Origin of the sequence: Lysobacter sp. CA196 (assembly GCF_052078695.1) — a bacterium.
Lineage (GTDB): Bacteria > Pseudomonadota > Gammaproteobacteria > Xanthomonadales > Xanthomonadaceae > Lysobacter.
The window spans coordinates 1-56,227 of record NZ_JBQJIN010000012.1; the positions used below are offsets into that span (position 1 = coordinate 1).

Here is a 56,227-nt window from a genome sequence, read left to right on the forward strand (position 1 = left end):
CGGGCGCTGAGACCTTGGCGGACCCAGGCCATGATGGCGCCGCGCTCTTCGGGACTCAGGTGGGTGTAGTGGTGGCCCATGTGCAGAACCCTTCGGTGGGTGATGCACTTAAGCTTAGAGACCGCCTTGCTTTAGACAAAAGAAAGTAACCCGCCGCTTTAGTGGCGGAAGCTTTTGGCGTTTGATTCTGATCTAGATCTTGCTTGAGCGAGGCACCGCGAGACCGACGCAACGTGGTCGCGGCTCGCGCCGTTCCTACCCTGGCTCCAGCCGGGAGCAGCGCGAGGTCGAGGCGTCGTGGTCGCCGCTTCTAGGGTAGGAGCGGCGCAAGCCGCGACCACGCCCTGTCGGCTTCCGGCGTTTCTATCAAGCAAGTGCAAAGCTTCCGTCCGCTGACGCGGCCGGGTTACTTTCTTTTGCTAAGCCCAAAAGAAAGGTAACCAAAGAAAAGGGCTCTCCTTGCAAGGGCACAAGCCCGCGCGATCGATGCATACGCAGGGATGCTCCAGACAGGCCATCCATGGCCTGCTTGCGCACGGCCCGCATCCCTGCGGGCCGCCCTACGGGTCTTCTGTTGACCGGCAAAGCTACAAAGCAAAAGCCACAACCAAGCCGATCAAAATCTCGGCAACGGCAACGGCAACGGCAACGGCAACGGCAACGGCAACGGCAACCGCAACGGCAACCGCAACCGCAACCGCAACCGCCTACTCCGGCGCCGCCTCCGGCAACTCGATGATGAAGCGCGAGCCGCCGTTCTTGCGTTCCTCGTACCAAAGTTGACCGCCGGCGTTGACGACGATCTGTTTCGCCAAGGACAGGCCCAGACCGCTCGACAGGCCGTCGTCGATGTCTTCGTCGTGCAGACGCACGAAGGGCTTGAACAGTTCGCGCTGGCGGGCGACCGGGATGCCGGGGCCGCGGTCGGCCACGATCAGTTGCCAGAAGCCGGGGGCGCTGTTGCGCGCGGCCAGCAGCAGGTCGCTGTTGGGCGCGTATTTCATCGCGTTGGTGACCAGGTTCTCGCTGACCTGGCGCAGCACGCGCGGGTCCATCGCGACCTGCGCGGTGCCGTGCGGGGGCGGTGCGATTTCGACGCGGATGCCGCGCGCGTCGAGTTGCATCTCGTAACGACGCACCAGCCAACCGAGAGTCTCGCTGAGGTCGGCGCGGCCCTGCATCGCGCCGTGCTCGCGGGTGCCGGCCTGGCTTTCCAGGTAATGACGGATGTAGCCGAGGGCGTCGTCGGCGCTCTCGTGGATCATTTGCAGGTAGCGCGGCACGCGCTCGGGCTTGCAGCCGTTGTGCAGCAGCAGGTCGCTGGCGAACAGCACGCTGGTCAGCGGATTCTTGAGGTCGTGGGCGACCAGGTTGACCAACTCCTCGCGCTCGCGGGCGACGCGCTCAAGGCGGTCGCGGGTCAGCTTCAGGCCGACGTGGGCGTTGACCCGCGCCAGCAGTTCTTCGGGCAGGAAGGGTTTGGTGACGTAGTCGACCACGCCGGCATCGAACGCGCGCAGCAACAGGTCGCGGTCGTGGGCGGCGGTCACGAACACGACCGGTACGCGCAACGGCGAGCCGGCGCGCAATGCGGCCATGACTTCGAAACCGTCCATGCCCGGCATCATCACGTCGAGCAGGATCAGGTCCGGCGGCGACTCGGCGTACAGGCGCAAGGCTTCGTCGCCGGTCGAGGCGGACACGACCTCATAACCCTGGCGCGAAAGCAGGGCGGTGACGACGCGCAGGTTCGCGGCCTGATCGTCGACGACGAGAATCCGACCGGTGGATGTCGCGGCAGTGCTCATACGTCCTTGAAATCCCCTATGGCGGATTTTTCACGCTGAATTCGCATAAATGAACCGCGAGGAAACGGTCGAAAGTTAACAGAAACCTTCACACAAAGGCGGGATAAAACGCCGAAAAGCTGAACAGTTCACGGCCCCTGCGACAACCCGCCGCGCTCGGCAACGCGGCGTTGCGGATTCGGTGATGTCGCGACCGAATGCGGCGGCGCATCATGGACGCCCTTCGATTAAGGAATCCGCAATGAGCCTGCGACCGCTCGGCCGTTCGATCCTGTCGACGGCGCCGCTCGCCTTCGGCGGCAACGTATTCGGTTGGAGTGCCGACGAGGCGACCACCTTCGCCCTGTTGGACGCGTTCAGCGACGCCGGCTTCGGCCTGGTCGACACCGCCGACGCGTATTCGGCCTGGGTGCCCGGCAATGCCGGCGGCGAGTCGGAAACCCTGATCGGCCGTTGGCTGGCCCAGGGCGGCGGGCGCCGCGAACGCATCCTGATTGCGACCAAGGTCGCCAAATGGTCGCAGCGGCCCGGGCTGTCGCCGGCCAACATCCAGGCCGCAGTCGAGGACTCGCTACGGCGCCTGCGTACCGACCGCATCGACCTCTACCAGGCCCATGAGGACGACCTGAAGGTCCCGCTCGAGGACACCCTCGGCGCGTTCGCGCGGTTGATCGAGCAGGGCAAGGTCGGCGCCATCGGCGCTTCCAACTACTCGGCCGCGCGCCTGGCCGAGGCGCTGGACGTGGCCGAGCGCCATGGCCTGCCGCGCTACGAGACTCTGCAGCCGCATTACAACCTATACGACCGCGCCGTGTACGAGGCCGAGCTGGAACCGCTGGTGCGCGAGCGCGGGCTCGGTGTCATCAACTACTACGCCCTCGCCAGTGGCTTCCTGACCGGCAAGTACCGCAGCCGCGACGACCTCGACAAGAGCCGCGCACGCGGCGGCGCGGTCGCGCGCTATCTGGACGCGCGCGGCCTGCGCATCCTCGCCGCGCTCGACGAAGTCGCCGCCGGCCAGCGCGCGACCCAGGCGCAGGTGGCCCTGGCCTGGCTGATCGCGCGGCCGTCGGTTACCGCACCGATCGCCAGCGCGACCAGCGTGGCCCAGTTGCAGGAACTGCTCGCGGCGACGCGGTTGTCGCTGGCGGCCGACGAGATCGCCGCGCTCGATGCGGCCAGTGCCGAGGACTGAACGCTTTGCGATGATCGTCGCTGCCCGACGCCCCCTGCTGCGCGGCGCTTCGATTCCGCCCGCCGCTACCGTAGCCTTCCACGTCCCCAACGCCTGCCCGCCATGACTGCTGCATCTCCCGCCGTTACCGTCGCCGCTCCGAACCGCGCCCGACGCCTCGGCATCGCCCTCGCCGCGAGCGGCGCGGTGCTGTTTTCGGCCAAGGCGATCCTGGCCAAGCTGCAATACCGCTACGGGGTCGATTCGCTCGACGTGCTGACCCTGCGCATGGCCTTATCGCTGCCCTTGTTCGTGCTGCTGGGCATCCGCGAGACCCAGCGCGCGCGCCAGCGCGAGGCCTTGCCCTCGCGCCGCGACCTCGGCCTGATCCTGGTGCTCGGCGTGCTCGGCTATTACCTGTCCAGCTTGCTCGACTTCTGGGGCCTGGAGTACGTGCCGGTGTCGCTGGAACGGCTGATCCTGTTCCTCAACCCGACCATCGTCTTGTTGATCGGTTTGTTCGCCTATCGGCGCAAGGTCGCCGCCAAGGAGTGGATCGCGCTGGCGGTCAGCTATGCCGGCGTGGTCCTGGTGATGGTCGAGAACCTGCGCGTGCAGGGCGAGCACGTGTTGTTCGGCAGTGCGCTGGTGCTCGGCGCGGCGGTCAGCTATGCCTTGTACCTGGCCATGTCGGGCGAGTTGGTCAAGCGCATGGGGTCGCTGCAACTGGTCGCCTACGCGATGGTGGTGTCGACCGCGGCGACCCTGATCCACTACCTGATCGCACGCGACCCGAGCGGCCTGTTCGGCCTGCCATGGCAGGTCTACGGCCTGGCGATGGCGAACGCGGTGTTCTGCACCTTCCTGCCGGTGACCTTCACCATGGCCGCGGTGGCCCGGCTCGGCGCCGGCACCGCCGCGCAGTTCTCGGTGATCGGGCCGGTGTCGCTGGTGTTCCTTGGCGCCTGGGTGCTCGGCGAGCGCATCACCGCGATCCAGTTGATCGGCACCGCGGTGGTGTTGGGCGGCGTGGTGCTGTTGTCGCGGCCCGGCGCGAATTCGGTGCCGGTGGCGCCGCCGGACAACAAATAACCGGCGTGGCTGCGCTGGCTTTCATGCTTCGCAGATCAGAAACAGGCGCCTTGCGGCGCCTGTTTCGTTTGCGGCTTGGGTATCGCTCAGTGCGTGGCCAGCATCGGCTGGAACTGCGCCTGCTGGAACACGCCGCCGGCAAGGCAGGCATTGCTCTGCAAGGTCGCCAGGTCGGCCTGGCGGCGGACCAGGTCGCCGTAGTTGCGGATGGTCGAGCCGACCACCGGGTCGGCCATGTTGAAGGTGGTGGGGCTGGCCAGGGTGCCGTTGCCGATCAGGAACCGCGACAGCGTCGCTTGCGCGCCGGACGAACGCGGGCCGACGTGGAGGAAGCTGGTGGTCAGGGTTTCGCGGCCGTGGCAGGCATCGCAGGTGTTGAGCGAGAGCTTGTTGCGGGCGTTGTTGTTGACGATGCCGGGATGGGTCCAGGCCACCTGCGGGCTCGGGTTGCGCACCGAACCGGTCAGGAACGGCGTGCCCAGGTAGCTGAGCGGCACCGAGTGCTGTTCGACCAGCACCTGCGCCTGGTTGGCGTTGACGTAGCTGGCGAGCAAGGTGCCGGCGTTGTTGAAGACGTGGTTCGGGGTCTGCTTGGCCGGCACGATGCCGAGCTGGGCGGTGGCGCGCACGATGTTGAACTCGCGCAGCTCCCACGGGCTCTGCAGGAACTCGTTGGTGCGGATCTGGTTGATGGCGCTGCCGTTGGGCTTGCGCGGCGCGGCGTTGGCGCCGGTGAACTGGTCGGTGATCGCCTGCAGCGACGAGTTGTACAGCGACGAGCCCAGGCTCATCGAGCCCAACGCGCCCCACTGCTGGGCGAAGCTGCGCACCGCCGGGCAACCGTTGATCGGCACCCCGTATTCGAGGATCACGGTGAAGCGGTGCACGGTGCAGCTGCCGGTGGTGTTGCGGCGGATCACCCCGAACACGAAGCGCCCCTCGCCGGCGTTGCCGCCGCCGTAGCCGGCGCTGCCGCGCAGGTCGACGCGGTTGACGATCGCCAGCAGGCGCATCGGCGAACGGCTCAGGTCGAGCTTGCCGTTGCTCAGGCGCGGCCAGCTGGCGAGCACCTGCGCATTGACCGAGGTGCGCGCCGGCACCACGAAGCTGTTGACCGTGGTCGAGGTGTTCCAGGTGCGGATCCAGTTCTCGACGAAGTCGGACGGGTCCACGCCGGTCAGCGGCTGGTTGGCCATGTTGGTCATGAGCCGGTTGAAGGTCCAGGCGCCGTTCGGGTTGCCGGCGTTGGTGCAGGCGTCGAAGGTGCGGGTCGGGTCTTCGACCACGGCCGGGTGGGTGACCAGCAGCGAGCGCTCGGGGCGCACGATCGCCGGCGGGCCGAGCAGCACGCCGCCGGGAATGCGGATGCGCGCGCGCGCGGCGACCTGCTCGCGCAGCTTGTCCGGCGGCAGGAAGACGATCGGGCTGTCGCCCAGATGCTCGCGGCCGTCGAAGCTCGGCACCGTGGCCTTTTCTTCGGTGGCCAGCGCCTGGCGCAGCTCCTGTTCCTTGATCAGGCCGTCGAAGTCGAACGGGATCATCGCCCGGTACAGCTGCGGGTTCTGCGCGTCGCGCTGCAGCTTGACCGGCTTGTCGCCGACGTTGAACGGAATCTCGGCCGGCAGGTCCTGGCCTTTGACGTAGATAAACTCCAGCAGTGCGTTGCCGTCGGGGTGGTCGTCGACCGGAGTAATGAAGCTGTCTTCGAGCACCGGCGGGGTTTGTTCGAACCCCGGCTCCTCGGCCGCGGCGACCCGGCCGACCGCGCTGTCGGCGGGCGCGGGATACGACAGATAAGCGGCGGACGCGCACAGCATCGCGCCGAAGCCGAACGAAATCGAACGCGGTCGGGTCATGGCTAGTCTCCCCCAGAGAGAACTTGGCTGGTGGCGCATCGGCCGGTCCTGGCACGCGCCCGTCACGGCACGCTAGAGGGCGCGGCGACGCGCTGCCACGACGGACCCGGGATCAAACCGGGTCGATATCTCATGCGGCTTCGCGATAGACCGCATGCTTGCGACGGCGGTCGCAGATCGATCGGCGAAGCTCGGCAGCATCGGGGGAGGAGCGGCGCAAGCCGCGACCGCGACACCGCAGATACGTCGCATGCCGGGTGTCGCAGTCGCGGCTTGTGACCGGAGGAAATCCCTCAATGGCGCCGCTCCTACCCCCAAGAGCGCTCGGCGCGGGACAATTCCCCGCACCGCTTATCGGGATTGGGGATGCAACGGCTTCTGATCGCGATCGCCCTCGCCGCCGCGGGCGTATTCGTCTATCTGCACTGGTTCGCCGCACCCGTGGCGTCGGACTATCGCATCGCCGAGATAGAGCAACGGCCGATCCCCAGACGCGAATTCTTCGAACTCTGGCGCGAGACCGCGTTCGGCCTGTGCGCGCAGGCGCAGCAGAACCATCGGCTGAGCCCGGCCGCCTGCGAGGACTACGTACGCGACCAGCACGCGCGCTGCGTCGGCCGTGCTGTCGAGCAAGGCCGAGTCGCGCCGCCATGCGCGGCCCTATCTGGATTGCGTCGTGCCCGGGGTGTTCTGCAACGGCGTGGAAGTGCGCGACCTCGCCGAGGCCATGCGGCACTGCCGCGACTGAGCCGGCTTCAGCGCGGGCTCCATTGCCCCGGCATCAGCCCGTCGAGGCGATGCGGCCCGATCGCGACGCGCACCAGGCGCAGGGTCGGCAACCCGACCGCGGCGGTCATGCGCCGCACCTGGCGGTTGCGGCCTTCGTGGAGGGTGATCGCCAGCCAGGCATCGGGCACGGTCTTGCGGAAACGTACCGGCGGGTCGCGCGGCCATAGCGCCGGCGTGTCGAGGCGTTCGACCCGCGCCGGCAGGGTCCGGCCGTCGTTGAGTTCGACCCCGTCGCGCAAGGCGTGCAGTGCCTGGTCTTGCGGGTCGCCTTCGACCTGCACCCAGTAAGTTTTGGACTGCTTATGGCGCGGGTCGGTCAGGCGATGGGCCAGGCCGCCGTCGTCGGTCAGCAGCAACAGGCCTTCGCTGTCGTGGTCCAGGCGTCCGGCCGCGTACACGTCCGGCGGCAGGCCGAAGCCGGCCAGGGTCGGCCGCGGCGGCTGGCTGCGATCGGTGAACTGGCACAGCACGCCATAGGGTTTGTTGAAGGCGATCAGCACGCGGGCGGGGCCGAGCAGAGCGCGAGGCGGCGCGGGCCGCCTCGCGGAGTACTACGGCGCTGGGTCGGCGGACTCAGCGCGGCTTGCGGAAACGCAGGGTCATGCGGTCGCTTTCGCCGATGGCCTTGTACTTGGCCGCGTCGGCGGCGGCGTGATCGTTCGACGGCGGCAGGGTCCACACGCCGTTCGGGTAGTCCTTGGTGTCGCGCGGGTTGGCGTTGATCTCGCTCTTGGCCTCGAGCTTGAAGCCGGCCGCTTCGGCCATCGCGATGACCTGTGCCTGGCCGACGTAACCGCTCTTGTCGTTGGCCGGCAGGTCGGTCTTGGCGCGATGCTCGACCACGCCGAGGGTGCCGCCCGGCTTGAGCACGTCGAAGAAGCCCTTGAACATGCCCTCGGCCTGGTCGGCCGAACGCCAGTTGTGGACGTTGCGGAAGGTCAGCACCACGTCGGCCGAGGCGGCCGGGCCGAACGCCGGCTTGTAGCCGTCGTAGGCGGCGACCACGGCCTTGTCGAACTGCGCCGGCGCGCCGGCGAACTTGGTCTCGAGGTTGGTTTTGGCCTTGGCGTAGTACTTGCGCGCGGCGTCCTCGGACTGCGAGTCCGGGTCGACCACGGCGGCGACGTAACGCCCGCGCTCGGACAGATACGGCGCGAGGATCTCCGAGTACCAGCCGCCGCCCGGGGTGATTTCGATGACGGTCTGGTCCGGGCGCAGGCCGAAGAGCTGCAGCGTTTCCAGCGGATGACGGTAGGCGTCGCGGGCGACGTTCTTCGGGTCGCGCCAGCTGCCGGCAACGGCCTTCTTCAGCGCGGCATTGGCGGCGGGTTCGGCGGCCTTGGTCGCGGTTTCGGCAGCCTTGGCCTTGGCGGCGGGCTTCTGTGCGTGCGCTACCACGGCCAGGCCGGGCAGCAGCGCGGCGAGCAACAGCAATCGAGCGGGACGGTTACGTTCCATGCAACGGACTCCGGTGGCATCGGACAGGGGGCGTCAGCCTACCGCAAGCGCCCCGCGCAGGGGATGTGCTCAACGGCGCTTGCCGGCGGCCTTGGCGCGGGTGCCGGCAGGGCCGCTTGCGGGGCTGTTCGCGGGGCCATTGGCGGTTATGGCGGTGCGTCCGTGGCGGGCGAGGTGATCGGCTTCCATCTCGGCGACATAGGCCGTCGCCTGCTCGTGCAACCAGGTGCGGAACGAGCCGAGCCCGGCGTGATCGACCGAGCGCTGCGGGTACACCAGGTAATGGCCCCAATCGATCTGCAGCCGGCATTGGCTCAGCGGCACCAACTGGCCGTTCTGGATCAGCAGGCGGGTGCGCGCCATGCGGCCCAGGGCGACGCCGAGACCCTCGACCGCGGCGCGGTGCATGGTTTCGGAATCGTCGAAATGGGCGACGTAGCGGTTCGGCATCTTGCCGCCGTAACGCTCGAACCAGTCCTTCCAATACGGCGACAGGTCGCCGAGCAGGGGCCAGCGATGCAGGTCCTCCTGCGCCGGTAACTCGCCGCCCATGCGTTCGATCAAGGCCGGGCTGGCGACCGGGATCAGGGTCTCGTTGAACAGGTGCTCGGTGACCAGCCCGGGCCAACGCCCGTAGCCGCCGCGCATGGCCGCGTCGATACCGGGTTCGCGATCGAAATCGACCACCGCCGCCGACGAGAACAGATTGAGTTCGAGCTGCGGGCAGCGGGCGACGAAGCTGCCCAGCCGCGGCACCAGCCAGGCCGAGGCCATCGAGGCCATCAGGCTCAAGGTCAGCACCTCGTCGCGGCGCGGGCTGTAGGGGCGCAGGGCATGGTCGAGCGCATCCAGATGCGGCGCGACCACCGACAGCAGCCGTTCGCCGTCGGCGGTCAGCCGTACCCCGCGCGGCCCGCGCTCGAACAGGCGCCGGCCGAGACGTTCCTCCAGGGTGCGGATCTGGTGGCTGAGCGCGCTGACCGTCAGGTTCATCGAATCGGCGGCGCGGGTCAGGTTGCCCGTGCGCGCGGCGGTCGCGAAGCCCAGCAGCGCATGCAGCGGCGGTCGATTCATCTTGAATCCCTTTCAAGTCTGGCTTGCAAACGGCGCGCTTTTTTGCCGTATCCGGCGAGCGTACCTTGCGAATCACTCAATAAGCCAGTCCATACCGGGCCGGCGCCGCAGGGAGACGAGCCATGAATATCTACAAGAACCTGATGTTCCTGCACGGCCATTTCGTCGATCCGCGCGATGCCGACGACGACCTCGCCGAGACCGCCGCCGAGACCGCCGCCGCGGCCGTGGTCCAGCGCAGCCAGCAAGTCGTCGCCCAACGTTCTGCGACCGCCGCCGTCACCGGCTGGCGCGCGTGGTTTGCTCGCACCCCGGAGCGCCTGACCCGTCCGGACGCCTGCGGCGATGCGCATGGTTGTGCTTGAGGTATAGGCGACTCGCGGACGGCTCTTGCCTCGTCTGCTTTGTCAGAGCCAGAGCCAAAGCAAATCCCCCCAGCCCCCCTTTTCCAAAGGGGGGAACGGCAACGACGGTCGACAATCCATTGCCCCCTTTGACAAAGGGGGCAAGCGCCCCGGATGAGCACGAAGTCCGAGCGGGTTTCGGCGCGGGGGATTTGCTTCTCCGCGTGATGCGTTGAGAGCGGAGCAACAGCAAATCCTCCCGCCCTTCACTTTCAACGGCGCCTTCCGGCTAAGGCAGCCGCCGCTGCTCCGGATACGGCGCCACGTCGTTGTGACGCCCGCTGACCAGGCCGTCCTGCACCTGCTGCCACCACTCGACCCGGAAGATGTCGGCATGCGCGTGCATCAGCGCGCCGAGCAAGGCCGGCGACAAGCCCAGGAAGCGTGGGAACTGGGCCGGGAATACGTCGTTGCCGGCGGCGTAGAACCAGGCGCCGGACTCCATCTCCTCCTCGTGGTTGCGCGGTTCCGGCACGCTGCGGAAGCGGCAGTCGGTGACCAGGCACAACTCGTCGTAGTCGTAGAACACCGCGCGGCCGTGCCGCGATACGCCGAAGTTCTTCAGCAGCAGGTCGCCCGGGAAAATATTGCTCAGGGCCAGGTCGCGGATCGCCTGGCCGTAGTCGATCACCGCTGCGCGCGCGGCCTCGGCGGTCTGCTCGCGCACATAGAGGTTGAGCGGGCGCAGGCGGCGCTCGACATAGCACAGGTGCAGCACCAGGTCGTCGCCGTCCAGGCTGATGCTGCTGGCGCAGGTGCTCAGCAATTCTTCGAGCAGGTCCGGGGCGAAGCGCGCGCGCGGGAAGCGCAGGAACCGGAACGGCTGCGCGTCGACCAGCCGGCCGACGCGGTCGTGGCGGAACACCAGCGAGTACTTGGCCTCGACTTCCTCGCGCGCGACCTCCTTCGGGTAGGCGAAGCGGTCGCGGATGATCTTGAACACCAGCGGATAGCTGGGCAGGGTGAACACGGCCATGACCATGCCGCGCTCGCCCTCGGCGCGGATCAGGCGGTCGCCGGGCTGCGCCGCGAACTGGCGGAAGAAGGTGCGGTAGCGCTCGGTCTTGCCCTGCTTGGCGCGGCCGAGCACGGTGTAGAGCTCGTCGATCGGCTTGCCCGGCAGCAAGGTGCGCAGGAACACCACTGCATCGCCGACCGTGCCGAGGTCGGCATGGAAATAGCTGCGCGAGTAACTGAACAACTGCACGACTTCGCTGCGCAAGGTCAGCACCGCATCGACCTTGAGCGCGCCGCCCTCGTTGACCAGGGCGATCACGCACGGCGAGAACGAGCGTTCGCCGAACACGCGCCCGACCAGGTAGGCGCGGCGCTCGCGATAGAACACGGTGTCGAGCAGCTCGACCGCGCGCACCGGGTGCGGGCCCCAGTGTTGCAAGTCCTCCTGCAGGCGCACCGCGATGCCGGCCGCGCAGCGCGTGCGGTGCGCGTACGGCACCGCGAACGGGTAGTCGCCGAGCACGCGCATGAAGGTTTCTACCAGGCGGTCTTCCGACACCGCATAGCTGTGGCGCGCGACCGGATGGGTGATGGCGTCGGTCGGCTCGATGTCGAGCGCGACGAATTCCATCGCCGGGTCGACGCCGCGGGTCTTGAAGAAGCGCCGGGTCAGGGTATTGAAGAAGGTCTTGTAGAGCTCGCAGTCGAGCAGCGGCGCGATCGCTTCGGCATAGGCCGCATGCACCGCCGACCACAGCCTGCGGTCGCGGGCGCGTTCGCCGAGCCGGCGTTCGAGCGAATCGCTGGCCTCGGCGATACACAAGTCGTAGAGCTCGATGCGCTCGATCGCGTCGTCGCGCTCGCCGTTCCAGTCGCTGCGCTCGAAGCGGCCCTGGGCGCGGCGGGTGATCGCGGCGAAGCGCGCGTGGTAATCGGCGAAGGCGTCGCGGATCAGGCCGGCGACGGCAGCGGCTTCGGCAATGGTATTGGCGGCGGGCAGGGTGGCCATGGCTGGAGTGTACGGCGGAGCCGCGACGTCTGTGGCCTGTTCGTCGCCGCCGCGGCCCGCGATTAGCGCCGGATGAAACGATCACGACCGCTGCGATAGGATGCCGTTACAGGCTGCAAGCAGCGGCGTTACGACCCGGGTCGTAACGTGACGGAAACCAGCGAAGCCGGTGTCGCACGCGTTGAACGCTGCGCTAGCCACGTTTCCAGCGCGATCGTCAGCGCCAGGATCGCCAGCAGCGGCCGGGCATGCGGCAGGAACAACTCGAAAGTAGGCTCCCACAACGCCCAGGTATTGCCGTAGAACGGCGCGTAGCTGGTCAGGTTCGCATGCAGGGCGAGCAGGGTCGCCGCGATCGTCGCGGTCGCCGCGATCCAGGCATCGCGCGGCAACTTGCCGCGCCGCCGTTGCCGCCATCGCAGCATCGCCGTTGCGGGCAGCACCACCAGCGCGAATGCGAAGCTCGTCGACAGCCACAGTTCGAACAGGAAGCGGCTCGAGGTCATGATCTCGACCGAAGCCAGATCGATTTCGCCGACCACGTAGGGCCAATGCACCCAGGCCGGCAACGCGATGGTGGCGATCAGCAGCCAAAGATAGCGGACCAACGTCGTCATGTGCCGGCCAACAGCGCTTGCAGTCGCGCAGCCGTATAGAAGCGGGTGTCGGCCAACGAGCGTTCGTTGCCGGGGGCGATGTCCTCGTCGAAATTCAACACCGGACCGTACACATAGCCGCGGACATCGCCGAAGCTCGATAGGCTGCGGCAGACCCAGAGCTTGTAACCGCGGCCGACATAGCCGCGGCTGCCGCCGTCGGCGGGCAACGGCGCTTCCTGGTCGGACCGAGCGAAGCTTGGCGCGCGTCCGGCGAGTACGTCGCGGAAGTCCTGTGAGGCTTCGAGGATGGCGCGGCGGGCGGGTTCGCTGAGTGCGTCGGGATCGAGGCCGGCAAATGGGCCGTCGGCGAGTATGCGGTCGGTGGGGGGAGTCGTTGTCATGGCGTCCGATCCTTGGGGTGGGCGTCCTGTGTCGTCTTCGAGATTTCGCATCGACATTGCGCGAGGTTGCGCGGTTGCTGGTGCGCGGCTGCATTGAGAGTCTAACCCGCGTTCCGTTGCAGCCTGCCATGTCGGGCCCCCACTGTAGGAGCGACGCGAGTCGCGACCAAGGGACGCGCAGAGACAACAACGCCGACGTCCTTTATCGAAGCGGCGTGCTTTCGCGGGAGTAGGAGCGACGCAAGTCGCGACCGCGCTGCGTCGGTCTCGCGGCGTCTCGCTCAAGCAATATCTAGATCTAGATCAAACGCCAAGAGCTTCCGCCACTAAAGCGGCGGATGACTTTCTTTTGTCTAAAGCAACAAAAGAAAGCTAACCAAAGAAGTTGCTTTCTTTGAACCACAAGCCCGCACGATCGATGCAGACGCGGCTATTTTTCACCCTGTCCCGATGAAAAACGGCGTGCGTCCCTGCGCGCCGCCCTCCGGGTCTTTGATGGCCTTCGCGAGTACGCGGCGGCGCACAGCTCTGAGCAAGAGCAATGCCCTGCGTCGAAGTGGCTCCGAAAGATTCTCTTCAACCGTGATTCGCGGTCGCGGCTCGCGCCGCTCCTACCGCAAAGCAGATCGACGACTTTGCGACGCACACAAACACCAGAAAAACAAAAGGGCGCCGAAGCGCCCCTTTGCACGATCGTCGTCGGCAACCCGATTACAGGTGCTTGATGATCTCGTCGGCGAACTCCGAACACTTGACCTCGGTCGCGCCGTCCATCAGCCGGGCGAAGTCGTAAGTCACGCGCTTGCTGGCGATCGCCTTGTCCATCGCGTCGATGATCGCATCGGCCGCTTCGGTCCAGCCCAGGTAACGCAGCATCATCTCGCCCGACAGGATCACCGAACCCGGGTTGACCTTGTCCAGGCCGGCGTACTTCGGCGCGGTGCCGTGGGTCGCCTCGAACACGGCGTGGCCGGTCACGTAGTTGATGTTCGCGCCCGGGGCGATGCCGATGCCGCCGACCTGCGCGGCGAGCGCGTCGGACAGGTAGTCGCCGTTGAGGTTCAACGTCGCCGACACGTCGTATTCCTTCGGACGCAGCAGGATCTGCTGCAGGAAGGCGTCGGCGATGGCGTCCTTGATGACCAGGCCCGCACCCGGCTTGCCTTCCGGAATCACGTGCCACGGGCCGCCGTCGAGTTCGACCGCGCCGAAGTAGTCGCGCGCCACCTGGTAGCCCCAGTCACGGAAGCCACCTTCGGTGTACTTCATGATGTTGCCCTTGTGGACCAGGGTCACCGACTTGCGCTTGTTCTCGATCGCGTAGGAAATCGCGCTGTGCACGAGGCGCTCGGTGCCGAGGCGGCTCACCGGCTTGATGCCCAGGCCGACTTCGACCGGCAGCTCGCGCGCCGGAGCGCCGATGGCCTGCAGTTCGCCGAGCCACGCCGCGTTCTTCTCGGCGGTGCCGAAGCGGATCTTGTCGAATGCCTGCGGGAATTCCTTCTGCAGGAAATCCAGCACCTTCTGCGAGTCGGCGCTGCCGCCGGCCCATTCGATGCCGGCGTAGATGTCCTCGGTGTTCTCGCGGAAGATCACCATGTCGACGTCGCCCGGCTTCTTGACCGGCGAGGGCACGCCTTCGAACCAACGCACCGGGCGCAGGCAGACGTACAGGTCGAGCATCTGGCGCAGGGCGACGTTGAGCGAACGGATGCCGCCGCCGACCGGCGTGGTCAGCGGACCCTTGATGCTGACCAGGTAGTCGCGGCAGGCCTGCACGGTGCCTTCCGGCAGCCAGGTGCCGTAGGTGTTGTTGGCTTTCTCGCCGGCGAAGACCTCGACCCACTCGATCTTCTTCTGGCCGCCGTAGGCCTTGGCGACCGCGGCGTCGAGCACGCGCACCGAAGCGCGCCAGATGTCCGGGCCGGTGCCGTCGCCTTCGATGAACGGGATGATCGGACGATCCGGCACATTGAGGCCGGTCGGGGTCTTGGTGATCTTGGCGCCGCCTGCGGGCGGCGTCGCTACGAACTCGGTCATTACGATCTCCAGTGGGGCCGCCGTGCGCTGGCGCACGGGGCGGAGCAGGGTCCTTGCGGAAAGCGATGCGGCTGCGATCCGGCCCGCCATTGTCGCGGTTCGGGCGGGGCGAGGCAAAGACCGGACGGGTATAAGGCCGACGAGCTATGGAATGATGCGTCCCGGGCTTGCCCTGGACGGGCCCGGCTCATTGCGGCAGCGGCCGAGTCGTCGACCGCTCGAACCATCGGTGGAGAGGACCTGCGATGCAAACCGAATCGGCGCTGCCGGAATTGACCGAGGCCTGCGAGGACGGTTTCGTCGACTGCACGTTCAAGATCGAAGCTCTGCGCTCGGACGCGGATCACTACTACTTCCGCATGTCGGCGCGTCATGAAGGCGAAGTCGTCGGATTGGACGCGAGACTGGTGAAGCGGATCGGCCCGGGATTCGATGCCGAGATGAACCTGCAGCAAGAGCACGTCTACGCCGAAGGCCTGGTGCTGTCGTCGATCGGCGCGGCCAGCGACCGCCTGATCGGCGCGTTGGCGAAGCGGTATGCGATCGAACCGTTCGATCGCGTGGCCGCGGCGAGCGAGTCCTACACCTTGATCGCGCTGCAGCAGCAAGACACCGAGCTGGAAACCCATGCGGTCCGGGCCAAGATCTTCGGTCGCGATCGGGACGAAGCGGCGCTCGAGGACGAGTACTACGAGAGCTTCTTCCACATCGATCTGCCCAACGGCTATGTCCATTGGAATGAGAAGGATGCCGACTACCGCGAGCCCTTGCTGAGGGCATGGACCGGGCCGAGCATGGATCGATCCAGCCCATAGCGTTCGCCGCAACCGCGGGGCCGCGGCGACGATGTCGACGCGGCTCCGCCGTGTTGCGTTGTGCGACGGCGACCGGCCGCTGCGCCGCATGGCGCAGCGATGGTCGTAGTGTCAGCGCGCGAGGATCAGGCGCCGCAGCACTTCTTGTACTTCTTGCCGCTGCCGCAGGAGCAGGGGTCGTTGCGGTCCGGAGTCTCGGCGCGGCGTAGCGGTTCGCGCGGGGTCAGGGCTTCGATGCGATGGTGGTGCAGGTCGGACAGCATGCCGGGCAGGCCGGCGACGATTTCCAGGCGCTCGCGGTAGCTGATCGGGGTCGGCGGTGCGGCCGGGTCCTCGCCGAGCACTTCGCCGCTGGCGAGGCGATCGAACAGACCGAAGATCTCGTCCATCCAGTCGTTGTCGTCGAGCCACTGGTCCCAGGCCGCCTCGCGCAATTCGACGCCGCGGAAGAAACCGAAGGCCCAGTCGCGGCCCACGTCGAGTTCATCCGGGGCATCGGCTTCGGGCTCTTCCGGCAGCCACAGCAGCGGCGCCAGGTGGTCGGGCAGGTCGTCGTCGCCGTGGCAGACGCGCGAGCTGGCCATGTTCCAGTGACCGAGCAGCAGCGCCTGGATCTCGTCGGCCTCGGCCTGGTCGTTCCAGCGCGGGGCCTTGCCGCCCCAGACCTGCGGCTGCCATTCCTCGGCCGGCGGCTGTTCGGGGCTGACCGCCAGGGCCGACAGGAAGCCGTCCAGCGCTTCCAGATTGAAGCCCTTGTAGGGCACGGCGCGCTGATCGAGCAGGTCGGCCAGGCGTTCGATCTGCTCGTCGTCGAGGTAGGCAGGCGGTTTCATGGCAGGGCTCAGGACAGGGGAGAGGACGCGCATGGTAGTCGCAGCGGCGTGCTTGCGACGAAAATATCGCCATGACCGTCCCTAAAACCACCATGAGCGCTCCGCCCGCCGCCTGCCCTTGCGACCCCTCGCGCCGCTATGCCGACTGCTGCGGCCGGCTGCATGCCGGGGCCGCGGTCGCCGACACGGCCGAAACCCTGATGCGCTCGCGCTACAGCGCCTACGCCGTGGGCGACCTGGAGTATCTGCGGGCCAGCTGGTTTCCGGACACCTGCCCGGGCGAGCTCGATTTCGAGCCGGGAGTGCGCTGGCTGGGCCTGGAGGTGAAGCGGCACCGCCGCGACGGCGAAGACGCGGCCACGGTCGAGTTCGTCGCCCGCTACCGGGTCGGCGGCGGCTCGGCGGCGCGCCTGCACGAGGTCAGCCGCTTCGTCCGGGTCGACGGGCGCTGGCTGTACGTGGACGGGGAGTTTCCGTAGGGGTGAGGGGCGAGCTTGGCTTCGGATTTCGCTGGCACGGGAGCTGAGCGGCGATCGAAGCAAGAGCAAATCCCCCTGGTCCCCCTTTTCCAAAGGGGGGAACTCGTTTGCTGCAGTTCTGTTGCGATCTGCTGCAGGCCTTCTTGTCCGTAGATGATCGAATCGCGCGGACAAAAAAAGGGCGCGGCAGTGAGCCGCGCCCGGGCTTGCCCGCCCATGAGGCGGAGAGAGAGGGTTACTTCACTTCGAGTTCGGTGGTGTTGGCCACGGCGCCGTTGGCGGTGATCTCGACCTTGTACTTGCCGGCCGGCCACGGCGAAGCCTTGGCGAACTGGAAGTTGGTGGTCTCGGCACCGGTGGTGTTGAGGGTCTGCTTCTCTTCACCGGCGGTCTGGCCGTCCTGATAGACGAGCTTGGCCGTGACGTCGGCGTTGGTCGCGGTGCCGTCGGTGGCGACCGAGGCGACGATCTTGTCGCCCGGCTTGAAGCTGGTGGTCGGCGCGGCGATCTTCTTGTCCGGACCGGCGGCGGTGCCCAGGGTCACCGACACCACGCTGAGCGCGGCCGGGGCCGGAGCGGGTTCGACCGGTGCCGGAGCCGGGGTTTCGGTCGCGGTCGGGGCCGGCGCGGGGGCTACGGGTTCTTCTTTCTTCTTGCAGCCGGCCAGGGCCAGCGCGGCCACGAGGGCGGCGGCAACGGCGTAGTGCGTACGATTGCGGATCAACATGGTGGATCTCCTGGAAAGACGATGGCGATGATGGTGAAACGCAGTCGACGGATCAGTCGTTGATGGTCGGAATCTTGAGGATCTGGCCGGGCTGGATCTGGTCGGGATCGTCGAGCTGATCGCGATTGGCCTCGAAGATCGCGTTCCACTTGCTCGCCTTGCCGTAGAACTGTTTGGCGATATGCGAGAGCGTGTCGCCCTTTTCGACCGTATAGGTCTGTTCGCCGACTTTTTCCGCGGTCGTGTCGACGTTCACCGTCACGTCGGAGAAGTCGGCCTTCTCGACTTTCTCCGCGGTGGTATCGACATGGGTGGTCACATCGGAAAAATCGGCTTTCTTGTCCGGGGTAGTCATGGGTTGAGGGCTCCTGCCGAAGTGGCGCACGCAACATGACACGCCGGTTGTTAAAAATGTATAGCGCCGGCGTGAACTCACATTACAAAACTGAATAATCCGATTCCGCGGATTCAGCACGGTGGACCGCCCGGCCCAGGGGCGGGGCCGGCAGGCGGATTCTTACAGGGGCATTACTGGCGTTCGTCGCGACCGACGCTCGGACGCGCTAGGCCCGGGCTGCCGCGCCAGGGGTTGATGTCCAGCCCGCCGCGGCGGGTATAGCGCGCTTCGACCGACAGCCATTGCGGCTGGCAGCGGCGACTGAGGTCGGAATGGATGCGTTCGACGCATTGCTCGTGGAACTCGGCGTGGTCGCGGAACGAGACCAGGTAGCGCAGCAGCGCGGCGCGGTCGAGCTTAGGGCCGCGATAGGCGATGACCACCCGCGCCCAGTCCGGCTGGCCGGTGACCGGGCAGTTGGACTTGAGCAACGCGCTGCCGAGGGTCTCCTCGACGATCTCGCCGGCGTCGGCGGCAAGGTGCTCGGCGTTCGGCGGGCCGTAGTCGTCGATGGCGACCTCGAGCTCGTCGATCGACTCGACGCCGTCGGCGGCATCGGCGCTATCGATAGGCGGCAGACCGAAGGCGACCTCGACCGGCGCGCCGGCGGCAGCCGACAGATCGCGGGCGATGGTCGCCAGGACCACGGCATCGTCGTCGAAGCGGGTGGCGTTGAAGGAGTTGAGGTAGAGCTTGAGCGACTTGGACTCGATCAACTGCGGCGAAGTCGCCGGCACCGACAGGGTGGCGGTGCCGACGCGCGGCTTGCCGCGTGCGTCGAGCCAGCTCAGCTCGTAAGCGTGCCAACGGTCGATGCCGACGAAGGGCAGCGCGTCGTCGGCCAGGCCGATATGGGCGCGGCCGAGCGAGCGGGCGATCGGAAACAGCAGCGAGGCGTCGTACTCGCGCGGGTAGTCGACGTGGCGGCCGAGGGGCAGGTCATGGGAAGTCATGGCGGCATTTTAGCCGTTGGCGGGGGGAGGCCGGTGAGGGCTGCCAATGCTCCAGCTTTGCCCGTTCTTTGGCTGTTCCCTCCCTTTGGAAAGGGGGGAAGGGGGGATTTGCTTTTCGCTCGCCTGCGCAGGGTGCCGAACAGCAAATCCCCCGCGCCGTAACCGATTCGGACTTCGTACCCACGCCGGGCGCTTGCCCCTTTTCAAAGGGGGCAGAAGTTACGCCGCGCGAGTCCTCACCCAGCCGCCTTCGCCCCATGCAGATAATCCAGCGTCACCTGCAGCATCGCGCGCAGGCCGACGTCGAGCGAACTCTCGTCGAGCTTGAACTTCGGCGAATGGTTGCTCGGCGCGGTGGCAGCATCGATGCCCGGCGCGGTCGCACCGACGAAGAAGAACATCGCCGGCACTTCCTTGGCGTAAAAGGAGAAATCCTCGGCGCCCATCACCAGCGGCATTTCGATCACGTTGGCGTCGCCGGCCACGGCCTTGAGGCTGGGCAGCATGCGCGCGGTCAGGGCCGGGTCGTTGTAGGTCACCGGGTTGCCGTCCTGGTCGGGCACGGTGGCCTCGGCCTGGGCGCCGTGGGCGGCGCTGACGTGCTCGGCGACGTTCTTGAGGTCCTTGAAGATCGCCTGGCGCATGCCCTCGTCGAAGGTGCGGATGGTGCCGATCATCTCGACGTCGTCGGGAATGATGTTGTAGCGGATGCCGCCCTTGATCGCGCCGAAGCTCACCACCGCCGGCAGCTTGGCGATGTTGGTGCGGCGGCTGACGATGGTCTGGGCGCTGCCGATCACGTCGGCGGCGGCGACGATGGGGTCGACGCCGGCCCACGGCGCCGAGCCATGGGTCTGGCGGCCCTTGATCTTGATGGTGAAACGGTCGGACGCGGCCATCAGCGGGCCCTGGCGTACGCCGAGCTGGCCGGCCGGCAGGGTCGAGAACACGTGCAGGCCGAACATGGCCTCGGGCTTGAAGTCCTTGAACAAACCGTCCTTGAGCATCAGCGAGGCGCCGCCTTCCTCGTCGGCGGGGGCCCCTTCCTCGGCCGGCTGGAACACCAGCATCACCTGGCCCGGCAGGTCTTTCTTCATCGCCACCAGGGCGTCGGCGATGCCGAGCAGGATGCCGGTGTGGGCGTCGTGGCCGCAGGCATGCATCACTCCGACGGTTTCGCCGCGAAAGTTCGCCGTGGCCTTGGATGCGAACGGCAGGTCGACCTGTTCGGTGACCGGCAGCGCGTCCATGTCGGCGCGCAGGGCGATCTTCGGCCCGGGCTTGCCGCCTTCGATGATCGCGACCACGCCGTGGCGGGCGATGCCGGTGCGCGGCTTGAGGCCGAGCTTGCGCAGATGCTCGGCGACCTTGGCCGCGGTGCGCTCCTCGCGGTTGGACAGCTCCGGATGCTGGTGGAAGTCGCGGCGCCAGGCGATCACGTCGGCCTTGACCTGGGCGGCGGCGGTCTTCACCTCGGGGCGTTCGGCCGATGCCGCCGTGGTTTGCGCCGCGGCGGCGAGCGGGAGGGCGGCGAAGGCGGAGCAGCTCAGGGCGCAACTCAGGGCGACGGACAGCGGACGCTTCATCGACGGACTCCGGCAGGAAAGTCCCGATCCTAGCCCATGCCCGCCGGCCGGGATGCGCGACCTTGGTCGGTTTCAGGCCGAGTCCGTGCCTAGGGGTAGGCGCGCCCTAACCGCCGTGCAGATAATCCAGCGCCACCTGCAGCATCGTCCTGGTGCCGACCTCGAGCGCGCCCTCGTCGAGCAGGAACTGTGGCGAGTGGTTGATCGGCGCCTTGGCCGGGTCGATGCCCTGCGCGGTCGAGCCGACGAAGAAATAAAACCCCGGTACGGTGTTGGCGAACTGCGAGAAATCTTCGGCCACGGTCACCATCGCCGACTCCTTGACCCGCGCCGCGCCGGCCGCGCGCTGCAGGGACGGCAGCACGCGCCGGGTCAGGGCCGGGTCGTTGATCGTCGCCGGCGCGTTGTTGACCACCTGCAACTCGGCGCTGGCGCCGGCGGCGTGGGCGTAGTCCTCGGCGGTGCGGCGCAGCCGCGCGATCACGTCCTCGCGCACCGCCGCATCGAAGGTGCGCAGGGTGCCGACCAGCTTGGCTTCGTCGGGGATGATGTTGAAGCGCACGCCGGCGTTGAACTGGCCGGCGGTCAGCACCACCGGGGTCGCGGCGATATTGACCTGGCGCGCGATCAGGCTCTGGCTGGCGAGCAGGATCTGCGCGCCGACGGTGATCGGGTCGACACCGTCCCAGGGCCGCGAGCCATGGGTCTGCTTGCCGCGCACGGTCAGGCTCCATTCGTCGGCGCTGGCGAGCATCGGCCCGCTGCGGTAGCCGACTTCGCCGACGCTGAGGCCGGCCCAGACGTGCAGCCCGAACACCGCCTCGGGTTTGAAGTCCTTGAACACGCCTTCGCTGAGCATCATCGCCGCACCGAACGGCGCGCCCGGTACCGGCGGGCCTTCTTCCGCCGGCTGGAACACGAACATCACCTCGCCGGGCAGTTGCTCCTTCTGCGCCGCCAAGGCGGTGGCGACGCCGAGCAGGATCGCGACGTGCGCATCGTGGCCGCAGGCATGCATCACCCCGACCGGCTGGCCGCGGTAGTCGGCCTTGACCTGCGAAGCGAACGGCAGCCCGGCCGGCTCGGTCACCGGCAAGGCATCCATGTCGGCGCGGATCGCGATGCGCGGACCCGGCTTGCCGCCCTTGAGCACGGCGACCACACCGGTGTGGGCGATGCCGGTGCGCGGCTGCAGCCCGAGCTTGTGCAACTGCTCGGCGACAAGTTTAGCCGTGCGCATTTCGTGTTGACCGAGCTCCGGGTGTTGATGGATGTCGCGGCGCCAGGCCACGACCTGGTCGTTGACCGCGTGCGCGGCCTGGGCGATCCGGGCAGGGTCCGCCGGGGCGGTCTGCGCCTGGGCGGACGACGCCGACGCGACCGACAGGGCCAGCGTCAACAACGAGATCGACGCGCGATCGGACCAGGGCATCGCGAACTCCGCGGCAGTGAGGGCCCTCGATCCTAAAAGGTATCCGCGCGCGGCGATACGCGGACGGGCGACGTGTTCGCGCAAAACGGTGTTTCGATCGTGGGCGCCGGGTCGGTCGTCGGCACGGGCCCGGTGGGTTCGCCAGACTCGCATCGGGCGCTCGTGTGCGCGGTACTCCCGCCCCGGGCAATTGCCGCGCCACGCCCGCATGCGTGAGCCCAATCACATCGGTGGCGTGTTCTCGCGGGCATGCTGGCGCGGCCGTTCCGGCACCGACCAAGGAGACAGGTCAATGCGTACCACCCGCCACAAGTTGTTCGCCGCCGCATTCGTGTTCGCCACCGCGTTCGTTTCGACGGCCTCTGCCTCGTTCGATTGGCGCTGCGATTCCTGCATGAGCACGTACGACTACTGCGCCAGCCAGCCCGATGCATCGATCGATGCCTGCGTGACCGAGTACAACATCTGCGCCGGGCGCTACAACTGCCCGTACATGCCCATCTGACGCCGATGCAATCCGCGTCGCCCGCCATCGACGTCCGCGTCGATGGCGGCTTGCCGTCGCCATCCGCATCGCCGTCGGCCACCAGGGTCATGGCGATGCGTACTCGATGCCAGTCCCAGCCAATCCGGCACAGACCAAGGAGAAAGGTCGTTATGCGTATTTTTCAGCACAACACGTTGTTGGCCGCGATGTTCGTGTTCGCCGTGGGTTTCGCTTCGGCGTCGTCGGCGCAGTTCAATCCCCGCTGCGACGGTTGCATGAACACCTACGACTACTGCATGTCCAAACCCGATGCGGAGCAGTGGCTCTGCGTGCATCAGTACAACCTGTGCGCGCAGCGGGAGGGCTGCTTGTTGATGCCGGAGATCTGACGCGCGTTCCCGTAGTTTCCCGCTGTCGACCAAGGAGGAGGTTCGTATGCGTTCCATTCGCCACAAGACCCTGTTCGCCGCCGCGTTCGTGTTCGCCGCGGGCTTCGCGTCCACCGCTTCGGCGGCCAGCTGCATCGAATGCATGGACATCTACAACGCCTGCATGACCGCCACCGGCGGCGACTACGGCATCTGCGCGCACGAGCACAACCTCTGCGCCGCGCCGCAGAACTGCCCCTTGATGCCGGAAATCATCATCGACTGAGCGTTGCGATCGCGGGCGCGCACCAACGCGCCCGTCGGGGGGGCCTTCGCGCTGGGCGGAAAGCGCCGGGCTGAAGGCCCTTCCCACTGCAGCGGCCACGTCCGCCATCGCGGTGGGCCCGAAGCCGTCGTGCGCAGCTTTCGGGCCCGACGCTTCGCGCTTCGATCTGGCCGAACCCACGACCCGACTTGCGGCCACGGCCGGTCCTTGGGATTTGCGGCCATTCCGCCCTGCCCGTAAGATGAGAATGGTTATCGTTTGCCGATGAGCACGGAGCCGCGGCCGCGATCGCTCCCTTCTCCGCTTCCGCCAGGCCTCTATGCCGACATCGTCCGTGTCCAACCCGCGCCCGCTCGCAAGCGCTATCCGCCTGTCCCTGCTCGGCCTGCCGCTGCTGCTCGGCGCTTTCACCGCACACGCCGCCGATGCGCCGGCCGACGCCACCACCCTGGACAACGTCGAGGTGCGCGCGCCGATCGCCAAGCGCAGCCAGACCGTGACCAAGACCGACACCTCGCTGATCGAGGTGCCGCAGTCGGTCTCGGTGGTGACCGCGCAGCAGATGCGCGACCGCGGCATCCAGGGGGTCGAGGAAGCGGTCTGGTACACGGCCGGCGCGCAGGGCGGCGGCTACGGCCAGGACACGCGCAGCGACTGGCTGCTGGTGCGCGGCTTCAGTCCGGCGCGCTACATGGACGGGCTGGCCTTGACCGACGGCGTATGGACCGGCGGCACCCGCATCGAGCCGTATGGGCTGGAACGCCTGGAAGTGCTGAAGGGGCCGTCGTCGGTGTCGTACGGGGCGATGCCGCCGGGCGGCCTGGCCAACATGGTCAGCAAGCGTCCCAGCGCCGAGCCGCTGCGCGAAGTCGAAGTCACGCTCGGCAATTACGATTTGCGCCAGGCCGCGTTCGATTTCGGCGGGCCGCTCGGCGACAGCGGCCGCTGGAGCTACCGGCTCACCGGCCTGGCGCGCAACAGCGACAACCACGTCGACTACGTCCACGACGATCGCTATTACTTCGCTCCGGCGTTGAGCTGGAAGCCGAGCGAAGCGACCTCGCTGACCTGGCTCGCGCGTTACCAGAAGGCCGACACCGCCCAAGGCGGCGGCTTCCTGCCGGCCGCCGGCACCTTGCTTGCGAACCCGAACGGCAAGATCCCGAGCCACCGCTACACCGGCGAGCCGGGCTGGAACGATTACCTCAAGACCATGACCTCGGTCGGCTACGAATTCAGCCACCGCTTCAGCGACGCGCTGGAGTTCCGCCAGAACCTGCGCTACGGCAAGGTCGAAGTCGACCACGACGCCGGTGTCGGCGCGTTCGGCCTGCAGGCCGACCAGCGCACGCTGGCGCGCTACTACTTCCCGCTCGAAGAAGAATCGACCTCGTTCGCGGTCGACAACAGCCAGCAGTGGAACCTCGACGCCGGTGCCTGGCGCCACACCGTGCTGGCCGGCGTCGACTACCGCCGGCTCAACAGCGATTACGCCTCGGCGTTCGCGTTCGGCGCGCCGTCGCTGGACCTCTTCGATCCGGTCTACGGCGCCGCCATCGTCAAGCCGGCCTATACCTCGCGCCAGGACAAGACCCAGCAGCAGCTCGGGCTCTACCTGCAGGACCAGATCAAGATCGACCGTTGGGTGATCACCGCCGCCGGGCGCCAGGACCGCGTGCGCACCCGCACCGAACAATGGCTGGCCACGCCGGTCGCGCGCGAACGCCAGAGCGACAGCCGCTTCTCCGGGCGCCTCGGCGTGAACTACCTGTTCGACTCGGGCTGGGCGCCGTACCTGGCCTGGTCGCAATCGTTCGAGCCGACCGTGGGCGTCGACTTCGCCGGGCAATCGTTCAAGCCGACCACCGGCGAACAGATCGAGGCCGGATTGAAGTTCCAGCCGGCGAACGGCCGCGCGCTGGCGACCCTGGCGGTGTACGAGATCCAGCAGGAAAACACCTTGACGGTCGACCCGAACCACACCTTGTTCTCGGTGCAGCAGGGCCAGACCCGGGTGCGCGGCGCCGAACTCGAAGGCCGCTGGAACCTGCGCAACGGCCTGAGCCTGTACGGCGCCTACACCTACACCGACAGCGAGGTGACGCGGACCAACGACGCTGCCGCGCTCGGCAAGCAGATCGCCCTGCAACCACGCAACGTCGCCTCGCTGGGCGCCGACTACCGCGTCGCTTACGGTCCGCTGTCGGGCCTGGGCATCGGCGCCGGCGTGCGTTACACCGGCGAGCACTACGGCGATATCTACAACCAGTGGAAGACCCCGTCGTACACCGTATTCGACGCTTCTCTGCGCTACGACCTGCAGAACTGGCGCTTCCAACTCAACGCCAGCAACCTCACCGACAAGGAATACATCAGCGTCTGCAACAGCGCGGCCTGGTGCTACTACGGCTATCCGCGCACGGTGACGGCGACGGTGCGCTACCAGTGGTGATCGTTGCGAGCGATCGGCTGCGCAACCACTGAGATTTCGCTGCCTCCGGCAACAGCGTCGCTCCGATACCGATACCGACGCCGACGCCGACGCCGTTGCCGTTGCCGTTGCAATTCCCCCCTTTGGAAAAGGGGGGCAGGGGGATTTGCTCTTTCGTAACAGTGCCCATCACGCCGAAAAGCAAATCCCCCGCGCCGCAACCCGTTTCGGACCTCGTGTCGCGTAGGGCGCTCGCCCCCTTGTGCAAAGGGGGCAATGGATTGCGCGCTCGCCTTCGAACAAGGCCGCAGACCCGTCGCGAACCTCAGCGCCCGATCAAGGCCATGCCGACCGCGGTGTAGCGGTCGCCGGCGATCGCCTCCGGCTGGAACACGGTGTCGAGCGCGGCGAGTTCGTCGGGCGACAACGTGACCTGCAAGGCGCCGAGGTTGTCTTCCAGGTACTTACGGCGCTTGGTGCCGGGGATTGGCACGATGTGTTCGCCCTGCGCCAGCACCCAGGCCAGGGCCAGTTGCGCCGGTGTGCAGCCCATGCTCGCGGCCAGCCGCTTCACCTGTTCGGCGAGTTCCAGGTTGCGGACGAAGTTGTCGCCCTGAAAGCGCGGAGTCGACAAGCGGAAATCGTCGCTCTGCAGTTCGCTCGGGCTGGTGATGCTGCCGGTCAGGAAACCGCGGCCGAGCGGACTGTACGGGACGAAGCCGATGCCGAGGCGTTCGCAGGTCGCGAGCACGTCGTTGTGTTCGGGATCGCGCGTCCACAGCGAGTATTCGCTCTGCACCGCGGTGATCGGGTGCACCGCATGCGCGCGCTGCAAGGTCTGCGCCGAAGGTTCCGACAGGCCGAGGTAGCGCACCTTGCCCTGCTGGACCAATTCGGCCATTGCACCGACGGTGTCCTCGATCGGCACCTCGGCGTCGATGCGGTGCAGGTAGTACAGATCGACGTGATCGGTGCCGAGGCGCTGCAGACTGCCTTCGATCGAGCTGCGCACGTAGTCGGGGCGGCCGTTGATGCCGCGCAACTCGGGGCGGTCGGGGTCGAACACGATGCCGAACTTGGTCGCCAGGACCACTTGCTCGCGGCGGCCCTGCAGCGCTTTACCGAGCAGACGCTCGTTGCTGTACGGGCCGTACATGTCGGCGGTGTCGAGCAAGCTCACGCCGCGTTCGAGGGCGCGGTCGAGGGTGGCGAGCGATTCGCTTTCGTCGGCATCGCCATAGGCGAAGCTCATGCCCATGCAGCCCAGGCCGAGTGCGGACACGGTGGGGCCGTTGCGGCCGAGGCGGCGGGTCGGGATGGCGTTGGCGTTCATGCGGAGTCCTCTGCGAACGGGGGGAGGGGAAGTCGGAAGCGAACTGGCTGGCGGGGCCAGGCCTTGCAGCACGGCGCCGCGGGTCGCGGCGGACAGGCCGAGCCCAATCAGACCCGTCCGATTGGCCCGACCCGTGTAGGCGATACGGCATCGTCGTCCCTGGCCGGGTCGGTGGGGGCCAGGAGACAGACGATAGGCCTGGCGGATTGCTGAAAAAACAGGAATTATCCGAATGACTCTTGAAGCGTTGCTTCATAATCAACGGAGCCCCGCATGGCCTCGCATCCGCTCCCCGCCGTCATCGCCTTCGCCCGCGTGGCCCACCACGAAAGCTTCACCCGCGCCGCGGCCGAGCTGGAGCTGTCGCCGTCGGCGCTGTCGCAGACCGTGCGCACCCTGGAGGCCAAGCTCGGCGTGCGCCTGCTCAACCGCACCACCCGCCGGGTCGGCCTGACCGAACATGGCGCGCGGTTCCTCGAACAGATCGGACCGGGGCTGGCCCAGATCGAGGCTGCCTTCGACGACCTCAATGCGGTCCGCGACCGCCCGACCGGCCGCCTGCGCATCAATACCGGCCGGGTCGCCGCGCGCCTGCTGGTCGAACCGAACCTGCCGGCGTTCCTCGCCCGTTACCCGGAAATGCAGGTCGAGGTGTTCGCCGACGACACCCTCGCCGACCTGGTCGCGGGCGGTTTCGACGCCGGCATCCGCCTCGGCGAATGCCTGGCCAAGGACATGATCGCGCTGCCGCTCGGAGGCCCGCAGCGGCAGATCGTGGTCGGGTCGCCGGCCTATTTCGAGCAGCGGCCGTGCCCGCGCACGCCGGAGGAATTGGTCGACCACGAATGCCTGCGTCATCGCCTGCCCGGCAGCGGCCGGCTGATGGCCTGGGAGTTCACCCGCGACGGCCGCGACTACGAGGTCGACGTCGCCGGGCGGCTGATCTTCAACGACCGCAGCCTGGCCTTGAACATGGTCCGCGCCGGTTGCGGCCTGATGCAGTCCTTCGAGCCGATGGTGGCCGAAGACCTGCGCAGCGGCGGCCTGGTGCAGGTGCTCGACGCCTACACGCCGGCCTTCCCGGGGTTCCATATCTATTATCCGGCGCGCAAGCAGTTGCCGACCAAGCTGCGCGTGTTCGTGGATTTCATGCGCGAGCACTGCTGAGCGGCGATTCGTTCGCGCTTGCAGATGAGGGCAGGGGGCGCGTTCCGGGCGCATCGCGCTCGCCTTTCGCCGCGGCCCGTGCGAGGCTGCGGCGACTCGCCCGGGACCCGCCATGACCGCTGCCGTCGCGCCCGCCGCCCCATCGAAAGCCCTGCAGGGCGATGCCGCGCTGGTGCGCGCGCTGGGCCCGTTCCAGCTCGGCGCGTCGATCATCAACATCATCGTCGGCGCCGGCATCTTCATGCTGCCGGCGCTGCTGTCCGGGCGCATGGGCGTCAGCGCGCCGCTGGCGTTCGTCGCCGGCGCCATCGCGATCGTGCCGATCGCGCTGTGCTTCTCGGCCATCGGCAGCCGCGCCGCCGCGACCGGTGGGCCCTACACCTATGTCGGCGCCGCATTCGGGCCGTTCGCGGGTTTTCTTGCCGGCGCCTTGATGTGGATCTGCAATACCGCCTCCAGCGCCGGTGTCGCCGCAGCGTTGGCCGAACAGGCCGGTAATGCCTGGGCGGTGCTGCGCGAGCCGCTGCCGCGCGGTGTATTCATCGCCGCGGTCTATACGATCCTGTTCGCGCTCAATGCCTTCGGCGTGCGCCTGGGGGCGCGCATGATCGTGCTGCTGGCGACCTTGAAACTCACGCCGCTGTTCCTGTTGGCGACGCTCGGCCTGTACTTCGTCGACTGGCAGCAGATCGGCTGGAGCGAGGTGCCGTCGTGGAGCGCGCTCGGTTCGTCGATGGTGCTGGTGGTGTTCGCCTACTCCGGCATGGAGACCGCCCTGGTGCCGACCGGCGAGGTGCGCGATCCGTCGCGGCACGTGCCGCGTGCGACCTTGTCGGCGATCGTGGTGGTGGTGCTGCTCTACGTCGGCATCCAGGTGGTCTGCCAGGGCGTGCTCGGTGCCCGGCTCGCCGCGAGCACCGCGCCGATCGCCGATGCCGCCGGCGCGATCTGGTCGCCGGGCCACGGCTTGTTGCTGCTCACCGCCGGGATATCGATGACCGGCTTTCTGATGGGCAATCTGTTCGCGTCATCGCGTTTGTTGTTCGCGTTGGGCCGCGACGGTTACCTGCCGCAGGCCTTCGGCCGCGTCGACGCGAAGCATCACGTGCCGCGCGTGGCCCTCGCCGCGCATGCCGGCATCGCCCTGGCGCTGGCGTGGATCGGCAATTTCGAAACCCTGGCGTTGATCTCCGGCGGCGCCATCTGCCTGTTGTTCGCGGCGGTGTCGATCGCCGCCTGGCGCGCGCAGGCGCTCGACCTGCGCGGCCCCGGCGAACCTTTCGTGATGCCCGGCGGCGCCTGGACCATGCCGGCGCTCGCGGTGCTGACGATGGCGGCGATCCTGGCGACGATGACGCGCGCGCAGTGGACCGCGATCGCCGCCTCGCTGGTGCTGCTGGTCGCGCTGTACGGCCTGCTGCGAGTGCTGCGTCGGCGCGGCTGAGCGCCGCGTCTACAAGCGCGCACAGGCGAGATCGCGTACACGGCCGGCATCGAGCGACACGCCGTCGACGCCGCCGTCGTCACCGCGGCGGAAGCGGTAGCTCAGCAGACCTTGGGCGAAGCGGTCGCGCTCCAGCGGCTCCAGGGCCACGGGCGGGAAGCGCGGGTCGAGTTGTTGCAGGGTGCCGCCGGCGAGCTTGAATTCGTAGTCGCGACCGAGCTCGCCGCAGCGGTAGCGGCCGGCATAGGCCTGCAGTTCGGTGGGCGTGGGCGCGGCGACATCGATGGCGAGGTAGTCGCTGCGGCGGCCGTTGGCGGTTACGGTCATTCGGCGTGGCCGCTCGCGGGTGCGCGGGTGGAAGCGGACCGTGGCGATCGCGGCCGCGCTCAGCTCGAACTCGGTACTGCCCAGAGGCCGCAGGACGAATTCGTCGTCGAAGTGCTGCAGCGAAAGTCGACCGTCGGCGTGGACGATCTTGCGCAGTTCGCCGTTGTCGGCCTGGCGATAGATTCCGGTCCACTGTTGCAGTTGCGTGGGGCTCAGGCTTACCGGCTTGCGCCGCGCCGCAACGCGGTCCTGTGCGGGCGCAGGCGGCAGGCCCAACCACAGTTCGGCGACGCGTTCGGCCCAGCGCTGCGGTTGCGCTTCGGCGAAATTGCACAAGGTGGCGACGCTCAGATGGCGTTGCGGGAAGCGCAGCAGCTCGGCGCGATAGCCGCCCCAGGCGCCGCCATGCCGCACCGTGGCCAGGCCGCGGTATTCGCCCATCTTGAGGCCCAGGCCGTAGTCGATGCGCTTGCCGTCGTCGAGCACGCCGGGTTGCTGCATCTGCGCGAGCATCGCCGCGGTGCCGACCTTGGGGTGGTAGAAGTTGCGGTCCCAGCGCAGCAGGTCGCCGGTGGTGGTGTGCACCGAACCGTCGCCGACCTGGTCCCAGTGCGGCTGATCGAGCCGATAAGCCGTTGCGCCGTCGCGCGGCGGCGCGTCCACGGAAGCTTCGGCGCGCGCATAGGCCATCGCGCGACCGGGCACGAGCTCGGCGTGGTCGCGGCGGAAGCGGGTGTCGTGCATGCCGAGCGGGGCGAAGATCCGCTCCTGCGCGAACGCGGGCAGGGACTGCCCGGACACGCGCTCGACGATCTGGCCGGCAAGGAAATAGCCGGAGTTGCTGTACAGGTGTTCGCTGCCGGGCGGGAAGTTGAGGGCGCGCTGGCGCGCCAACACGTCCAAGGTCTGCGCGTCGGTGGCCTGGTCGTCGAAGGCCGCGCCGCCGAGGACCAGCAGGGCGATGTAGTCGCGCAGGCCGCTGCTGTGCTGCAACAGCTGACGGATCGTGATCCTGCGGCCGTAGTCGGGCATCTCCGGCAGGTGCGTGCGGATGTCGTCGTCGAGCGAGAGTTTGCCGTCCTGGGCGAGCAACAACACGCTGGCAGCGGTGAATTGCTTGGAGGTCGAGCCGATGTCGAACACGCTGTCCGGGCCGATCGGCACCCCGAGCTCGAGGCTGGCCATGCCGTAGCCGCGCTGGAACACGAGCGCGTCGTCGCGATACACCGCCACCCCGCAGCCCGGTGTATCGCCGCGATTCCATTGCGCGAAGATCGCGTCGGTACCGGTTTCCAGCGCGGCGCGGTCGGCCGCGCCAGGCGGCGCGGCATGCGCGGTCGTTAGCGCCATCGCGAGAGTAAGCAGGGGGATCGAGAAGCTCGGGGCCGGGGTTGCGGCGACGGTCATGCGGCGGGTTCCTGGTCGTGTCCGCGAGGCGGCGAGTGTTGTTCTGCGTTGCACTGCGCCGGACGCATCGCCCCGGCTCGCCGGCATGGTCCTCGCGTTGGCGTGCGCAGGCTTAGACGCGACGCACACAACGCACCGGCCACCATGGCGCCATTCGCAGGCCATGCGCTTGATCCTTGACCGCCGGCTGTTGCCTACTGACGCCTGCATCGTCTTCGTCCGGAACACAGCGGGAGCCGCGCGCCTCGATCCATGGCCAGCACCGCCGCCACCGCCGCGACCCCTTCCGTCTCCGCACCGCCGGCCGGGCCGCCTGCCGCGCCGACGCCGATGTCGCGCTGGCGCATCGCCGGCTTCGTTTCGATCTCGCTGCTGCTCGGCCTGACCCAGAGCCTGGGCATGAACCTGGTGGCCTCGAACCTGCAGCAGGTGCAGGGCGCGCTCGGCGCGACCAGCGCCGAAGCGACCTGGTTGATCACCGCTTACTTCGCGACCAACATTCCCGCCAGCCTGTTGCTGACCAAGTTCCGTCTGCATTACGGCTTGCGCCTGTTCGCCGACCTGGGCATCGGCCTGTTCGTGGTCGCGGCGGTCGTGCATCTGCTCGCCAACGATCTCGACTCGGCGATCGCCGCGCGTGCGGCGCTCGGCATCGCCGCGGCGCCCTTGAGTTCGCTGACCGTGCTTTACATGGCCGAGGTTTTCAATGGGCCGAAGAAGGTGCTGGGGCTGATGTTCGGTTTCGCCGCGTTGCAGACCGGCGCGCCGATCTCGCGGATCGTCGCCGAGCGCCTGCTGCTCAACGCGCAATGGCACGGCATCGTGATCTTCGAACTCGGCCTGGCCCTGGCCTGTCTGGCCGCGATCAACCTGCTGCGGGTCACGCCGGTGCCGCGCCAGCCGATGTTCGACCGCCTCGACATCGCCAGCTTCCCGCTCTACGCCTCGGCCATCGCCCTGCTGTGCGTGGTGCTGACCCAGGGCCGGCTGCGCTGGTGGCTCGACACGCCCTGGCTCGGCGAATGCCTGGTCGCGGCGGTGGTGTGCGGCGCCTTGTTCGTGGCGATCGAGATGAACCGCGCCAAGCCCATGGTCAACATCCGCTGGCTGTTGCACGGCGGCTACATGGTCAGGCTGGGCCTGGCGATCGTGCTCTCGCGCATGGTGCTGTCGGAGCAATCGGTCGGCGCGGTCGGCCTGCTCAACGTGCTCGGCTTGAGCAACGATCAGATGCACACCTTATTCTGGCTGGTGCTGGCCGGCACTGTCGGCGGCTTCGTCATCACCCTGCCGTTCCTGCCGAGCCAGCGCTTCGACATGCTGGGACTGATCGCGGTCGGTCTGGTCGGCATCTGCGCCTGGTTCGATTCGCAGGCGACCAACCTCACCCGGCCGGTGAATTTCTACCTCACCCAGACCCTCATCGCGATGGCCGCCTCGATGTTCCTGGCCAGCTCGATCCTGCTCGCCCTGGTGCGGGTGGTCGCCGACGGCGTGCGCAACCTGGTCACCTTCATCGTCTTGTTCAGCACCACCAACGCGCTCGGCGGCCTGCTCGGTTCGGCGGTGTTGGGTACCTATCTGAGCCAACGCCAGACCGCGCATTACCAACATCTGACCCAGTCGCTGACCCTCGGCGACCCGCAGGTGGTGCTGCGTACGCAACAACTCGGCGGCGCGGTCGCGCGGGTGGTCGGCGACAACGCCGCGCGCAGCAACCAGGCACTGAACTCGTTGAGCCAGCAGGTCGCGCGCGAATCCTGGGTGCTGGCCTATAACGACGTGTTCCTGGCCGTGGCCTGGCTCGCGTTCGCCGTGTTGGTCTGGGTACTGCTGTTGAAGTGGCATCTGTGGCGGCGCGGCCACACCGTGGTCAGTTTCGCTTCGCAGGTGCCGGGGCCGTTCGGACCGCCGGCCGCAGCGCCGCCCGCGCAGAACGGCGAGCGCGCGGCATCGGCCGATGCCGCGCTGCCGTCCCCCTCCACCGCTCCCGCTTCCTGAGCCGAAGGACGCCCCATGCCGCTGAAGACGCCCTTCAAATCCAAGGCCACCGTGCCGGTGATCGCGATCGCCATCGTCGGCGTGCTGTTGATCCTCTACGCCTGGCGGCTGTGGCCGTTCTCTAGCGCGCGCCAGACCACCGAGAACGCCTACGTGCGCGGCAGCGTCACCGTGATCGCACCGAAGGTGGACGGCTACGTCGCCCAGGTGCGGGTGCAGGACTACATGCAAGTGCGCGCCGGACAGGTGCTGGTCGAACTCGACGACCGCAACTACCGCCAGCGCCTCGATCAGGCGCGCGCCAATCTCGCCGCGCAGCAGGCCAACCTGTCCAACTCGACCCAGGCCCGGCGCGTGCGCGAGGCCGCGATCGCCAACGTCGAGGCCCAGCTCAAGGCCGCGCAGGCGAATCTCGCCCGCGCCCAGGCCGATATGCGTCGCGCCAGCGCCCTGGTCGGCGACGGCTCGTTGTCGCTGCGCGAACGCGACCAGACCCTGGCCGCGCTGCGCCAGGCCGAGGCCGCACTCGGCCAGGCCCAGGCGGGGCGCCGATCGGCCGACGAGGACGTGCGCTCGGTGATCGTCAACCGCGACGCGCTCACTGCCGCGGTCGCCAACGCCCAGGCCGCGGTGCGACTGGCCGAGATCGACCTGGCCAATACCCGCATCCACGCGCCGCAGGCCGGCCAGCTCGGCGAAATCGGCGTGCGCCTGGGCCAGTACGTCACCCCCGGCACGCAGCTGATGCAACTGGTGCCGCAGCGGGTCTGGGTGGTCGCCAACTTCAAGGAATCGCAGACCGCGCGCATCCGCGCCGGGCAGGTCGCGAGCTTCCGCGTCGACGCGCTCGACGGCGCGGTGCTGCATGGCCGGGTCGAGCGCCTGTCGCCGGCGACCGGTTCGGAGTTCAGCGTGCTCAAGACCGACAACGCCACCGGCAACTTCACCAAGGTCGCACAGCGGTTGCCGGTGCGCATTGCGATCGATCCGGAGCAGCCGATGGCGGTGCGCCTGCGCCCGGGCATGTCGGTCGAAGCGACCGTGGATACCGCCAGCGCGGTCGATGAGGAGGCCGTGCGCCGCGCCGAACAGGCCGCGGCCGCGAGCGCGGCGCGCGACGCCGCGGTGCCGGTGGTCGCGAGTCCGGCGCCCGGCGCAAACGATCGAGCGCAGGCCCGGCCCGCCGCGCCCGCGCGGCAGGGCGAGGGCGAGGGCGATTTGGACGCGTCACGATGAAAGCAGCCTCGACCGTCTGGCGTATCGGCGCGATCGCCTTGGCGACGTGGGCGCTCGCCGCCTGCGTGAGCGTTGCGCCGCCGCCGAGCTTCGCCGAGCCGCCGCCGGCCTGGCGCGATGCGCCCGGTGCCGGCCTCGCAGTGCAGCGCGACTGGTGGCGCAGCTACAACGACCCGGTGCTCAGTGCCTTGGTCGAACGTGCGCTCGCCGACAACACCGATCTGCGTCTGGCTGCGGCCCGCGTCGCCGAAGCGCGCGCCCTGCTCGATGCACAAGGCGCGGTACGCTGGCCGACTCTCGATGTCTCGGTGAGCGCGCAACGCGCGCGCAGCGTCGGCGCCGCGACCGGTCGCGCGAACCTCTCGAGCGTGACCCAGCCGCAGTTCCAGGCCGCCTACGAGGTCGATCTGTGGGGTCGGCTGGAGGCGTTGACCGACGCCGCCCGCGCCAATTTGCTCGCCAGCGAAACCGCTGCCGACAGCGTGCGGCTCAGCGTCGCCGCCGCGGTGGCCTCGGCTTATCTGGGACTGCGCGTGAGCGATGCGCGGCTCGAGATCGCGCAACGCACGCTGGCCTCGCGCGAGGGCGCGCGCAAGGTCGCCCAGCGCCGTTTCGACACCGGCTACAGCTCGCGCCTGGAGCTGAGCCAGGCCGAGGCCGAATACCGCGCCACCGCCCAGGTCGTGCCGCAGTTGCAGCTTGCGATCCGGCGCCAGGAAGACGCGTTGTCGGTATTGCTTGGCCGCGTGCCCGATGCGGTGCCGCGCGGCCGCGCGTTGAGCGAGATCGCCGCGCCGGCGCTGCCGTCGGCCGGCCTGCCCTCGCAGTTGCTGCGGCGCCGTCCCGACATCGCCCAGGGCGAAGCGCAGATCGCCGCGGCCGACGCCAACCTGGCGGCCGCGCGTGCGCAGTTGCTGCCGTCCCTGCGCCTGACCGGTACGCTCGGCAGCCTCGAATCGAGCCTGCTGCATGGCGACCCGATCCGGCTGTGGAGCGTCGGCGGCAGTGTGCTGGCGCCGCTGTTCAACGGCGGCCGCCTGCGCGCGCAAGTGCAGGCCGGCGCCGCGCGTCGCGACCAGGCCGTGCTCGGCTACCGCAAGACCGTGCTCACCGCATTCGCCGAAGTCGAGGACGCCTTGGCGGCGATCCGTTATCTGCACGAACAGCGCGACCAGGCCGAGCGACAACGCATCGCCCTGAGCGAGGCGTTACGCATCGCCCATAACCGCTACAACGAAGGCTATGCCTCATACCTGGAAGAGCTCGATGCGCAACGCAACCTGTTCAACGCCGAACTGACGGTGGTGCAGCTGCAGGGCGACGCGCTGACCGCCGAGGTCAATCTGTACAAGGCGCTCGGTGGCGGTTGGGATGGGGTGGAGCGGTGAGGGACTACTGAAAAGCTGTGCTGGTCTCCCTCTCCCGCCTGCGGGAGAGGGCCGGGGTGAGGGCGACGAGTCCACGCAGTAGCGTTCCTCAGAGCGAATTTCAGTTGTGGAGCTTGTCCACGGCAGATACTCAGCGGCGTGTGTCCTCACGCGAACCCTTGCCCTCATCCAACCCTTGCCCTCACCCCAACCCTCTCCCGCAGGCGGGAGAGGGGCTGATCGCAGCGGTCTTCAATGACGCGGTCGTTGAATCACGCCGCCCGCTCAGCCCAGCGACAACTCCGCATTCGCCAGCTCGATCACCGCGAATTCCTTGTCCGGCGATTCCTCATCCATCAGATACCAGGCTGCGGACAGGCCGGTGAAGGCGACGATCCACTGCAGCAAACGGCGGCGTTCCAGGCCGGCGGTCTGCGCGACCAGGTCGGCGCGACGCGCGAGCCGTCCCGGCGCCAAGGCGGTTTCTGCGTCGGGGTCGGTGAACAGACAGGCGAAATCGAAGCCGCGTTCGCCGATCAGGCGCTTGGGGTCGATCGCGACCCAGCCGCCGGCACCGGCGTCGAGCACGTTCTCGTGATGCAGATCGCCGTGCAGCGGTACGACCTCGCACGGTTCGGCCAGCAGGGCGCAGGCGGTGTTCCAGGCCAGCGCGAGCGGCCCGCCGTGACTGTTCGCATACGGTTCCAGCTCGGCGAACCAGGGCTGCAAGCCGAGCAGCTGCGGCGGGGGCGCTGCCGCACGCGGGGCGTGCAGACGCGCCGCGGTCGTGCACAGGATGCCGGTGGCGTCGTCGTCGCGGCCATTGCGGGCCATGTGCTTGAGCGAGCGCGGGCCGCAGGCGCGTTCGATCAGCAGGGCATCGTCGTCCCAGGCGAGCACGCGGGCGGCGCCGTCGCCGTCCCACCAGCGCATCATCGCCGCGCCGTAGCGCTCTTCGGGTTCGCGCGGAATCTTCAGCATTGCCGGCGTGTCGCGATAGCGCACCGGCAACAGGTCGCTGCTGTGGGTGTGGATCGGGGCGCCGTCGGGGACCAGGGCCCACTGGGCGAGATGCGGATCGAAGGGTGTCATGCGGCACAAAGGCGTCGTAGACGTTCGTGCCGATATCGGGACCGGCGCGGTCGATGCAAGCGCCGGTACTGCAGCGGGCGACCGGCGGTTGCGAAACAGCAGGAAAGGTAAAGTCGCCGTACTCGGCGACGGCGAGCGCCCGGGCCTACTTCGCCTCGTCGGCGGTCTCGACGTCCTGGGCCGCGGCCTCTTCGCGTTCCTTCAGCACCAACGCCGCTTCGGCGTCGGCGGCGACGCGGTGACGCAGCGATTTGCAGCGTTCGATGCCGGCATCGGTAAGGTGTATGGCCTCGCCTTCGCCGGCTTCGGCCAGGGCCGCTTCGATCAGCCGTTCGCGCAAGGCGAGCGAATGATTTTCCGGCGCATGCCCTTGGTCGATGCGCTGAAGCACATTAAGCAAAGCCAGCTCTTCCAGGCTGATCGGGTCCACGACGAGGCTCCATTACGATTGCGCGCACTATGCCACGGGGCACCGTATCCGACACTGTGCGACGCGGTGTTGCGCGCGCTGCCAGCGGTCGCATTCAGCCTGCCGACGCCGCCATTCGAGGGCGCGGCGTGCACTGGAACCCAGCTCGGCCGGCGTCGCCGCGGCCCATAAAAAACGCCGCCCGGAGGCGGCGTTGGCAGTACGCGATGCGGCGGCCCAGGGCGCGCCGCATCCCGCGGCATCAGGCCGCAGCGTCCTTCAGCTTCTTCAGCGGACGGACCTTGACCTTCACCGTGGCCGGCTTGGCGGCGAACCACTGCTCTTCCTTGGTGAACGGGTTGATGCCCTTGCGCTTCGGCTTGGCCGGCACGCTGACGGCGGTGATCTTCAGCAGGCCCGGCAGGGTGAAAGCGCCCGCGCCCTTCTTGTTGACCGACGCGTGGACCGCGCCTTCGAGCGCGCCGAGCACGGCGCGGATGTCCTTGGCGACGACACCGGTGACTTCAGCCAGGTGTGCGACCAGGCCCGACTTGCTCAGCACTTCCTTGATCGGCTTCGGAGCAGCCGTCTTGGCGGCGGACTTCGCAGCGGCCTTCGGAGCGGCCTTCTTCTTTGCAGCGGTTTTTTTCGTAGCCATAGTTTTTTCCGGTAGCACTCGTTGAATGGATGGGTTGCCTGGATAACCCCTCGGCATGGCGGAATGTAGGGCAAGCCCGACGCGCCGCCAAGAGTTTTCGACGCAAATAGTGGCTGTTTTTCAGACGCGCGCCCCGGATGGCCCGTGCCGAAGCGATAAAATCCCTTGCGAATGAGGGGTTTTGCGCGTCCTTCGATGTTTCGCGCCGCTCGTCGCTTCTAGCGAAAAGCCCTGTAAAACACGGCTCGAACGGGTTCCTGCGGCATCGCAGCGACGGTTTGCGCGAGGCGCGGCGCGAATCTGTGACGCAATCCGGCGCGGTCGTCGCGATGTCGCAATGCGGTTCAGTCGCCGTGCGGTTGCCGACGCTCCGCGCGCGCGACTTGCGCGGCCGCTGCGACGCCGGCAATGTGCCAGTACCGGCGCCGCGTTGTGGATAACACCGGCGGCTCAGCCCCGGTGTTCGAGCGCCAGGTATTCGGCCGACTGCATCTCGATCAGGCGCGAGGCGGTGCGCTCGAACGCGCCGCCGAGGCGGTGGCCGCGATACAGCCCGGTCGGCGCGTCGGCCGCGGTGCAGACCAGGTTGACGTGGCGGTCGTAGAACTCGTCGATCAGGTTGATGAAACGCCGGGCCGGGTCGTCGTTGCGGCCGTCGAACAGCGGGATGCCGCCGACCAGCACGGTGTGGCACTCGGTCGCGATCTCGATGTAGTCGCCGGCCGCGCGCGGGCCTTCGCACAGGGCGGCGAAGTCGAACCAGGCGTGGCCGTCGGCTAACGCGCGCACCGGGATGTCGCGGCCGTCGATGCGCAGTGGGCCGGCCTCGGCGATGCAGGCCGCGGTCAGTTCCTTCCAGCGTCCGCCCAGCCAGGCGTCGGATTCGGCGTCGAGCGGGGCGCGGTACACCGGCGAGCGGGTCAGTGCGCGCAGGCGGTAGTCCTGCTGGCTGTCGAGCAGCAGCACCTCGCAGTGGCGCTGGATCAGCTCGATCGCGGGTTTGAAGCGCTCGCGCTGCAGGCCATCGGCGTACAGGTTCGGCGGCGCGGTGTTGGAGGTCGTCACCAGGGTGACGCCCTCGGCGAACAGGCGATCGAGCAGGCGTCCGAGCAGCATCGCATCGCCGATGTCGATGACGAAGAACTCGTCCAGCACCAGCACCCGCAGCTCCGCACGCCATTGCCGGGCGATCTTGGCCAGCGGGTCGCTCTCGCCGGCGTGGGCGCGCAGCTGGGCGTGGACCTCGCGCATGAAGCGGTGGAAGTGGGTGCGCCGCTTCTCGCGGATCGGCAGCTGCTCGTAGAACAGGTCGATCAGGAAGGTCTTGCCGCGGCCGACGCCGCCCCACAGGTACAGCCCGCGCACGCCGTCGCGCGGCTTGCCGCGCAGGCGATCGAACAGGCCCTGCGACGGCGGGTCGAGCACGCCGGCATGGATGCGGTCGAGTTCGCGCAGGGCCGGGCGCTGCGCCGGGTCCTCGCTCCAGTCGCCGCGCGCGACGCCTTCGGCATAGGCCTGGGAAGGGGTCTTGCCGGTCATCGCGAACGCCGCGTCCGGTGGTCGCGACGTGTCGCCGCGCGCAACCGCGACGCGCAGCCGGGCCGCCGCCCGAGGTTCAGGGCCAGTGGCAGCATAGACATGGTTCTCAAGACAGGTCCGGGGCGATTTCCGGCGGCAGGTGGGCGCGCACGCCATGCTTGATCGCACCGCGCAGGTCGATCAGGCGGCGGTGGAAGAAGTGACCGGTGTCGGGCATGCGCACCAGTTCGGGCGGCTGGTGCAGGCTTTCGATCCAGGCGTAGACCGCGTTCGGATCGACGATCTCGTCGGCCTCGCCCTGGATCACCAGCCAGGGGTAACCGCTCGGCGGTGCGATGCGGTCGAAGTCCCAGCGGCCGGCCGGCGGCGCGATCGAGATCAACAGCTTGGGCTGCAATTCGTCGGCCATGCGCAGCGAGACATAGGCGCCGAAGCTGAAACCGGCCAGCCACAGCTGCGCGTCCGGACGTGTCGCACGCACCCACGCGGCGACCGCGCGCAGGTCCTCGCATTCGCCTTCGCCTTCGTCGAACTCGCCTTCGGAACCGCCGACGCCGCGGAAATTGAAACGCACCGTGGCCGCGCCGGATTCGCGCAGGGCGCGCGCGGCCATGGTCACGACCTTGTTGTGCATGGTGCCGCCTTCGGTCGGCAGCGGATGGCAGACGATCGCCACGACCGGCCGCGGCGCGGTCTCGGCGGCCTCGACGATCATCTCGATCGCCCCGGCCGGACCCGGCAGGGTCAGCGTCGTGGAGGCGTCGCTGGGAAAGGCGGGAATGCTCATGCGCTCATGATACGGGGCGCTGTGAGCGGGGTGTTACGCCTGTGTGTGTGTGACAGCGTGTGGCGGTGTCGGCGCCGAAGTCAGCGCGGCGCCAGCTCGAAACCGAGCAGCACCGGGTCGTGATCGGAGCTGCGCCATGGACCCGTGCCGCCGGCGCGATAACCCGCGCTCTCGGGTTCGTCGGCGTTGCTGTGCCACTCGGCTGCGCCGCGCAAGCGTGCGGCCAGCGCCGGCGATAGCAGGGCATGGTCGAGACGGCCCAGCTCGCCCTGGTAGACATAGCTATACGGTGCGTCGATCTTGGCCACCGCGAACGCGTCCTGCCAGCCGGCCGCGTACAGCTCGCGCAGCGGTTGTTCCTGCGCATGCGCATTGAGGTCGCCGACGATCATGGTCAGTGCGCTGCCGCCCGCGGTCGGGTCGGTCTTGAGCCAGGCGTCCAGGCGTCGCGCCGATTCGCTGCGCGAAGCGTTCCAGCACGAGGCGCTGTCGCCCTGGTCGCGGTCGGCGCCGGAGGCGTTCTTGCCGCAGCCTTTGGATTTGAAATGGTTGGCGACCACCACGAACACCGGCCCCGGCGCGCGGTCGCGGCCGATCGCGGCGAAGGCCTGGGCCATCGGCACGCGTGCGAGCGGGCCGAACGGCCCCTGTTCCAGGGTTGCGGCGAGGCCGCGCGCGGCCACCCGCGAGCCGCGATAGATCAGGCCGACCCGGATCGCATCGCTGCCCGGCCCGCGTTGCTGCGCGGCGCAGGGTTGCTTGCACGGCGCGGCATAGCGCCAGTCCTGGGCGCCGCCATCGGCGGCGTCGGCGCGGTCGAGCGCGCCGACGAGTTCGGCCAGGGTCGATTCGGGGCCGTAGCCGTCGTTCTCGAGTTCCATCAAGGCGGCGACGTCGGGGTTGAGGGCGTGGATGGTGGCGACGAGCTTGGCCAGCTGCGCCTGGTATTCGGCCGCAGTGCGTGCGCCGCGCGGGGTCGGAAAGCCTTCGCCGCGGCCGTCGCCGTTGAACAGGTTTTCCAGGTTGAAGGCCGAGATGCGCAGGTCGCCGGCGACCTGCGGTGGCTGCGGACGCGGCGCGGCCTGCACGGCCGGCGGCGCGCTCAGGCGCAGACCATGGCTGCCGTCGATCGGCACCGCCACGCCTTCGACCGCATCGAGGCGGCTGCCGCTGCGCGCGGCGAACATAGCCGCGGTCAGAGTGGCCGCGTCGCCGCTGAGCGTCAGGCGGCGGCGTTGGTTGTCGGCGGCGATGGCGCGGGCGGCGTCGCTGCCGGGCGCGGCGCGCTCGCCGGGTTGCCACATCGGGCCATCGAAGGACGCGGTGACGGTGCCGCGTTCGGCGTCGCGTTCGGCCAGGGTCAGCGGTGCGGCGATGCGCACGCGCATGCCTTCGAAACGGCGCCAGTCGGGGGCCTCGGCGATCGTCACCGCGGCCGGCATGCGCATGACCTTGCGGCGCCCAAGCGGTTCGATACGTTCGGCCTCGATCGCCGTCAGCCGGCCCTGTTTGGCGAGCGCGCCCTCGTAGACGCGTCCACTGACCCGCAGCGCTTGCCCGGGCGTCAGCGCGGCGGCCTGGGCGCCGGTGATCCAGATCGCGTCCGGGGTGGCGGCATCGCCGTCGCCGCCGTCCTGCAGCAACCAGCCCGGGGCGCCGTCGGCAGCGGGCAGGGCCGCGGTGACGATGCCTTCGACGGTCGCCTCGCGATCGAGCCAGGGGCTGGTCGCGGCCGAGCCCTGGACCGCGCCGATCGCGAGCGCGCCGGCGCCGCGTTGCGCATACGGCACGCTCGCGCAGGCCGCCAGCAGCAGACAGGGCGCGAAGGCGAGGGCGGGGCGGAATCGCGTCATGGCGGGCTCGGCGGCGGTGGGAGCGGCCATTATCGGCAGCGCGCCGGCGCGGCGTCGTGTGCCCTCGGGCGGCAGCCTTTGCCGAAACCTTGGCCAAGGCCGACGCGCCGGGCCCGCACACGAAAACGCCGCCCGGAGGCGGCGGTCCGGCCCTCAAACGCAAACGCCGCCCGGAGGCGGCGGTTCGACCCTCAAATGCAAACGCCGCCCGGAGGCGGCGTCTGGCAAACCTGCGCGAGCGCGGTTTACTTGACGTTCTCGAGCATCCAGTCGACGGTCGAGGCGACCTGTTCGTTGGTCAGGGCCGGATTGCCGCCCTTGGGCGGCATGATCCCGGCGCTGCCGGTGAAGCCTTCGATCGCGTGCTTGTGCAAGGTGTCCTTGCCCTGGGCGATGCGCGCCGACCAATGCGCCGCGTCCATCGTCGGGGCGCCGCCGGCGCCGGACTTGTGGCAGCCCGCGCACAGGCTGTCGAAGATGACCTTGCCGTCCAGGGTGCCGCCGTAGGCGACCTGCGAAGCGGCCTTGGCCGCCGCTGCGGCGACCGCGGCCTGCTGCGAGGCGGCGCCGGTCGCGCCGGCGTAGACCGCGCCGACCGGACCGATGCGGTGCTCGGTGCGCTTGGCCGCCGAGGGGTCGACTTCCTGCGGCAACTGGTGGTGGACGAAGTAGGCCGCGATCATCAGGCCGAGGGTCACCAGCATCAGAAAGCCGATCACCATCGAGAATTTCTTCAGGAATTCGAGGTCGTAATTGCGCACGATCCACCTATTGCGTGCCCCCGTTCGGGTGCACTAAAGCCATCGACGTGGCCGCACCGGGGATCGGCGCGGCCGCTGCACGGACCCGCCGAGACGACCCCGCCGGCCTTCTGCTTGACGATGCAGGGCCGCGGGCCGGGAATGCCGGTCGGGTAGTTCCGCCGGACAGTTTATCTCACTCCGGGCCGCGCGGGCTTGCCCTGCGCCCCAGTAACGCTCGTCGGAGCGCCGGCCGGGACCTGTGCGCCTTGCGCCGGTCACCGCCCGCCCCTATAACCTGCACGATCCACGAGCACGGTCACGGACGATGATCGCAGGGCCAGGGACGGGCAGCCGACCGCCTCCTTCGTCGCCCGCGACCCGGACGCTCCCCGCGCAAGTCTTACCTTCCGCGCCGCCTTTACCTTCAAGGACCGCCCTAATGTCCCGCTGGACCACGCAAGAACTGTTGACCCGACTGGCCGCCTCGTTCGGCGGCGAAAACGTCGAAGAAGTGCCGACCGCCGATGGCGCGATCCAGGTGACCCTGCCGGAAAGCGGCGACCTGGGCGTCACCATCGCCCTGACCGACCGCGAGATCTTCGTCTCCACGCCGCTGGTCGAAGCCGCCCAGGTCGCCGACGCGGCCGGCTTCAACGAAGCCTGCCTGCGCCTGAACCCGGTCAACCCGCTGTCCAACCTCGGTCTGACCACGATCAACGAGCGCGACGTCTACATCGTCTTCGGCGAGATGGCGCCCGATTCCACCGCCGAGCAGATCGAACTCGAAATCCGCACCCTGGCCGACAACGCGATCGACGCGGTGGAAGCCCTCAAGTCCTTTCTGGTGACCGCATGAGCCTGCTGCAGAAAATCCTGACCCTGTTCCGCGGCACCGCCCAGGAGGCCGGTCAGGCCGTGGTCGACGCCAACGCGCTCAAGATCCTCGACCAGGAAATCCGCGACGCCGGTAACGAGCTGATCCGCTCGAAGGAAGAGTTGACCAAGGTCATGGCCCAGCGCCAGCTGCAGGCCAACCGCAGCAAGGACCGCTTCGCCAAGAAGGCCGAGTACGAGACCTACATCGCCGGCGCCCTGCGCAAGGGCGACGAAGCGCTGGCGCGCGAAGTCGCCGAGCGCCTGGCCACGGTCGAGACCGACCTGCGGAACGACGAGCAGGCCATCGCCAGCTACGACGCCAGCATCACCCAGCTCAAGACCGCGATCACCGCGACCGAGCGCAAGCTGGCCCGGGTCAAGCAGCAGGTCGACACGGTCAAGGCCACCGAGGCCGTGCAGCGCGCCCAGACCGCGGTCGCCGCGCGCCACTCCGGCGCCACCGGCAAGGTCACCACCGCGCTGGACTCGCTGGAACGCATCCAGACCCGCCAGGCCGAACGCGGCGCGCGCCTGCAGGCGGCGGCGCAGCTCGAATCCGAAAGCGGCGACGGCGACCTCAACGCTCGCCTGGCCAGCGCCGGCCTGCTGCCGGAATCGACCAGCGTCGACAACATCCTCGAGCGTTTCCGCGAGAAGCCGGTGCAGCAGCTCAGCCACGAGCCGCTGTCGCTGCCGGCGGTGGAAATCAAGGACGCCGAGCACGTCGAGCGCAAGAACTGAGCCGCTTGCGCGGCGGTCGGCGGCATTCGCTCGCCGTCGGCGGTCGTCCGGTCCACTGAATTCGTTCGGCGGTTCGGTCGCGACAGGTCGATTTGTCGGCTGCCCTGCGTTTGCCCGTCATCCCCGCGCAGGAGGGGGTGAATGGATGCGGCTTGCGAGCCAGTGGCTCGCGCATCCATGAGCGCCAGGGCGCTGTGCGCCCTGGCCGGGCCGCACAGACCTCGGGCGTTCTCGCACGAAAATCCGATGGCTCTCGGCTCCGGGTTGCGTTCCCGTTTACGCGGGGATGACGACTTGAAGGCAGTCGGCTTCGAATCGTCATCCGTGCCAGGGTGGGATGACGGCCTTAATGACACCACCTGCACCCGCACACGGACGTAACCCGCTGACATGATCGTAATCGGCAAATTCTATCGCCTCATGCGCGGCCATCTGCGCCGGATCAGCTGGGGCGTGGTCGCGGCCGCGCTGGTGCTGCACATGAGCGGCACCTGGCTGCTGTTGTCCTGGGCCGGCGAAGACAAGCTGCTGGGCTGGGACGCGTTCGTCTACTACTACATGACCACGGCCAGCACGATCGGCTACGGCGATCTGTCGCCGGGCAGCGCGGCCGGACGCTACGTCGTCGCCCTGTTCGTGATGCCGGGCGCGGTCGCCCTGTTCGCCTCGGTGCTGGCCAAGACCAGCGCGAGCCTGTTGCACTTCTGGAAGCGCCATCAGGTGGGCAAGATGAGTTACGAAGACATGCAAGGCCACACCGTGCTGGTCGGCTGGCACGGACGCGAGTCGGTGCGGCTGGTGCAGCTGTTGTTGGCCGACACCCACACCGACGACGAAGGCATCGTCCTGGTCGCCGAAGGCCTGGCCGAGAATCCGCTGCCGGACCAGATACGCTTCGTCGCGGCCGCGTCCTATGCCGATTGTGGCGAATACGCCCGCGCCGGCATCGCCGGCGCCGCACGCGTGATCGTCCATGCCGACAACGACGACCGCTCGCTGGCGGCGGTGTTCGCGGTGATGGCGCATCGCCCGGCCGCGCACCTGGTCGCGCATTTCGAGTCGGCCGCGGTCGCCGGGCTGGTGCGCAGTCATTACCCGCACGTCGAATGCACGCGGCCCTTGCACGTCGACGTGATCGCGCGCGCGGTGCAGGACGCCGGCAGCTCGCTGGTCGCCGGCGAATGGCTGTCGACCGGCGGCCCGACCCAATTCAGTTTGCAGGTGCCGGCCGATGCGGTGCCGGTGATCGCCAGCAAGCTGGCCGGGGCGTTCCGCAGCCAATCGGCGCTGTGGATCGGCTTCCGCGACGGCCGCAGCGCAGCGCCGATACTGAATCCGGCCGATCATGTCGAGATCGCGCCGGGCAGCGTGTTGTATTACCTTGCCGACGCACGCATCGACAGCCGCCGCGTGCCGTGGGCATCGCTGGCGGCCACCTGAGAGAACGCAGATGGGTTGGTTGGACGGATTATTCGGCGGCAAGAAAGCGCCCGCCTCGGCGCCGGCGCCGTTCGCGCACGAGTTGCCGCTGGGCCTGCGCATCAACGGCCGGGTCAGTTTCGACACGATGATGTTCCGCGCTCATCCGCAGGCGTGGAGCGTGCAACTGCCCGAAGGCCATCAGGGCATTCCCTGCTACGGCCATATCGACCTGGGCGGCGGCCACGACCTGCATCGCTTCTATCTCGACGAAGACGGCTACTTGCAGATCAGCACCGCGAGCGGCCAGATCGAGGGCATCAAGGCCTTCGTGTTCCTGGAGACGGTGAACCCGGCCAGCCAGGCCGAGTTCAAGCGCTTCATCGGCGAGCATCGCCACCTCGGCGCGGCGCAGATCGACTACGCCGGCCGCACCTGGTACCGCGAGTTCGGCAACGAAGGCGCGGCCGATAAAGTGCCGCCGGTGGTCTACGACGAGGTCCTGTACCGCCACGACCCGCCGCGCAAGGACGACGACCTCACCCATTACGCCATGCTGTATCGGCGCGACGTGGTCGAGCTGGACCGCGAGGAATTCCTCCTGGTCACCGCCGAAGACTACGGCCCCAACGAGTTCTGCGTGACCTATGCGATCGGCCTGGACCTGACCACCGCCGATCTCGACATCACCTGAGCCGCCACCTCACCGCCGCCGCAAGGATTCCCATGGACGCCCCGATCACCGCTCACAGTTTCCTCAACTTCCTCGCCTACGCCGGCATCGGCATCGGCGTGTTGATCGCCGCGGCCGTGGCCGTGCTGCTGATCACCCCGCACCGCGAACTGAGCCTGATCCGCGAGGGCAACACCGCCGCCGCGACCGCGTTCTCCGGCACCCTGATCGGCCTGGCCCTGCCGCTGCATTCGGCGATCTCCAACTCGGTCAGCCTGATCGACGCGGCGATCTGGGGCGCGGTATCGGTGATCGTGCAACTGTTCGCGTTCCTGCTCGCGCGCCTGGTCGCGCCCAAGCTGTCGCAGCAGATCACCCTCAACCAGACCGCCGCCGGCATTTTCTCGGCCGGCGTGTCGATCAGCGTCGGCCTGATCAACGCCGCCGCCATGACCCCGTGAGCGCCGCCATGACCTCTGCCCTCACGAGCAAGCGATCGCGCAACCTCAAGCTGGTGCTGATGGCCGTCGCGGCGCCGGCGCTGCTGACCGGCTGCGAGGACGAACCCAGCGGCAAGGTCCTGACCTCGCTGGAAGAGTGCAAAGTGCAGACCGAGATCGCGCCGGCGGAATGCGAAGCGGCCTATTACAAGGCCCTGGTCGAGCACGAAAAGCTGGCGCCGCGCTTCGAGAGCGAGCGCGAGTGCAACGAACAATTCGGCGCCTGCCAGTCCGGACCGCAGAACCCGACCGGCGGCAGCCACAGCTACATGCCGTCGATGTCGGGCTTTCTGATCGGCTACGCCCTGTCGCAGGCGATGCAGCCGCGCGGTTACTACGGCATCGGCGGCGTCTCGCCGCTGTACCGCGATTACCGCAGCGGCGGCTATCTGCGCCCGGGCGGCGAACGCGTCAGCAGCAACAGCGGCACCGTCTACGGCAAGTACGGCAACACCGCCCTGCCGGCGCGCGCGGTCACCGTCTCGCGTTCGGGCTTCGGCTCCAGCGCCGCGGCACGCGGCGGTTTCGGCGGCAGCAGCAGTCGCGGCGGCGGTCGCGGCGGTTGAAGCCGGTCTCCAACGCCCCCATCGGCACCCCCATCGATACGCAACCCGGCGGACTGCAGTCAGCATGAAACGCATCGCGGTAACGCCGCGCCCCGACTGGCGCGATCAGGCCCAGTCGCTGGGCTTCCATTTCCACACCATCGACGGTGCGCCGTACTGGGACGAGTCGGCGTACTACGCCTTCAGCCTGAAGCAGATCGAGGACGATCTCGAACAGCCGACCCAGGAACTGCACGACATGGCGATGGACCTGGTCGACGAAGTCGCCGGGTCCGATGAACTGCTCACCCGGCTGGCGATCCCGCCGGCGTACTGGGACTGGATCAGCGACTCCTGGCGCCGTCGCGAGCCGCATCTGTACGGGCGCATGGACCTGGCCTACGACGGCACCGGCCCGGCCAAGCTCTATGAACTCAATTACGACACCCCGACCTCGTTGTACGAGGCCGCCTACTTCCAGTGGCTGTGGCTGGAGCAGAGCGTCGAACGCAAGGTGTTGGCGCAGAGTGCAGATCAGTACAACCGCATCCAGGAACTGTTGATCGAGACCTTCGCGACCCTTGCGCGCGACCAGCGCATCGCCACGCCGGTGCATTTCGCCGCGGTCGAAGGGTCGGCCGAGGACCAGGGCACGGTGCGTTACCTGCGCGACTGCGCCGAGCAAGCCGGCGTGGAAACGCTGGAACTCAGCATCGAAGGCATCGGCATCAGCGCCGAGGGTTGGTTCACCGATGGCGACGACCGGGTCATCCGCACCCTGTTCAAGCTGTACCCGCTGGAATGGATGTTCGTCGAGGAATACGGCTCCAAGCTCGCCGCCTCGCAGATGCAGCTGATCGAGCCGGCGTGGAAGGCGATCCTCAGCAACAAGGGCGTGCTGCCGTTGCTGTGGGAGCGTCATCGCGGCCATCCGAACCTGCTCGAAGCGCATTTCGACGAAACCCCGGCGATCGCCTTGCCGCCGGGCTGGGTACGCAAGCCGCTGTTCTCGCGCGAAGGCGCCAACATCGAGCTGGTCACCGCCAGCGGCGAACGCCTCAGCAGCGACGGCCCCTACCGCGATGCGCCGACGATCCGCCAGGCCCATCACGCACTGCCGCGGTTCGACGACGCGGCCGGCGCCGCCAACTACCCGTTGGTCGGCAGCTGGGTCGTCGCCGACCAGGCCGCCGGCATCGGCCTGCGCGAAGACGCCGGCCCGATCACCCAGGACAGTTCGCGCTTCGTGCCGCACGCGATCGTCGACTGAAGCGAGTCGCGACGAGCCTCGTTGCCTGTTGTCCGTTGCCGTTGCCGGAGTGATTTTGCTGTTGCTGTGCGTAGCTGAGCACTCGCGAAGGCCATCGAAGACCCGGAGGGCGGCCTGCATGGATGCAGGCCGTTTTTCATCGGGACAGGGATGTCCCGTATGAAAAAGCCCTGCGCATGCACCGCTCGTGCGGGCTGGTGATTCAAAACAAAGCATTTTTCTTTGGTTACCTTTCTTTTGTTGCTTTAGACAAAAGAAAGTAACCCGCCGCTTTAGTGGCGGAAGCTTTTGGCGTTTGATCTAGATCTTGCTTGAGAGATGCGCCGCAAGACCGTCGCAGCGTGGTCGCGGCTTGCGCCGCTCCTACCCTGGCTTCAGCCGGGAGCGGCACGAGATTGTGGCGTCGTGGTCGCCGCTTCTAGGGTAGGAGCGACGCAAGTCGCGACCGCGTGCCGTCGGCTTCCGGCGTTTCGATCGAGCAAGTGCAAAGCTTCCGTCCGCTGACGCGGCCGGGTTACTTTCTTTTGCTGGCCCAAAAGTCCCACAGGGAGTTCCTTCGGTCAAAGCTAACCAAAGAAAAGGCCTTCCTTGCAAGGGCACAAGCCCGCGCGAGCGATGCATACGCGGGGATGCTCCAGACAGGCCATCCATGGCCTGCTTGCGCACGGCCCGCATCCATGCGGGCCGCCCTACGGGTCAGCTATTGACCGGCAAAGCGGCAAGCGGCAAAGCGGATCAAAATCACAGCGACAGCCGAAAAGCAGAATCTGAAATCGACGGCGGTTGCAAACGATCCGCACCGGCCGTAGTTCATGGGTCGCGACTTACGCTGCTCCTACCGTGAACCTGCGTTGCCGTTGCCGTTGCCGTTGCCGATCGCGTCGAGGCTCGCTATCGCGCACATCCGGGGCCTGGCCGGCCGCATTCGCCGACCCGTCAGTGCGGCGCTTCTGTGGCCCGTCTGCCTAGGTGACATCCGATCGCGCGTTGCGCCGCCGGCCTCGCCGATTGGACGAATTCCGAACTGTTCCGCAGTTTCGCCGTGATTGCGGCCGTGAAAAGCCGTTTCGCGCTCCTGGATTGTGTCGATGATCGAAGCGCGGGCTGGGTGGCCCGCCGGCGCCCGCCTCGCGGGTCGGCGTTTCGATCATCACTTCGGGAGTAAGGAAACCATGCGTATCCATTCGAAGCGGTTGAAGCTGGAAGGACTCTTTCTCGCCATCGCAGCGGCCCTCGTCGTCGCACCGGCAAGCCAGGCGGCGGAGCTCAAGTACTCGGCGGCGGTAACCCAGGCGCGTGGCCTGATCGCCGATCACGGCGCCGCGGTGCAAGGCGTTGCCGAGGACGCATTCGAGGCGCGCGACACCGTCGTCGATCGCGACGGCACCACGCACGTGCGCTTCGACCGCACGTACCAGGGCCTGCGCGTGATAGGCGGCGACGTGGTGACGACATCGCGGCGCGGCCGACTCGCCACCACCCAGCTGACCCTGCGCAGCCAGCAGCGTCCCAGCCTGCGTGCGCGCATCAGCCGCGACGACGCCGCGGTCGAAGCCGGCGCCCGCTTCAACGGCAAGGTCAGCCAGGTCCACGGCAACCAACTCGTGGTGTACGCGCGCGGCGCCCAGCCGGTGCTCGCCTACGAGGTGACCCTGCAGGGCGAGGAAACCCGCCTGCATTCGGGCTTCGTCACCTATTACGTCGATGCGCTCAGCGGCAAGGTGCTCGACGCTCAGGACCGCTTGCAGACCGCCGGCGCGGTCGGCACCGGCAAGACCTTCTACTACGGCAACCTCAGTATCGCCACCGACCAGAAGAGCGCGACCAAGTTCGACCTGATCGACACCACCCGCGGCAACGGCAGCGTCTACGATGCCAAGGGCGCGGCGATCTCGAACCTGTTCGACATCCTGTTCGCGACCTGGGGCGCGAGCCTGTTTACCGACACCGACAATGTCTGGGGCAACAACACGCTCAGCGATCGCGCCACCGTCGCCACCGACATCCACTACGGCGTCGGCGCGACCTGGGATTATTTCAAGAACGTCCACGGCCGCAGCGGCCTGTACAACGACGGGGTCGGCATCAAGAGCTATGCCCACACCAACTTCAAGCGCGCCGACGGCACCAGCACCGGCGTCAACGCGGCCTATTTCGCCCTGACCAAGGTGATGTTCTACGGCGACGGCGACGCCTCGCGCGGCTACGGCCCGATCGTCGGCATCGACGTTGCCGGCCACGAGATGTCGCACGGGGTCAACGCCGCGACCGCGAACCTGGCCTATTCGGGCGATGCCGGCGGTCTCAACGAAGCCAATTCCGACATTTTCGGCACCCTGGTCGAGTTCTACGCCAACAACCCGGCCGACCCCGGCGACTACCGCATCGGCGAGATCATGCGCACCGGCGGGCTCGCCTTCCGCGACATGTACAACCAGGGCGTCGACGGCAAATCGTTCAATTGCTACATCGCCGGCGGCTTCGACCCGAACCTGGGCGCCGGCGGCATCCACGACCCGCATTACACCTCCGGGGTCGGCAACCGCTTCTTCTACCTGGTCGCCGAAGGCGCGGTGGTGCCGGCCGGTTCGGGCCTGACTCCGGCCCAGTTGGTCTGCAACGGCGATACCGGCATCGTCGGCATCGGTCGCGATAAGGCCGGCAAGATCTGGTATCGCGCGTTGACCACCAAGTTCACCTCCAGCACCAGCTATCCGCAGGCGCGCGCCGCGACCCTGGCCGCCGCGGCGGAGCTGTACGGCGCCGGTTCGCCAGAGCAGAACGCGGTGGCGCGGGCCTGGAGCGCAGCCAACGTCAACTGACGCGGGCGCGGTTGAAGCAGGCCCGGCTGAAGTGGGGCTTGGCTGAAGCAGAGCTTGGCTTAAGCGGGGCTTGAGCGAGCGAGCGCGAGCGGCCCGCCATGGCGGGCCGTTCGCGACGTGGGGTGGGCGGCCGCCTTTCGCGTTTGAGCACGGCGGCCTCGCGCCGCGCGCGCGGCGCGTCCATGTGCGATCCTCATGCCCCGTCGGTTCGAGCGATCGAACATACGGGCTGCAAATCCGTCCGAACCGAGCCTTTCATGAGCCAAGGTCGTCCGCACTGCGCGTCGAGCCGCCGTCTCGCCGCGATGCCGCCTGTCGCCCCCGCACCGATCCGCAGCGGAGGCGCGCGTCATGGCGTCCGATAAGTTGCCCGGCGCCGACGACGGTTTCTTGTTCGCCGCCTCGACGTTCGAGTGCGAGGCCGAGGGCAAGCGGCTGAGCGGTTACGGCTGCCGGTTCCGCGCCTCGATGTACCGCGACGAGCTCTACGAACGCCACGGCGTGCATTTCCCGGCCCAGTTCGCCCGCGCCGTGTCCAAGCGCCGCAGCGACTACCTGGCCGGGCGCATCTGCGCGCAGCGTGCGCTGGCGGCGCTCGGTGTCGCCGGTGCCGACATCGCCATCGGCCCGAACCGCGAACCGGTGTGGCCCGCCGGCGTGGTCGCCTCGATCTCGCATGCCGGCGACCGCGCGGTCTGCATCGCCTCGACCGACCCCGAGGTGCTCGGGCTCGGCATCGACATCGAAGGCAGTCTGCAGCCCGGCATGGCCGCCGACATCCGCCGCGAAGTGGTCGATGCGGCCGAAGAGGAAGCGGTGCAGAGCCACTTCCCCGATTTCACCCTCGGCCTGGCGGTGGTGTTCTCGGCCAAGGAGAGCCTGTACAAGGCCTTGTATCCCCAGGTCGGCCGTTTCTTCGGCTTCGAGGCGATGCGGATCGTGCGGATCGAGGCCGAGCGCATCATGTTCGCCGCGACCGAAGAGCTGTCGGCCACGGTGGCGTCCGGCGCCGAGTACGCCGCCCACTACCTGATCGCCGAGGGCGAGGTGCGCACCGTGGCCTGCGTGCGCCGGCCGGGCTGATCCCGCCACCGCCGCGCGCGGACGCGCCGGCGGCGACTTGTAAGACAATGACCGGATCATGCGTTGCCTGTTGATCGACAATTACGACTCGTTCACCTGGAACCTCGCCGACCTGATCGGCCGGGCGTTCGGCGAAGCGCCGATCGTGGTCCACAACGACGAGGACGACTGGGACGGGCTGAGCGCCCGCCACCGTTTCGACTGCGTGGTGATCTCGCCCGGGCCGGGCAGCGTGACCCGCGAGGCCGACGTGCATGTCTCGCGCCAGGCCATCGCCCGTAGCGGATTGCCCTTGCTCGGCGTTTGCCTGGGCTTCCAGGGTATCGCCCATGCCCACGGCGGCCGCATCGTCCATGCGCCGGTGCCGTTCCATGGCCGCGCCTGCGCCGTGCACCACGACGGCAGCGACCTGTTCGCCGGCGTGCCGACGCCGTTCGAGGCGATCCGCTACCACTCACTGATCGTGGCCTCGCCGCTGCCGCCCGAGCTGGTCGCGACGGCGCATGCCGACCCCGGCCTGATCATGGCCCTGCGCCATCGCTTCCTGCCGCAATGGGGCGTGCAGTTCCATCCCGAATCGATCCTGACCGAACACGGCATCGACCTGATCGCGAACTTCCGCGACCTCGCCCATCGTCATCGACGACGCCCGTTGCTGAGCCTGGCGCTGCCCTCGGCAGCATCGGCACCCATCGAGCCAATACCCGTCGAGCCGGCGCCCATCGAGCCGGTGCCCGTCGCAGCCACGCTCGACCAAGCGAAGCCGGCCACGGCGTCCGACACCGGCCCGACCCATCCTGCGCGCAGCTTGCGCGCGGTCTGCCGGCCGCTCGACGGCGTCGGCGACCCGGAGGCGGTGTTCTCGGCCTTGTTCGCCGGCCGCGACAACGCGTTCTGGCTCGACAGCCAGGTCGCGCTCGACCACAGCGCCGGCTGCTCGTTCATGGGCGCGGTCGACGATGCCGATCTGCTCGCTTACCGGATCGACGAGGACGATGCGGCGCTGAGCCGCGGGCAAGGCTTGCTCGCAGGCATCGAGCGCGAGCTCGAAGAGGTCGTCATCGAAGACGGCATGGCGGAAGACGGCAAGCGATTGCCCTTCGACTTCCGCGGGGGATTCGTCGGTTTCCTGGGCTATGAGATGAAGGCGCTGTTCGACGGCGACCGCGGCGAAGGCCATCCAAACCCCGATGCGCTATGGATGCGGGTGCGACGCTTCCTCGCCTTCGATCACGCCACCGGGCGGGCCTGGGCCGTAGCGGCGACGTACGAGGACAAGATCGACGAGGCCGAGGCCTGGATCGAAACCGTCGCTGTCGCGGCGAGACAGGCGCGCAGCGACGATGCCGCGGTGCCCTCGCGAGGCTTGCAGCGGCTTGAGGTCGAGATGGATCTCGGACGCGACGATTACCTGGCCGCGATCGGCGAATGCCAGCGTGCCATCGTCGACGGCGAGACCTATCAGGTCTGCCTGACCAATCATTTCCGTTTCCGCGCCGAGCTCGACCCCTACGCGCTGTACCGGCAGATGCGCCGCGGCAACGCCGCGCCGTTCGGTGCCTTCCTGCGCGGCCGCGGCATCGCCGTGCTGAGCACCTCGCCGGAGCGTTTCCTGCGCGTCGACCGCAGCGGCCGCATCCAGACCAAGCCGATCAAAGGCACCGCGCGCCGTTCCGACGACCCGCAACTCGATGCGCGTTATGCGCGCGAGTTGGCCGAGTCGGTCAAGGACCGCGCCGAAAACCTGATGATCGTCGACCTGATGCGCAACGACCTCAACCGCGTTTCGGTCGCCGGCACCGTCGAGGTGCCCGAGCTGCGCGTGGTCGAGAGCTACCGCACCGTGCACCAGCTGGTCAGCACGGTGGAATCGCAGTTGCGCCCCGATTCCAGCCTGATCGACCTGGTGCGCGCGACTTTTCCGGGCGGCTCGATCAGCGGCGCGCCGAAGAAGCGCACCATGGAAATCATCGACCGCCTGGAGCGCAGCCCGCGCGGCGTCTATTGCGGTTCGATCGGCTATCTCGGCTACAACCGCGTGGCCGACCTCAACATCGGCATCCGCACCCTGTCCTACGACGGCGCCACGATCGCCTTCGGCGCCGGCGGCGCGATCACCTACCTGTCCGAGCCCGAGGCCGAATTTCAGGAAGTCCTGCTCAAGGCCGAAGCCGTGCTGCGGCCGGTCTGGCGCTACCTCGGCGACGGCAGCGACGGCTTCGCCTACGAGCTGGAAGCCGCCCGTTTGCGTCTGCGGGTCGCGAACGACTGAGGGCATCGTCGAAAGGGCAGGGACCATGCGTCCACGACGATGCGCTGCCCCGGCAGGAGCGTCGTCCCACAGGAATTTCCTCCGGTCACCGCGACCGCGAACCTCCGGCCGGGCGACGCGATAGGGCCGGCGACGCGGTAGCCGCCGACCGATGCTGGACCTACAGGCGAATAGCGCCAGCCGCGGGCAATCGGCGCGTCTCCTGCAGCCGATACGCCAGCTGCCGGTACAGCGCCGTGCCGAAGATCGCGTGGATGCTCGAAGCGACGATCGAGAAGGCGTAGATCAGGCCGGCGTCGGGAATATGCACGGGCAGGCGCATGAACGGCACCATCAGCACGAACAACACCGCGACCGCCCAGGCCGCGATCAGGCCGGCCGCCGCATTGCGCAGGCCGCGACGCAGCGGCGCCAGCCGCGCCGAGCGCGTGCGTCCCCAGCGCGCCATGAGGTGGCGCCGGGCCGACATCGCCAGCCGCGTTCCGGACAGCGCGGCCCAGACGTGCAACAGCGCCGACGCGGCCGCGACCCAGCGCGCCAGCTGCGTCAGCGGCTCGGCGCCGGCGCGGATGCCGATCATCGCCAAAGCCACCGCGACGATGAAGATCATCAGCGCCGACAGCGAGGCGTTCTCGATCGAACGGACCTCGGCGAACCAATCCCGGGGACTCGATGTTGGCCGGATCATGGGCATGAACGTTCCTTCGTCCTGTGCATTGGGGTGGCGCCGTCAGCGAACTCGTACCGGTCGGCTGCAATCTGCGTAGTAAAGCCGACACTCGCCGTCCTTCTTGGTTTCGCAGTCTTTCAGGCCTATCTCGGCGGCGAGTTCCGCTGTCTTTGCATTGATAGCCGCATAGCGGGTATTGCTGGTGACCACCACCACGCATTGATTGACGTAGGCGACCGTCAGAGTGCAGTCGACGCCGCCCCGACTGCGGCAATTCTCGATGGCCGCCTTAATAGCCTCTCGCTTGCTGGGCAGATTGGTCACCGCACCGACTACTGCCTTGGCGTCATCCCCTGCGACCGCGCCCCAACTGTTCTTCCATTTCGGGGTGGGTAGCCCGTAGCCGCCCGGGCCCGAGGGTATCGGGCCGCACGACGAAGTCGATATGCCCGAGTAAGGGATCATGCCTGCGGGGCAACCGCCGTCCGCGTGGGCATAGCCTGAAACAACTAGCAAGAGTGAAGGTAGAAATCGAGTC

General features: G+C 68.1%; 51 protein-coding genes (1 of these 51 cut by a window edge). 25 read left to right on the forward strand and 26 right to left on the reverse strand.

All coding sequences use genetic code 11. The features are described 5' to 3' along the window. Positions 1-707 precede the first annotated feature (707 nt). Positions 708-1,808, reverse strand: a complete 1,101-nt coding sequence (locus tag ACTOWK_RS12425; RefSeq protein ID WP_441330469.1) for a hybrid sensor histidine kinase/response regulator — start codon at positions 1,806-1,808, stop codon at positions 708-710. A 241-nt stretch (positions 1,809-2,049) separates the two neighbouring features. Between ACTOWK_RS12425 and ACTOWK_RS12430 the strand changes: the two genes are divergently transcribed. Next, positions 2,050-3,003 carry an aldo/keto reductase gene (locus ACTOWK_RS12430; RefSeq protein WP_441330470.1) on the forward strand — a complete coding sequence of 318 codons (954 nt, stop codon included), beginning with the start codon at positions 2,050-2,052 and terminating at the stop codon, positions 3,001-3,003. A gap of 102 nt (positions 3,004-3,105) precedes the next feature. Continuing rightward, positions 3,106-4,074 carry a DMT family transporter gene (locus tag ACTOWK_RS12435; RefSeq protein ID WP_441330471.1) on the forward strand — a complete coding sequence of 323 codons (969 nt, stop codon included), beginning with the start codon at positions 3,106-3,108 and terminating at the stop codon, positions 4,072-4,074. 86 nt (positions 4,075-4,160) lie between these two features. On the opposite strand, the gene ACTOWK_RS12440 is transcribed toward ACTOWK_RS12435, so the two are convergent. Continuing rightward, positions 4,161-5,930, reverse strand: coding sequence for a hypothetical protein (locus ACTOWK_RS12440; RefSeq protein ID WP_441330472.1), 1,770 nt, complete (start codon positions 5,928-5,930; stop codon positions 4,161-4,163). A 619-nt stretch (positions 5,931-6,549) separates the two neighbouring features. On the opposite strand from ACTOWK_RS12440, the gene ACTOWK_RS12445 reads away from it, so the two are divergent. Further along, entirely contained in the window at positions 6,550-6,678 is a 129-nt protein-coding gene (locus ACTOWK_RS12445) for a hypothetical protein (RefSeq protein ID WP_441330473.1), read from the forward strand. A 7-nt stretch (positions 6,679-6,685) separates the two neighbouring features. Here ACTOWK_RS12445 and ACTOWK_RS12450 read toward each other — a convergent pair whose 3' ends face one another. The 3 genes from ACTOWK_RS12450 to ACTOWK_RS12460 all read right to left on the reverse strand — a co-directional run bounded on the left by ACTOWK_RS12450 (position 6,686) and on the right by ACTOWK_RS12460 (position 9,251). Further along, positions 6,686-7,219, reverse strand: coding sequence for a pseudouridine synthase (locus ACTOWK_RS12450; protein ID WP_441330474.1), 534 nt, complete (start codon positions 7,217-7,219; stop codon positions 6,686-6,688). Between the two features lie 73 nt (positions 7,220-7,292). Further along, positions 7,293-8,177 (reverse strand): class I SAM-dependent methyltransferase, encoded by an 885-nt coding sequence (locus ACTOWK_RS12455; RefSeq protein WP_441330475.1) that lies wholly within the window; start codon positions 8,175-8,177, stop codon positions 7,293-7,295. Positions 8,178-8,246: 69 nt separating this feature from the next. Further along, positions 8,247-9,251: a LysR substrate-binding domain-containing protein gene (locus tag ACTOWK_RS12460; protein ID WP_441330476.1), complete on the reverse strand. Its 1,005-nt coding sequence runs from the start codon at positions 9,249-9,251 to the stop codon at positions 8,247-8,249. A gap of 122 nt (positions 9,252-9,373) precedes the next feature. On the opposite strand from ACTOWK_RS12460, the gene ACTOWK_RS12465 reads away from it, so the two are divergent. Further along, positions 9,374-9,616 carry a hypothetical protein gene (locus tag ACTOWK_RS12465; protein WP_441330477.1) on the forward strand — a complete coding sequence of 81 codons (243 nt, stop codon included), beginning with the start codon at positions 9,374-9,376 and terminating at the stop codon, positions 9,614-9,616. Positions 9,617-9,884: 268 nt separating this feature from the next. On the opposite strand, the gene aceK is transcribed toward ACTOWK_RS12465, so the two are convergent. The 4 genes from aceK to icd all read right to left on the reverse strand — a co-directional run bounded on the left by aceK (position 9,885) and on the right by icd (position 14,661). Next, positions 9,885-11,621: a bifunctional isocitrate dehydrogenase kinase/phosphatase gene (aceK, locus tag ACTOWK_RS12470; protein WP_441330478.1), complete on the reverse strand. Its 1,737-nt coding sequence runs from the start codon at positions 11,619-11,621 to the stop codon at positions 9,885-9,887. A 128-nt stretch (positions 11,622-11,749) separates the two neighbouring features. Further along, a complete protein-coding gene (locus ACTOWK_RS12475) occupies positions 11,750-12,238 on the reverse strand; it encodes a hypothetical protein (RefSeq protein WP_441330479.1) in 489 nt (162 codons plus the stop codon). Then, complete coding sequence (locus ACTOWK_RS12480) at positions 12,235-12,621, reverse strand: hypothetical protein (protein ID WP_441330480.1); 387 nt, start codon at positions 12,619-12,621, stop codon at positions 12,235-12,237. Before ACTOWK_RS12480 ends, ACTOWK_RS12475 begins: the two co-directional genes overlap by 4 nt. 711 nt (positions 12,622-13,332) lie before the next feature. Beyond that, positions 13,333-14,661, reverse strand: a complete 1,329-nt coding sequence (icd, locus tag ACTOWK_RS12485; protein WP_441330481.1) for an isocitrate dehydrogenase (NADP(+)) — start codon at positions 14,659-14,661, stop codon at positions 13,333-13,335. Positions 14,662-14,906: 245 nt separating this feature from the next. Here icd and ACTOWK_RS12490 point away from each other — a divergent pair, with 245 nt between their 5' ends. Then, positions 14,907-15,476: a hypothetical protein gene (locus ACTOWK_RS12490; protein WP_441330482.1), complete on the forward strand. Its 570-nt coding sequence runs from the start codon at positions 14,907-14,909 to the stop codon at positions 15,474-15,476. Positions 15,477-15,601: 125 nt separating this feature from the next. Here ACTOWK_RS12490 and ACTOWK_RS12495 read toward each other — a convergent pair whose 3' ends face one another. Beyond that, a complete protein-coding gene (locus tag ACTOWK_RS12495) occupies positions 15,602-16,309 on the reverse strand; it encodes a UPF0149 family protein (protein ID WP_441330483.1) in 708 nt (235 codons plus the stop codon). Positions 16,310-16,380: 71 nt separating this feature from the next. Between ACTOWK_RS12495 and ACTOWK_RS12500 the strand changes: the two genes are divergently transcribed. Continuing rightward, a complete protein-coding gene (locus ACTOWK_RS12500) occupies positions 16,381-16,788 on the forward strand; it encodes a YchJ family protein (RefSeq protein ID WP_441330484.1) in 408 nt (135 codons plus the stop codon). A gap of 235 nt (positions 16,789-17,023) precedes the next feature. On the opposite strand, the gene ACTOWK_RS12505 is transcribed toward ACTOWK_RS12500, so the two are convergent. The 5 genes from ACTOWK_RS12505 to ACTOWK_RS12525 all read right to left on the reverse strand — a co-directional run bounded on the left by ACTOWK_RS12505 (position 17,024) and on the right by ACTOWK_RS12525 (position 21,883). Continuing rightward, on the reverse strand, positions 17,024-17,515 hold the full coding sequence (locus ACTOWK_RS12505) for a hypothetical protein (protein WP_441330485.1): 492 nt from the start codon (positions 17,513-17,515) through the stop codon (positions 17,024-17,026). Between the two features lie 52 nt (positions 17,516-17,567). Next, a complete protein-coding gene (locus ACTOWK_RS12510) occupies positions 17,568-17,870 on the reverse strand; it encodes a LysM peptidoglycan-binding domain-containing protein (RefSeq protein WP_441330486.1) in 303 nt (100 codons plus the stop codon). Between the two features lie 173 nt (positions 17,871-18,043). After that, positions 18,044-18,865: an NADPH-dependent 7-cyano-7-deazaguanine reductase QueF gene (queF, locus tag ACTOWK_RS12515; protein ID WP_441330487.1), complete on the reverse strand. Its 822-nt coding sequence runs from the start codon at positions 18,863-18,865 to the stop codon at positions 18,044-18,046. Positions 18,866-19,101: 236 nt separating this feature from the next. Continuing rightward, positions 19,102-20,451: a M20 family metallopeptidase gene (locus tag ACTOWK_RS12520; protein WP_441330488.1), complete on the reverse strand. Its 1,350-nt coding sequence runs from the start codon at positions 20,449-20,451 to the stop codon at positions 19,102-19,104. A 106-nt stretch (positions 20,452-20,557) separates the two neighbouring features. Then, the gene (locus ACTOWK_RS12525; protein ID WP_441330489.1) at positions 20,558-21,883 is read right to left on the reverse strand and encodes an amidohydrolase; all 1,326 of its coding nucleotides are present in this window, start codon (positions 21,881-21,883) and stop codon (positions 20,558-20,560) included. Between the two features lie 292 nt (positions 21,884-22,175). Here ACTOWK_RS12525 and ACTOWK_RS12530 point away from each other — a divergent pair, with 292 nt between their 5' ends. From ACTOWK_RS12530 to ACTOWK_RS12545, 4 genes are all read left to right on the forward strand, one after another. After that, positions 22,176-22,388 carry a hypothetical protein gene (locus ACTOWK_RS12530; protein ID WP_441330490.1) on the forward strand — a complete coding sequence of 71 codons (213 nt, stop codon included), beginning with the start codon at positions 22,176-22,178 and terminating at the stop codon, positions 22,386-22,388. 152 nt (positions 22,389-22,540) lie between these two features. Next, complete coding sequence (locus tag ACTOWK_RS12535; RefSeq protein WP_441330491.1) at positions 22,541-22,759, forward strand: hypothetical protein; 219 nt, start codon at positions 22,541-22,543, stop codon at positions 22,757-22,759. A 46-nt stretch (positions 22,760-22,805) separates the two neighbouring features. After that, positions 22,806-23,024: a hypothetical protein gene (locus tag ACTOWK_RS12540; RefSeq protein WP_441330492.1), complete on the forward strand. Its 219-nt coding sequence runs from the start codon at positions 22,806-22,808 to the stop codon at positions 23,022-23,024. Positions 23,025-23,343: 319 nt separating this feature from the next. Next, positions 23,344-25,476 (forward strand): TonB-dependent siderophore receptor, encoded by a 2,133-nt coding sequence (locus tag ACTOWK_RS12545; RefSeq protein ID WP_441330493.1) that lies wholly within the window; start codon positions 23,344-23,346, stop codon positions 25,474-25,476. A gap of 304 nt (positions 25,477-25,780) precedes the next feature. On the opposite strand, the gene ACTOWK_RS12550 is transcribed toward ACTOWK_RS12545, so the two are convergent. Next, entirely contained in the window at positions 25,781-26,773 is a 993-nt protein-coding gene (locus ACTOWK_RS12550; protein WP_441330591.1) for an aldo/keto reductase, read from the reverse strand. A gap of 288 nt (positions 26,774-27,061) precedes the next feature. Between ACTOWK_RS12550 and ACTOWK_RS12555 the strand changes: the two genes are divergently transcribed. Both ACTOWK_RS12555 and ACTOWK_RS12560 read left to right on the forward strand, forming a co-directional pair. Further along, positions 27,062-27,955 carry a LysR family transcriptional regulator gene (locus ACTOWK_RS12555; RefSeq protein WP_441330494.1) on the forward strand — a complete coding sequence of 298 codons (894 nt, stop codon included), beginning with the start codon at positions 27,062-27,064 and terminating at the stop codon, positions 27,953-27,955. A gap of 112 nt (positions 27,956-28,067) precedes the next feature. Next, positions 28,068-29,399, forward strand: coding sequence for an APC family permease (locus ACTOWK_RS12560; RefSeq protein WP_441330495.1), 1,332 nt, complete (start codon positions 28,068-28,070; stop codon positions 29,397-29,399). 9 nt (positions 29,400-29,408) lie between these two features. Here ACTOWK_RS12560 and ACTOWK_RS12565 read toward each other — a convergent pair whose 3' ends face one another. Continuing rightward, on the reverse strand, positions 29,409-31,133 hold the full coding sequence (locus ACTOWK_RS12565) for a serine hydrolase domain-containing protein (protein ID WP_441330496.1): 1,725 nt from the start codon (positions 31,131-31,133) through the stop codon (positions 29,409-29,411). Between the two features lie 252 nt (positions 31,134-31,385). On the opposite strand from ACTOWK_RS12565, the gene ACTOWK_RS12570 reads away from it, so the two are divergent. The 3 genes from ACTOWK_RS12570 to ACTOWK_RS12580 are packed head-to-tail and all read left to right on the forward strand — an operon-like array spanning position 31,386 to position 35,758. Continuing rightward, on the forward strand, positions 31,386-33,134 hold the full coding sequence (locus ACTOWK_RS12570) for an MFS transporter (RefSeq protein WP_441330497.1): 1,749 nt from the start codon (positions 31,386-31,388) through the stop codon (positions 33,132-33,134). 15 nt (positions 33,135-33,149) lie between these two features. Next, a complete protein-coding gene (locus ACTOWK_RS12575) occupies positions 33,150-34,370 on the forward strand; it encodes an HlyD family secretion protein (RefSeq protein ID WP_441330498.1) in 1,221 nt (406 codons plus the stop codon). Further along, complete coding sequence (locus ACTOWK_RS12580; protein WP_441330499.1) at positions 34,367-35,758, forward strand: efflux transporter outer membrane subunit; 1,392 nt, start codon at positions 34,367-34,369, stop codon at positions 35,756-35,758. Before ACTOWK_RS12575 ends, ACTOWK_RS12580 begins: the two co-directional genes overlap by 4 nt. Positions 35,759-36,022: 264 nt before the next feature. Here the strand turns inward: ACTOWK_RS12580 and ACTOWK_RS12585 are convergent, their stop codons facing one another. From ACTOWK_RS12585 to ACTOWK_RS12615, 7 genes are all read right to left on the reverse strand, one after another. Beyond that, positions 36,023-36,829, reverse strand: a complete 807-nt coding sequence (locus ACTOWK_RS12585) for an aminoglycoside phosphotransferase family protein (protein WP_441330500.1) — start codon at positions 36,827-36,829, stop codon at positions 36,023-36,025. A 145-nt stretch (positions 36,830-36,974) separates the two neighbouring features. Beyond that, on the reverse strand, positions 36,975-37,259 hold the full coding sequence (locus ACTOWK_RS12590) for a hypothetical protein (protein WP_441330501.1): 285 nt from the start codon (positions 37,257-37,259) through the stop codon (positions 36,975-36,977). Between the two features lie 241 nt (positions 37,260-37,500). Then, positions 37,501-37,896: an HU family DNA-binding protein gene (locus ACTOWK_RS12595; RefSeq protein ID WP_057919768.1), complete on the reverse strand. Its 396-nt coding sequence runs from the start codon at positions 37,894-37,896 to the stop codon at positions 37,501-37,503. 450 nt (positions 37,897-38,346) lie between these two features. Beyond that, positions 38,347-39,435 carry a cell division protein ZapE gene (gene zapE, locus ACTOWK_RS12600; RefSeq protein ID WP_057970548.1) on the reverse strand — a complete coding sequence of 363 codons (1,089 nt, stop codon included), beginning with the start codon at positions 39,433-39,435 and terminating at the stop codon, positions 38,347-38,349. 106 nt (positions 39,436-39,541) lie between these two features. After that, positions 39,542-40,222: an alpha/beta hydrolase gene (locus ACTOWK_RS12605; RefSeq protein ID WP_441330502.1), complete on the reverse strand. Its 681-nt coding sequence runs from the start codon at positions 40,220-40,222 to the stop codon at positions 39,542-39,544. Between the two features lie 80 nt (positions 40,223-40,302). Continuing rightward, a complete protein-coding gene (locus tag ACTOWK_RS12610) occupies positions 40,303-42,075 on the reverse strand; it encodes an ExeM/NucH family extracellular endonuclease (protein WP_441330503.1) in 1,773 nt (590 codons plus the stop codon). Between the two features lie 245 nt (positions 42,076-42,320). Continuing rightward, the gene (locus ACTOWK_RS12615) at positions 42,321-42,836 is read right to left on the reverse strand and encodes a c-type cytochrome (protein ID WP_441330504.1); all 516 of its coding nucleotides are present in this window, start codon (positions 42,834-42,836) and stop codon (positions 42,321-42,323) included. A gap of 421 nt (positions 42,837-43,257) precedes the next feature. Between ACTOWK_RS12615 and ACTOWK_RS12620 the strand changes: the two genes are divergently transcribed. From ACTOWK_RS12620 to pabB, 10 genes are all read left to right on the forward strand, one after another. Further along, a complete protein-coding gene (locus ACTOWK_RS12620) occupies positions 43,258-43,674 on the forward strand; it encodes a YjfI family protein (RefSeq protein ID WP_031372568.1) in 417 nt (138 codons plus the stop codon). Continuing rightward, the gene (locus tag ACTOWK_RS12625) at positions 43,671-44,435 is read left to right on the forward strand and encodes a PspA/IM30 family protein (RefSeq protein WP_441330505.1); all 765 of its coding nucleotides are present in this window, start codon (positions 43,671-43,673) and stop codon (positions 44,433-44,435) included. The genes ACTOWK_RS12620 and ACTOWK_RS12625 overlap by 4 nt, the downstream gene beginning before the upstream one ends. 390 nt (positions 44,436-44,825) lie before the next feature. Next, a complete protein-coding gene (locus ACTOWK_RS12630) occupies positions 44,826-45,875 on the forward strand; it encodes a potassium channel family protein (protein WP_441330506.1) in 1,050 nt (349 codons plus the stop codon). Positions 45,876-45,885: 10 nt separating this feature from the next. Further along, complete coding sequence (locus ACTOWK_RS12635; protein WP_441330507.1) at positions 45,886-46,548, forward strand: DUF2491 family protein; 663 nt, start codon at positions 45,886-45,888, stop codon at positions 46,546-46,548. A 32-nt stretch (positions 46,549-46,580) separates the two neighbouring features. Next, positions 46,581-46,988, forward strand: coding sequence for a DUF350 domain-containing protein (locus ACTOWK_RS12640; protein WP_031372564.1), 408 nt, complete (start codon positions 46,581-46,583; stop codon positions 46,986-46,988). An 8-nt stretch (positions 46,989-46,996) separates the two neighbouring features. Continuing rightward, on the forward strand, positions 46,997-47,593 hold the full coding sequence (locus ACTOWK_RS12645) for a DUF1190 domain-containing protein (RefSeq protein WP_441330508.1): 597 nt from the start codon (positions 46,997-46,999) through the stop codon (positions 47,591-47,593). A gap of 64 nt (positions 47,594-47,657) precedes the next feature. Then, complete coding sequence (locus ACTOWK_RS12650; RefSeq protein ID WP_441330509.1) at positions 47,658-48,842, forward strand: glutathionylspermidine synthase family protein; 1,185 nt, start codon at positions 47,658-47,660, stop codon at positions 48,840-48,842. Positions 48,843-50,014: 1,172 nt separating this feature from the next. Next, positions 50,015-51,664: a M4 family metallopeptidase gene (locus tag ACTOWK_RS12655; protein WP_441330510.1), complete on the forward strand. Its 1,650-nt coding sequence runs from the start codon at positions 50,015-50,017 to the stop codon at positions 51,662-51,664. A gap of 351 nt (positions 51,665-52,015) precedes the next feature. Continuing rightward, positions 52,016-52,747, forward strand: coding sequence for a 4'-phosphopantetheinyl transferase family protein (locus ACTOWK_RS12660; protein ID WP_441330511.1), 732 nt, complete (start codon positions 52,016-52,018; stop codon positions 52,745-52,747). Between the two features lie 58 nt (positions 52,748-52,805). Beyond that, on the forward strand, positions 52,806-55,019 hold the full coding sequence (gene pabB / locus ACTOWK_RS12665) for an aminodeoxychorismate synthase component I (protein ID WP_441330512.1): 2,214 nt from the start codon (positions 52,806-52,808) through the stop codon (positions 55,017-55,019). Positions 55,020-55,179: 160 nt separating this feature from the next. Here pabB and ACTOWK_RS12670 read toward each other — a convergent pair whose 3' ends face one another. Together ACTOWK_RS12670 and ACTOWK_RS12675 are read right to left on the reverse strand one after the other, a co-directional pair. After that, the gene (locus ACTOWK_RS12670) at positions 55,180-55,713 is read right to left on the reverse strand and encodes a hypothetical protein (protein ID WP_441330513.1); all 534 of its coding nucleotides are present in this window, start codon (positions 55,711-55,713) and stop codon (positions 55,180-55,182) included. A gap of 36 nt (positions 55,714-55,749) precedes the next feature. Then, positions 55,750-56,227 carry the 3' portion of a DUF4189 domain-containing protein gene (locus ACTOWK_RS12675; protein WP_441330514.1) on the reverse strand. It continues 5 nt past the right edge of the window, so only the last 478 of its 483 coding nucleotides appear in the window; its start codon lies off the right edge, out of view; the stop codon is at positions 55,750-55,752.

Coding starts and splice junctions, on each gene's coding strand:
- ACTOWK_RS12425 (WP_441330469.1), bottom strand. CDS start 1,808: ATGAGCACTGCCGCGACATCCACCGGTCGGATTCTCGTCGTCGACGAT.
- ACTOWK_RS12430 (WP_441330470.1), top strand. CDS start 2,050: ATGAGCCTGCGACCGCTCGGCCGTTCGATCCTGTCGACGGCGCCGCTC.
- ACTOWK_RS12435 (WP_441330471.1), top strand. CDS start 3,106: ATGACTGCTGCATCTCCCGCCGTTACCGTCGCCGCTCCGAACCGCGCC.
- ACTOWK_RS12440 (WP_441330472.1), bottom strand. CDS start 5,930: ATGACCCGACCGCGTTCGATTTCGTTCGGCTTCGGCGCGATGCTGTGC.
- ACTOWK_RS12455 (WP_441330475.1), bottom strand. CDS start 8,177: ATGGAACGTAACCGTCCCGCTCGATTGCTGTTGCTCGCCGCGCTGCTG.
- ACTOWK_RS12460 (WP_441330476.1), bottom strand. CDS start 9,251: ATGAATCGACCGCCGCTGCATGCGCTGCTGGGCTTCGCGACCGCCGCG.
- ACTOWK_RS12465 (WP_441330477.1), top strand. CDS start 9,374: ATGAATATCTACAAGAACCTGATGTTCCTGCACGGCCATTTCGTCGAT.
- aceK (WP_441330478.1), bottom strand. CDS start 11,621: ATGGCCACCCTGCCCGCCGCCAATACCATTGCCGAAGCCGCTGCCGTC.
- ACTOWK_RS12475 (WP_441330479.1), bottom strand. CDS start 12,238: ATGACGACGTTGGTCCGCTATCTTTGGCTGCTGATCGCCACCATCGCG.
- ACTOWK_RS12480 (WP_441330480.1), bottom strand. CDS start 12,621: ATGACAACGACTCCCCCCACCGACCGCATACTCGCCGACGGCCCATTT.
- icd (WP_441330481.1), bottom strand. CDS start 14,661: ATGACCGAGTTCGTAGCGACGCCGCCCGCAGGCGGCGCCAAGATCACC.
- ACTOWK_RS12490 (WP_441330482.1), top strand. CDS start 14,907: ATGCAAACCGAATCGGCGCTGCCGGAATTGACCGAGGCCTGCGAGGAC.
- ACTOWK_RS12495 (WP_441330483.1), bottom strand. CDS start 16,309: ATGAAACCGCCTGCCTACCTCGACGACGAGCAGATCGAACGCCTGGCC.
- ACTOWK_RS12500 (WP_441330484.1), top strand. CDS start 16,381: ATGACCGTCCCTAAAACCACCATGAGCGCTCCGCCCGCCGCCTGCCCT.
- ACTOWK_RS12505 (WP_441330485.1), bottom strand. CDS start 17,515: ATGTTGATCCGCAATCGTACGCACTACGCCGTTGCCGCCGCCCTCGTG.
- ACTOWK_RS12510 (WP_441330486.1), bottom strand. CDS start 17,870: ATGACTACCCCGGACAAGAAAGCCGATTTTTCCGATGTGACCACCCAT.
- queF (WP_441330487.1), bottom strand. CDS start 18,865: ATGACTTCCCATGACCTGCCCCTCGGCCGCCACGTCGACTACCCGCGC.
- ACTOWK_RS12520 (WP_441330488.1), bottom strand. CDS start 20,451: ATGAAGCGTCCGCTGTCCGTCGCCCTGAGTTGCGCCCTGAGCTGCTCC.
- ACTOWK_RS12525 (WP_441330489.1), bottom strand. CDS start 21,883: ATGCCCTGGTCCGATCGCGCGTCGATCTCGTTGTTGACGCTGGCCCTG.
- ACTOWK_RS12530 (WP_441330490.1), top strand. CDS start 22,176: ATGCGTACCACCCGCCACAAGTTGTTCGCCGCCGCATTCGTGTTCGCC.
- ACTOWK_RS12535 (WP_441330491.1), top strand. CDS start 22,541: ATGCGTATTTTTCAGCACAACACGTTGTTGGCCGCGATGTTCGTGTTC.
- ACTOWK_RS12540 (WP_441330492.1), top strand. CDS start 22,806: ATGCGTTCCATTCGCCACAAGACCCTGTTCGCCGCCGCGTTCGTGTTC.
- ACTOWK_RS12545 (WP_441330493.1), top strand. CDS start 23,344: ATGCCGACATCGTCCGTGTCCAACCCGCGCCCGCTCGCAAGCGCTATC.
- ACTOWK_RS12555 (WP_441330494.1), top strand. CDS start 27,062: ATGGCCTCGCATCCGCTCCCCGCCGTCATCGCCTTCGCCCGCGTGGCC.
- ACTOWK_RS12560 (WP_441330495.1), top strand. CDS start 28,068: ATGACCGCTGCCGTCGCGCCCGCCGCCCCATCGAAAGCCCTGCAGGGC.
- ACTOWK_RS12565 (WP_441330496.1), bottom strand. CDS start 31,133: ATGACCGTCGCCGCAACCCCGGCCCCGAGCTTCTCGATCCCCCTGCTT.
- ACTOWK_RS12570 (WP_441330497.1), top strand. CDS start 31,386: ATGGCCAGCACCGCCGCCACCGCCGCGACCCCTTCCGTCTCCGCACCG.
- ACTOWK_RS12575 (WP_441330498.1), top strand. CDS start 33,150: ATGCCGCTGAAGACGCCCTTCAAATCCAAGGCCACCGTGCCGGTGATC.
- ACTOWK_RS12580 (WP_441330499.1), top strand. CDS start 34,367: ATGAAAGCAGCCTCGACCGTCTGGCGTATCGGCGCGATCGCCTTGGCG.
- ACTOWK_RS12585 (WP_441330500.1), bottom strand. CDS start 36,829: ATGACACCCTTCGATCCGCATCTCGCCCAGTGGGCCCTGGTCCCCGAC.
- ACTOWK_RS12595 (WP_057919768.1), bottom strand. CDS start 37,896: ATGGCTACGAAAAAAACCGCTGCAAAGAAGAAGGCCGCTCCGAAGGCC.
- zapE (WP_057970548.1), bottom strand. CDS start 39,435: ATGACCGGCAAGACCCCTTCCCAGGCCTATGCCGAAGGCGTCGCGCGC.
- ACTOWK_RS12605 (WP_441330502.1), bottom strand. CDS start 40,222: ATGAGCATTCCCGCCTTTCCCAGCGACGCCTCCACGACGCTGACCCTG.
- ACTOWK_RS12610 (WP_441330503.1), bottom strand. CDS start 42,075: ATGACGCGATTCCGCCCCGCCCTCGCCTTCGCGCCCTGTCTGCTGCTG.
- ACTOWK_RS12620 (WP_031372568.1), top strand. CDS start 43,258: ATGTCCCGCTGGACCACGCAAGAACTGTTGACCCGACTGGCCGCCTCG.
- ACTOWK_RS12625 (WP_441330505.1), top strand. CDS start 43,671: ATGAGCCTGCTGCAGAAAATCCTGACCCTGTTCCGCGGCACCGCCCAG.
- ACTOWK_RS12630 (WP_441330506.1), top strand. CDS start 44,826: ATGATCGTAATCGGCAAATTCTATCGCCTCATGCGCGGCCATCTGCGC.
- ACTOWK_RS12635 (WP_441330507.1), top strand. CDS start 45,886: ATGGGTTGGTTGGACGGATTATTCGGCGGCAAGAAAGCGCCCGCCTCG.
- ACTOWK_RS12640 (WP_031372564.1), top strand. CDS start 46,581: ATGGACGCCCCGATCACCGCTCACAGTTTCCTCAACTTCCTCGCCTAC.
- ACTOWK_RS12645 (WP_441330508.1), top strand. CDS start 46,997: ATGACCTCTGCCCTCACGAGCAAGCGATCGCGCAACCTCAAGCTGGTG.
- ACTOWK_RS12650 (WP_441330509.1), top strand. CDS start 47,658: ATGAAACGCATCGCGGTAACGCCGCGCCCCGACTGGCGCGATCAGGCC.
- ACTOWK_RS12655 (WP_441330510.1), top strand. CDS start 50,015: ATGCGTATCCATTCGAAGCGGTTGAAGCTGGAAGGACTCTTTCTCGCC.
- ACTOWK_RS12660 (WP_441330511.1), top strand. CDS start 52,016: ATGGCGTCCGATAAGTTGCCCGGCGCCGACGACGGTTTCTTGTTCGCC.
- pabB (WP_441330512.1), top strand. CDS start 52,806: ATGCGTTGCCTGTTGATCGACAATTACGACTCGTTCACCTGGAACCTC.
- ACTOWK_RS12670 (WP_441330513.1), bottom strand. CDS start 55,713: ATGCCCATGATCCGGCCAACATCGAGTCCCCGGGATTGGTTCGCCGAG.